Source organism: Arthrobacter sp. fls2-241-R2A-172, from assembly GCF_030208885.1.
Lineage (GTDB): Bacteria > Actinomycetota > Actinomycetes > Actinomycetales > Micrococcaceae > Arthrobacter.
In genome coordinates, this window is record NZ_JARVTB010000021.1 from 1 (window position 1) to 57,671 (window position 57,671).

A 57,671-nucleotide genomic window follows, 5' to 3' on the forward strand; every position below is an offset into this window, starting at 1 on the left:
TCACCAGCCCGGACGAGGGCATCGAAGAAACACCTAACGTGCACGTCCCGCCGGCTGCCGTGATCAGCACACCGCTCAAGGGCATGGTCGAACCCGACACCGCAGATCGTCTGGCAAGCCGCACCATGTCCGGTACCCCAGCCCTATGGGTTGTCGGCAGCCACGGCGGAGCGGGCGAGAGCCGCACCGCTGACCTGCTCACCGGGGCACGCCCCACCGGGCACTGCTGGCCTGTCCTGCAGGACGGCAGCAAACCCCGCGTGCTGCTGGTCTGCCGGGCGGACATGCGCGGCCTCACCACAGCTCAATGCGCCCTGACCCAATGGGCATCGGGTGCCGCACCTGCTGTTGAGCTGCTCGGCCTCGCCGTCCTCGCGGACGCACCTGGAAAAACACCTAAATCACTCCGCGATTTCGCGGCCATCGTCGGCGGGGGAGCGCCCCGCCTCTGGCTCCTTCCCTGGGTCGAGGCATGGCGGCACGGAGACTCGACCTCCACACCACCAGCCCGCGAATACCAGCGCTTCATCACCGACGTAACCGCACTGGTTACCTAAACCAGCCCAAGCACCAATCACTGAAAGGTCACTCATCATGAACTCGATCACCGCAATCACCACCAGCACCATCCCCAACCCCACGCCGGTCGTCCCTGCCGAAGCCGGCGGCCTGCTCACCGTCCTGAACTGGGCATCCGGTATCGGCCTGGTCCTGGGCGTTCTCGGTGTCATCATCGTCGGCATCACCATGGTCATCCAGCTCCAGCGCGGCGAAGGCGGCCAGTCCCTGGCCAAGCTTGGCTGGGTCCTGCTCGGCTGCATCATCATCACCGGTGCCGCAGGCATCGTCCGCGCCTTCGTCTAAGCCATCACCAACAACGGGAGGTTCACCTTGAGCCAGTCAGCTGAGAGCACCACCGAAAGTAATCCGTTCACCAAGCCCGGTTTCATCATAGCTGCCGCGCTGGTGGTCGCGCTGATCGCAGCAGCAGTCGTCATCTTCCTGATTCCCAAAGGACAAGGAAACGCCCAACCAGCACCGGCAGAATCCAGCAGTGCCGCCACGGCTAGCCCCAGTGCCTCCGCTGCCTCTGGCAAGAGCGTCTGCGGGCTTCCTGGTTCCACCGAAACAGCCTTGGGGAAAGCGCCTGCGACGAAATGGGAACTTGTAGGCCGGACCGCTGCCCCGACGGCCCCAGAGACCTTCGGTCCTGGCGTCAAGGGTGCCAATGGTTTCCGGTCGTGCTTCTCCCATTCCCCAACGGGGGCCCTTTACGCAGCGGTCAATATGGTGGCTCTCGGTGCAATGAGTGATGCCGAAGTCCAGAAGGAACTCCTCGAAAAGCTCGTAGTTCCCGGACCTGGACGTGACGCAGCATTGAAAGATATCCGTACTCCGTCCAGTGCAGATTCCTCTGCTCTCCAAATACGTGGGTTTGTCCTCAAGTCCTACTCAGCTACGGCGGCTCATGTGGATTTGGCCTTCGAAGCGTCCACGGGTGAGTACGGCCATGGTGTCCTTCCGCTCAAGTGGATCGATGGAGACTGGAAAGTAGAGTTTTCCGATTCCGGTGAACTGCTTAATGACATCGCCCAAATCCGGGATCTGAGTAGCTTCATCCCGTGGTCAAGGGCCTGACATGGCGGAAAAAGTATGTGCACCGCTGGATTGGAAGTGCGGGGCTGAAGACTTCATCAGCGGCCTCGGTGACGATGCCATGGCAAACATGGCGAAGGCCATCATGGAGGGCATGAGCCAGATGGTGACGACTCTGTCTACTTTCTGGGTCTCAACCCCCACGGTGAACCTAACTAGCCAAGACGGTTCTGCAGCCAGTCCGGTTGTTTCCCTGGTCAACAGCGAGTTGATGCCGTGGACGTTGGCCTTGGCCGTCCTGGCTGTCATCCTTGGCGGTATTCGGTTGATCTGGGAGCAGCGCGGCGCACCCCTAAAAGACCTGCTGCGTTCGCTTATCACTTTGACTTTGGTTTCAGGGCTGGGTCTGGGGGTGATTTCGATCTTGGTGATTGCGGCGGATGCCTTTTCTGCCGCGACCATTGACCGCTCCACGGACGGCAAGGGCTTTGCCGAGTCGATGCAGCTGTTGACCATGGCGAACCAGACCGGTGTTGGGGTCTTCATCCTCATCGTTCTTGGTCTCATCGGGCTGCTTGCATCCCTTGTTCAGATTGTGCTGATGGTCGTTCGCAGCGGCATGTTGGTGATTCTGGCGGGCATTCTGCCCACCACGGCCGCGTTCACGAACACCGAGATGGGTCGGCAGTGGTTCCAGAAAGCAGTGGGCTGGACCATCGCCTTTATTCTCTACAAACCGGCCGCCGCAATCGTCTACTCAGTGGCGTTCCTGCTGATGGGGAACAGTGGAGGGAAGGATGCATTGATCGGCTCCATCACTGGTTTCACATTGATGGTGGTGGCGCTGTTCGCGCTGCCTGCTCTGATGCGTTTTGTAACGCCAATGGTTGGTGCGGTGGCCTCCGGTGGGGGTGCTGGTGCAGGTGCTGCTGTTGGGGCCATTGCCACCGGTGCGGTTTCGCTTGGCCGTGGCGGTAGCGGTAGGGGCAATGCTTCACCGACCCCGTCATCGTCAGCGAGCACGTCGAACACTCAAAGCACGCAACCGGGCAGCTCTCCAAAGGGCAGTGATGGTACGTCCGGCCCTCGTGGCGGGGGAGGGCAGCCCATCCCGGGTGCTACGGGTCCGGGTGGAGCCGCTGGCACGGCTGCAGCAGCCAAAGCAGGGATGGCAGGCACCGGCCCTGCCGGAGCGACAGCTGGTGCCGGTGCAGGGACAGCAGCAGCCAGTGGGGGAGCAGCAGCTGGCCCCGTGGGTGTGGCTGTAGCTACAGGAGCACAGGTGGCGTCCAAGACGTCCCAGGCAATTGAAAAGACCGCGCAGGATTCAACCGGGGAGGGCTCCAGTGGCAGCAATTAGCACCGATTACAAAGAACCGTCCTACGGCAACTGGCGTGTACCGCGCTCGGCAGGGCTGGCCAACCTCGGCGCGATCGGCACTGCGATCGTCTTTGCCGGCCTGTTGCTGGGCATTGTGAGCTTCGCTATTTGGGGCCTGTTCGCCGGCCTGGGCGTTCTTGCCTTTGCCGGTGTCAGCGCCTTGCTGCTGACAGTCAAGGACAAGCATGGCCAGTCCGTCGTTGACCGCGCCGGAACTCGTTTGGCTTTCAAGGTCTCCAAGTCCTCCGGGACGAACCTTTACCGGTCCGGACCGCTCGGGGTGACCGAATGGGGCATGTACCAGCTCCCGGGCTTGGCCGCGAAGTCGACCCTGTACGAGTTCACCGATTCCTACAAGCGCCCCTTCGCCCTGCTGCACGTTCCCACCACCAGCCACTTCACCGTGATCTTCTCCACCGAACCTGATGGGGCGTCCTTGGTGGACCCGGAGCAGGTCGATGCGTGGGTCGCTAACTGGGGCGGCTGGCTCGCCGGGCTGGCCGATGAGGCCGGGCTGGACGCCGCAGCGGTGACGGTGGAGACCGCGCCGGATTCGGGGTACAGGCTGCGGAACGAAGTGTTGATGAACATCGACCCGGACGCACCTGCGTTCGCCCGGGAAATGCTCAACGAGGTGGTGGACACCTACCCGGAAGGTTCTGCCACGGTCCGCGCCTGGGTGTCGCTGACGTTCAACTCCGCGATCCGGGCCGGTGCCAAGAAGAGGACGCCGGAAGATGTTGCCCGCGACCTGGCATCCCGGATCCCCGGCCTGTCGGCACGGTTGCAGTCCACCGGTGCCGGGATCGCCCGGCCGATGTCTGCACAGGAGCTGTGCGAGGTTGTGAGGATCGCCTACGATCCTCCGGCTGCGCTGATCATTGATGAAGCCCACGCGGCCGGTTCCCCGGTGTCGTTGAGCTGGGGCGAGGTTGGCCCCACCGCGACGCAGGCAAGCTGGGATGACTACCGGCACGATTCCGCGTTCTCCGCGTCCTGGACCATGACCGGTGCCCCGCGTGGATCGGTAAACTCTTCGGTCCTGTCCCGGTTGCTGGCCCCGCATGGGGACATTGACCGCAAGCGTGTCTCGCTGCTGTACCGTCCGATGGATTCGGCCCGGGCCGCTGCCGTGGTGGAGCGGGACCAGAACAACGCCAACGTCCGCATCACCTCCGGAACCCGTCCTTCAGCGCGTGCCTTGGTGGATGCCCGTTCAGCGGCGCAGACCGCCCAGGAAGAAGCCCAAGGTGCCGGGCTGGTGAACTTCGGCATGGTCGTCACAGCCACCGTGACCGATAGGGAACGCCTCGCAGACGCCGTAGCGGCCGTGGAACAGACCTCCGGCACCGCCCGGGTATTGCTGCGCCGTGCTTACGGTTCGCAGGACACCGCGTTCGCCGCGTCCCTGCCTCTGGGTCTGGTACTGCCCAAGCACAGCATGGTCCCGTCCGAGATTAAGGATGCTCTGTAATGGCCTTCCCGAAACTCTTCGCCCGTTCCTCGAAGCACAGCACTTCCCCTGCGAAGGCTGCCCCGAAGAAGGCTGAGAAGCCGCCGCGTGAGGCCGGGCCTGGTGCCCGTGGCTGGCCCGGGCGCGGCGGGGGCATGGCCCAGCTCGTCCCGTCCGTGAAGGAGTACCGGGGAACAACGGTTCAGGTCTGCGGTCTGTGGCCGTTTTCTTCCGGTGCGTCCTCGCCCATGATCGGCGTCCCGTTGGGACGCCACGAGGAAACCCAGGCCACGGTCTGCTGCGACCCGATCAGCTGGTTCCAACGCGCACGCCTGATTTCGAACCCCTCGGCGTTCATCCTGGGCAAGCCCGGGCTGGGAAAGTCCACGGTCGTGCGGAGGATGTTCATCGGACTCTCCGCACAAGGGGTTCATCCCCTGATCCTTGGTGACCTCAAAGGCGAGCACGTCAAAGCCGTGAGGGCACTCGGCGGGCAGGTTATCCGGCTCGGCCGTGGCGTCGGGTACCTCAACATCCTTGACCCGGGCCAGGCTGTCGACGCCGCCCAGCTCCTTGAAGACAACGGCCACCACGAAGACGCAGCCCGCGTACGAGCCGACGCGCACGGCCGCCGACTGACCATGGTGGTCTCACTGATCACGATCAGCCGAAACAACCCGCCCACCGACCAGGAACAAACCATGCTGGACCGTGCCTTGCGGGTCCTCGATGACCGTTTCGACGGTGTCCCGGTGTTGAAGGACCTGCTGGACGTCATCGTCTCCGCACCTGACGAGCTGCGGCAGGTCGCCCTGGACCGGGGCGACATGAACATCTACTTGCAGGAAACCCGGGCGTTGGAGGCAACCCTGCTCGGTTTGACCGGTGGCGGGAAGCTGGGGGAAATCTTCTCCCGCCAGACCAGCCAGCCCATGGTCCGTGACCGGGCCGTGGTCTTCGACGTTTCCAGCATTGACGAGACCGAAACGGACCTGCAGGCCGCCATCCTGCTCGCGTGCTGGTCCTACGGCTTCGGCACGGTCAACGTCGCCAACGCCCTCGCCGATGCAGGTTTGGAACCGCGACGGAACTACTTCGTGGTCCTGGACGAGCTGTGGCGGGCGCTGCGTGCCGGTAAGGGCATGGTGGACCGTGTAGACGCGCTGACGCGGTTGAACCGCTCCGTGGGCGTCGGGCAGATCATGATTTCCCACACCATGTCCGACCTGCTGGCCCTGCCGGCAGAAGAGGACCGGATGAAAGCCCGCGGCTTTGTCGAACGTTCCGGCATGGTCATCTGCGGCGGCCTTCCGGCCTCGGAAATGCCGCTGCTGACCTCCGCCATTCCGTTGTCCCGGCAGGAGCAGCAGAAGCTCATTGGCTGGCAGGATCCGCCCGCGTGGGACTCACGCGGCGTCGACGTCGAACCTCCGGGCCGGGGAAAGTTCCTCATCAAGGTCGGTGGCCGTCCCGGGATCCCCGTCCAGGTCGGACTCACCTCCTTGGAGAAGGGCCCCGAAGGGGTCAACGACACCGACGGCAAATGGCATGCAGCACCGGAAACCCTGCTCGAATCCGCAGCCCCGGCCCTGCCCACTCAAGGAGGAATCGCGTGAGAGCCCCAACCCCCACAGAGTGGTGGTACGTCTTCGCGGTGGTGACGTTCTTCTGCGGTGCGGTACTTTTCAGCATTATCGCCAGCATCTGGGGCGATTGGGCGCTTTACAACGACCTGAAAGGCTGGCTACTTCTTTGGCTCGCTTTGCTTGTGGCTTTCGCTCTAATCGCCGTAGTTGTCCACCGCGTGTTCGACACTGCCAACCACAAAATCACCTGGACGAAAAATGGTCTAACCATACTCAGCATTTTTGTCACTGCTGTCTGCTTTAACTTTCCTGCTTGATGGAAGACCCCCTGGGCCGCCGTTCCCCTGTGGAGCACCGTTATCGGCTGGCTCTTCATAGTCCTGACGCTTTGCTCACTTGTACCAATTTGGAAGGGCGAGGCCAAAGACGCTGAGGAAAAGATCGAGGCCGCCAAAGCGAAGAAGAGGGCCGAGAACGAAGCCGCGAACAGAAAAGCTACGGTCGGGAATAGAGACGTCATCTCCAAGGGCCCCAGAGGAAGGAAAACGCGATGAGCGCACCGAATCGTAAAGGGATGGGCATGGGCGATGCTCTGCTGGTCTGGCTGGCCATCGGCTTCATCGTCGTCTTCGGCGGCGGAACTTACGCCGCCTTGCACCTCGGCTCGTGGATGGCGGGCATCGCCGCCCCACCAGCCCACCCCATCGATCTGATCGCCGGACTGGCCAAGGGACGGGTGCCGTGGCCAACCGAGGCCACGGTCGTCGCCTGCCTCATGGCCGCCGTGGTTCTGGCCCTGACCATCGTTGCCCTGGTGGCCTGGCGGAAGGGTGCCTCCAAGCGTGCCCGCGTCGATAAGGCCGCCCGCTACCTGGGGCGCGGTAAAGCGTTGGCCGCGTTCTCCGAGAAAGGCGCGAAAGCGACCGCCGAGCGTCTGGGGGTCACTGACACGCCCGGCATTGTCGTGGGCAAGGTCGTCTCCACGGCTCAGAAGTTTATTCAGTCCTGGGAAGACCTGAGCCTGGATATCTGGGGACCCCGTACCGGTAAATCAACGTCACGGGTCATGCCCGCCGTTCTGGACGCACCCGGCGCCGTGGTCTCGACCTCGAACAAGCGCGACGTCGTGGACGGCACCCGTGGCGTCCGGGAGAGCACGGCTCCGGTGTGGGTGTTCGATCCGCAGAAGATCGCCCAGGAAGAACCGGACTGGTGGTGGAACCCGCTCTCCTACGTTACCGACGAGGAGAAGGCGTACAAGCTCACCCAGCACTTCTCGGTCGGCTCCCGCGTGCCTGGGTCCAAGCCTGATGCCTATTTCGATCCCAAAGCAGAAGATATTCTGTCCTCGTACTTCCTCGCGGCCGCGCTCGGGGAGCTGCCCATTACGCAGGTGTACCTGTGGGTTACCGAACAGGTGAACCGTGAACCCATCAATATTCTTCGCGAACATGATTACGAGCTGCAGTACAAGGGCCTTGAATCCACACTCGAGCTGGCTGATAAGCAGCGTGACGGTATCTTCGGTACGGCCGAGAAGATGATCCAATGCCTCAAGAGCCGGAACACCCTGCGCTGGGTCACCCCCACCGGTGGAGCGACCGTATCCACAGATACCCGCCGGCAGTTCAACCCGCATGCTTTCGCGGCGTCGCAGGAGACGATTTACATCCTCTCCAAGGAAGGTGCCGGGTCGGCCGCACCCCTCACCACAGCCTTGACGGTGGCCATTGCCGAGGCCATGGAAGAACGCGCCGAGCGCAGCGGCGGCCGCCTGCCCAAGCCGGCGCTGTTCGCCCTGGATGAGCTGGCCAACGTGGTCCGCTGGGCAGCCCTGCCGGACCAGTTCAGCCACTACGGCTCCAAGGGCCTGATCGTCATGGGCATCCTGCAGTCCTGGTCCCAGGGCGTCGAGCTGTGGGGAGAGGCAAATATGCGGAAAATCTGGTCAGCGGCGAACGTCAAGGTCTACGGCGGCGGCGTGGCAGAAGAAGCCTTCCTCCGGGCACTCTCGGACCTGATCGGTGACTACAGCTACATCAACGTCTCCACCTCCTCCGGCAAGTCCGGCTCCAGCCGCTCACGCCAAGAGAGCAAGGAACGCATCTTCGACGTTTCCAACCTCGCCGAACTGGACCGTGGCCGCGCCGTCGTCCTCGCCTCCGGCGCACCAGCCACGCTCGTCCGCACGATGCCCTGGTACACCGGTCCCCATAAGGAAACGGTGGAGGCATCCATCAAGAAGTACAGCCCCCGCCCCGAAGAACCCACGGCCCCTGTCCCCGCTGCACCGGCAGCCAATCCATGGGACACGGAATAGGAAGGGCGCCGCACGTGGCAACTGACTTTGACCTCTACGACACGGACACACCGGCCCCGGCTCATGCCGACCTGGGCGCGGAGAAAGAACCGGAGCTCGTCTTCGGCTCGGCCGAAGAGTTCCTTCATGAGCAGCTGCTGCCCACGTATGTCCGCAGCGTCACGGGAAAGTCCGCCAAGTGGTGCATCGAGTGGTATTTCCACCCGGAGGCCGTCTCGCGTGTGGCGGCTTTGTGGCGCTCGTGGGAGCATCTACGTCTGGACCCGGCGACCGGTATGAGTGTGTGGTGGAGGGACCACGCAGACCACCACATGCGCGTCCTGCTCGACCCGCAGGGGCCGTTTTTCAACTGCGATATGAAAGAACACCGGGAGCCAGAGCTCTTGGAACCGAAAATGGCTCCGGCTGGCTGGTTCCCTGACGTCCGAGGCGCCAAGCCATGAAACCGGCCAACATCTTTGCCCCGCAAATTCAAAAAGCAAACGAGACGCGACTCCCAATAGTGCCACAGCCAGTGGCACTATTGCCGCTCGATAGGGTGGGGGCATGACTTCTTCAGAAATTGACCTCCCGGCAGGCTATGACCAGTTGCTGGAGTCCCTGAAGAACCGGGTACACGGCGCACGAACCCAAGCCCAGCGAACCGTCAACACTCTCCTGATCGAGCTCTACTGGTCCCTCGGCCGCGACATCCTCGCCCGCCAGGAACAACACGGGTGGGGGAGCGGCGTGCTGAACCGGCTGGCCACAGACCTGCGGATCGCATTCCCAGACATCAAAGGCCTCTCCTACCGCAACCTGCAATACATGACCGCGATGGTGCGGGCCTGGGACAACGACACAAATGTGCCACAGGCTGTGGCACATTTGCCGTGGGGCCACATCCGCACCATTCTGGACAAAGCCAACACCGCCGAAGAGCGCAACTGGTACGCCGCCGCAGCCGCTGAATACGGCTGGTCACGAAACGTGCTGCTGAACATGATGATGAACCGGTCGATGGAACGCACCGGTACCGCACCATCTAACTTCAACCGCCAACTCGCCTCCCCGGACTCGGAACTGGCACAGCAGATGGCCAAGGACCCCTACAACTTCGAATTCCTCGGGCTCTCCGGGGAAGTCGCAGAACGCGACCTCGAAAACGCCCTCACCAACCGGATCACCGAAACCCTGCAGGAACTCGGACCCGGATTTTCCTTCGTCGGCCGACAAGTCCACTTCGACGTCGACGGAGACGACTACTACGTAGACCTGCTGTTCTTCCACATCGAGCAACTCCGCTACGTCGTCATCGAACTCAAAACAGGAAAGTTCCAGCCAGAGTATGCCGGCAAGCTGAACTTCTATGTCGCACTGGTCGATGACACTCTCCGCCGTGAGCACCACAACGAAACCATCGGCATCCTTATCTGTGGCACCAAGAACGACCGCAGCGTCCGGTACAGCCTCGGCCGGTCCACGTCACCTATGGCAGTCGCCGCCTACACCTACGACAAACTGCCCGCAGACGAAAAAGTCGCCCTGCCCAACGAAGGGCACGTTGTCGCCGCACTCGAATGGGCAGAAGCAACTGCAGAATCCGAAGGCTGAACGACGCCGGCTGCGATGGTCATCGACTAGAACTCATCGGCAGGAGGCTTGACACCATTGGTTTATGCGGCATTAGTAAGCGTCGCCATCTTCGATCAGATCCATAGTCGTGGAGGTGGCACCCTCAGAGGCGCTCTTCACCGACTATGCTGACAAGTACCACGGCGGTAGTAGATGGCGCGCCGCGAGGCTGAATCTGAAGACTCCACCGTCGAGGGCAGTGACGCCACCCCGAACGTGGGCTGCGCCAAGGGTGCAGACGACGATTCGTCCCTGGTCTGCACCGGAGCGAAAAGTCCGGGGCGCCGGCCAGATGAGCACCGAGCTCGCCATCATCGAGGAACCCGGCTTGAGCGCACTTGGGGTGTAACAGTTCTTTGGCTCGAAGTAGCGAGTGGGCGGGCACGACAGGGCGATTGCTGGAAGCAGTCCTCGTGAGTCAAGACAGCGTCTTCACTGTGACTAGGAGACCTATTACGCCCTGGCTATCTAACACGCGGGCGGTTGCGGGCAGGCACTCGGGTAGCAGCCTCGCGCCGTGCTCCGACGGTGTTTTCGATGGTTCCAATGCCCTCCACGCTCATGCGAACCACGTCGCCGGGACTCAGCGGCGGGGGCGTTTGGGTGCCGTTGCGGCCCCAGAATTCGGCGAGACAGCCGCTCCCGCAGGTGCCGGAGCCCAAGACATCGCCGGGTTTAACGACGGAGTCCTGCGAGGCGTAGGCCACGAGTTCGGCGAACGGCCAACCCATATTGGACAGCAGGTCATGCCCGACCTGTTCCCCGTTGACCTCAACGGACATGGAGATAGGCAGGAATCCTTCGGCGTTGTGCCGGTCCTCGAACTCGTCGGCGGTGACAATCCAGGGTCCCAGTGTGTTGGCGAAGTCCTTGCCCTTGCACGGGCCCAGGTTTACCTTCATTTCACGGCGCTGCAGGTCCCGCGCAGACCAGTCGTTGAGAATGGTGTAGCCGAAGATGTGCCGGTGCGCGTCAGAGGCGGACAAGTTTCGGCCGTCGCTTCCAGCAATGTGGCCGACGACGGCGGCGACCTCCGTCTCGAAGTCCAGGTCCGTGCAGCCGGCGGGAATGCCGATGACCTCGCCGGTGCCGGTCACCGTGTGCGGATTGGTGAAGTAGAAGGTCGGCGCCTCGTACCATTCCGGGACCACCCCCGCCACGCCGTCGATGCTCTTCCTCACGCCCTCGACATGTTCTTCGAACGCCACGAAGTCCCGTATGGTGGCAGGTTTCAACGGAGACAGCAGCCGTACGTCGGCAAGCGGAATCGCAGCACCGGACCCGATGGTGCGCCGGGCAATGTCCAACGTCTCGTCGAGCCCGGCGTCCAGCAGCGACTGAACGTCCTGACCCTGGGGGAGGGCGTAGCAGCCGCCGTCGCTCACAAAGCCGGGCTGCGTCCCGCCGTCGTACTCCCAACGGGCAATTTTGACCATAAATCTATTCCTTAGGCTGACTCGCTGGCGGTGCGGACGGAAGCGGACGTGATGCCCAGGGCGGCAGCATTGCCTGCCAGCACCCGGACCCGGTCCTCTTCTGGAAGACGCGCTTCCAGGACCTCCGTCACGGGGCGGTCCGAGCCCATATCGAAGGGGTAGTCAGAGCCGAGCAGCACTTGCTCCGGCCCGGCCGCTGCAACGAGGGCCTGCAGCTCTGCGCGGCTGTGGACCAGCGAATCGAAGCAGAGCTTCTTGAGATAGGACGACGGCGGTTCGGCGCACCCGTGCGCCTCCGGCCGGACGCGCCAGGCGTGATCGGAACGTCCCAGGTTGGTGGGCAGGTAGCCGCCTCCGTGGGCAGCCAGGACCCTCAATCCCGGATGGCGGTCCAAGACACCGCTGAAGATCAGGTGGGACAGGGCCACCGCATTCTCGGCGGGCTGGGAAACGGTGTTGGCGAGGTAGAAACGATCCAGCCGCTCATCGAGGGAGCAGCCGAACGGATGCAGGAACACCAGGGCGCCGAGCTCCTCGGCGCGTGACCAGAAGGCCTCCAGCCGGGGGTCCGAGAGCTCAACCGAGCTGCGCTTCGGGTCGACGGGGGTGGCTGCAAACGATCCGATCTCAACGCCGAGCAGCTCGCGCCCCATGACCGCGTCCTCAAGGGCTTCCACCATGAGGTCGGGGTGCTGGAGCGGGACCAGCCCCAACCCGTTGAGCCGGTCCGGGGCCCGGTCCACGAAATCCCGGACGGCCTGGTTGGCCGCCTTGGCCAGCCGGAGCGCTAGGTCTTTGCCGGCGAAGTAGTAGAAGTGCGACGGCGACGGCGAGACCAGCTGCACATCCACACCCTGGGCGTTCATGTCAGCGAGCCGGCGGTCCAGGTCTGTCAGCTGAGGCCAACGTTCCTTAATCATCTTTCCCGAGGCCGCCATGGACTCCCGCCCGTTGCGGCGCACTTCCAGGTCCTGATGCTCGGCGAACCCGGCAGGGTCCTGCTCCGCGACCAGCTGCTGCAATGCCGGAAGCAGGATGTGAGCATGGACGTCGACGACGGGCTGGGATCCGGTAACTGGCATGGTTTTTTCCTTAGTGGGCGTGACAGACGTGAAGGCCCGCTTAGCGGACCGCTATGGGATTGACGGGCGATCCGACGGCGCCGGTGATCGGCAGCGGTGCCGCTGTGAGCAGGAAGTCGTACCGCTCATCTGCGGCGCAAGCCACGGCCAGGGCCTCCGGGTCCCACATCTCACCCAGGAACAATCCCAGATTGGGGATGGCGATCTGGTGCAAAGGCTGGAAGGCGGCGTCGAATTCGTTGGGCCGGACTTCGAAACCCCAGGTGTCGGTGGCAATCCCGGCGATCTCGCTCCGGTGCAACCAAGGTGCAGTGCTGAAGGACAGGCCCGGGGCGGGCCCGCCGGCGTAATCGCCCCAGCCGTCACGGCGGGCCCGCGTGTACTGACCGGTGCGGAGCACCACGATGTCCCCCCGGCGCACCTGTGAACTGGATCCCTGGATCTCAATTGTCCGTTCCAAGTGCTCGGGGGTGATGGCGAACCCGTCGGGAAGCTCGCCGTCGTCCCGGCCGAGGTCCGGGCCGAGCGCGCGACCAACGTCGAGCAGGACGCCCCGGGTGACCATCTTCGCCTTTGCTGTTTCGATTCCGGTGACCAGGTCCCCTTCGGAGGTGACCACGTCACCGGCGGCACGGCCGTTCCAGGCCTTGCCCTGGTCAAAGATGTGGCCCAGGCCGTCCCACTGGGTGGAGCATTGCAGCGGCATGGCGATCACGTCGTCCGCGCCACCGAAGCCGTGCGGGAACCCCTGGTTGCCGCGCTCCGCGTCCACGCCGGTGTCGGTCATGGTGTGGACAGGGTTGGTCCGGCGCCGCCAGCCCTTCTGCGGGCCGTTGGTGTCGAACGGCTGGGACAGCGAGAAGGACTCGCCGGTGATCACGAGGGCTGCTGCTTCGACGCGCTTGGCGGCATCGATGAAGTTTAGGGTGCCCAGAACGTCATCGTGGCCCCAGCGCCCCCAGTTGTTGTGGTCCTGCGCCATGGCGCGGATGCTGCCGAGTGGATCGTCACGCCGGATAACCGGGGAATCGAAGGATTCCCCGGGGCCGGTTGCTGTGTCCTGGGTGGTCACGGCCTGCTGCTTTCGGTGGGAGTTTCGTCCTTGCAGTGGATGAGCTGGGTGCCAAGCCCCGTGATGGTGCCTTCCATGACGTCGCCGTCCTGGAGGAGCCGACCCCAGTGCTGGCCGTTGCCGGCGGGGCTGCCGGTGAGGACCAGGTCGCCGGGGCGCAGGGGCATGATCTGCGACGCTTCGCTGACCAGCTTGGCGACGCCGAAGATCATGTCGGACGTGGACTCGTCCTGCATGGGCTTGCCGTTGAGCTTGAGCGTCACCTGGACGTCCTGCGGGTCGCCGAGGAACTTGGCGGGCACCAGCAGAGGTCCGGTGGGCAGGAAGCCCGGGGCGTTCTTAGCCCGGTACCAGTCCGAGCCAATGGCGGGCATGTCCTTGCGGAACACGTACTCGCGGGTGGTGATGTCGTTGACCATGGTGTAGCCGAAGACATACTCCAGCGCTTCCTCGGGGGTGACCCGGAAAGCTGTTTTCCCAATGACGGCTGCGAGTTCCAACTCCCAGTCGTGGGACTTCGAGTAGGACGGGAGGGTGAGGTCATCAGTGGCCGAGGCGATCGCCGTCGGGAGCCCGATGAAGAAGTACGGGGTGCCCTGGCCTGCGCGCTTGTCCATCATTGCGGCCGTTGCGGCGCGCACCTCTTCGGCGTCCTCGCCCGGTTCGCGGTGTGCGATGGCGAGGTCGACGACGTGCTTGCGGTAGTTCGCACCGGTTTGCAGGATCTGGACCGGTTCCACCGGAGCCAGGACCTGGACCTCGGCCAGAGCCAGGCCCGTGTCTTCTGCTGCGGAGGCGGCCAAGCAGTCCAGTTCCACTTCAGTGGTGTCCCAATGCCGGATGAGGGAGTTGACGTCATTGTCCAGCGGCAGGACCCGGCCGTTGACCAGCAAGCCGCTGCGGGCCTTGCTGTCGCCGGGCTCGGTGAACCTGATGAGGGCGTACGTAGATTCAGCCATGATGTGCTTAGCCTCGGCCCTGCTTGGCATACGGGTTCAGGAGTGCTTCCTTCATTGCGGGGGAGGCGCCTTCTTCGGTGGCGGTGAGGCCTTCGGCGGGCGGGAAGGACTCGGTCATGGAGTGCGGCATGGCGCCATTCTTGTAGAAGTTGTTCGAGCCCTCGGACGGCTTCCAGGTGTTGGCTTCCCAGTCCGGGACGTAGTTGCGGTAGCCACCAGAGTTCAGCTCCACGCGGAGGCCGGACGGGTCGCGGAAGTAGAGGAAATTCTGTTCGCCCACGCCATGGATGGAGGGGCCGTACTCCATCGGGGTGCCGTTCTCCATCATCACGTCCGCGGTTCGAAGCAGGTCCTCAGTGGAATCAACCCAGAATGCGATGTGGTTGACCCGGCCCTGGCGGTTGGAGGTATCGGCCACCACTCCCAAATCGTGGGACTTCTCGTTGGTGGTCAGGACTGAGAAGACCGTGATGGGGGCCTCGTCCAGGTCAACGAACGCCATAACCCGGAAGCCCAGGGCTTCGCTGTACCACTTGGCGAAAGCGCGAACGTCCTGGGTTGCTACCGTGACGTGATCCAGGAAGCGCGGTGCGGCGGCGTGGCTGCTGCGGCGTTCGGGCCGGTCCGGATAGCTGGACTCAAAGCCGGGTTCTGCCACAAACTTTTCCACCTCGAAGAAGAGGCGCATGTGATGGCCGAAGGGACCGGTGAACTCGTAGGCCTTGCCGTAGCCGTGTCCGCCCGCTGTCCACGTTCCCTGCACTCCGGCGGCTTCGACGCGCTGTGCGGCCGCTTCGAGGGCTGCCTGGGAGTTGGTGCGCCAAGCCATGCGGCCCAGTGAGGCTTCCGGGCCTTCAGTGAGGACCAGGCTGTATCGGTAGTAATCGCCCCAGCAGCGCAGGTAGACGTTGCCGTCCACACGGTCGATGATGCGCATGCCGAACTTCTCTTCGTAGAACTTGGCCGAGGCATCGACGTCCGGCGTGGTGATCTCGAGGTGGGCGAGGTGGGACAGGGGCGTTTCCATGGTGAAGTCCTTCTTGGTACTGGCTGCGGTCTGATTGGTGCAGGTCCTGTAACCACTTTCCAGCAGCCGAAATAGCTGCGGAAGAGCACTTTGGCTATGACGGCCATCGGCGCGACGAATACCCCGCCCGCAACGTACTTGTCCTGCCGCGGCTGGAGGAAGAGGGCATTCCCAGTGGAGATGGCAGCCATCCAAGATAGCTATTTCCATAGGGGCCCTGCCAGTGGTTAGCGTCGCTGGCATGGACTTACAGGACGAGCTGAGGCGCCCGCCGGGGATGCTGGAGATAAAGGTCAGCCCGGAAACAGGGCTGAACGAGGCATTGGGCCAGGCTGTGGAGGCTGTCTCGGAGTCCGCAGAGGAGCATCGCCTGGGCATCATGATTTCCCGGGTGGGCTTGGACCGCTATGTGGTGCGGGTTCACCCGGCAGTGCCCTACGGGCTGGTCCGCCAGGCCTTCGCCTGATCGCGTGGCCATACGCCGCTGTGCCCCGGCGCGGCATAGCAGGGGCGCAGCGCCGCCCCGTGTTCAGAACGTCTCGACGTGTCCGCGCACATGCGTTCCGTCAGGGCTAAGCCAGCCCTTGCCGGCGGCGTAGACCAGCATATTGGCAAAGCGGTAGTTCCAGCCCATCCCGATCCGTCCGGAGCATTCGCTCTTGATCCAGTCGACGGAAACCATCACATCCTGGTCCTCCAGCGTCCCGGCGGAGGTCGATTTAAGCAGATCCGGCAGGGCGTCCCTTGCCTCCTCTGCCAGCATGACTTTGAAGGTGCTGCAATCATCAGGATCATCCAGTGCTACCGAACCGGGGCTGACTCGCACGTGCACAGGTACTCCATTCCGTCGACAGTGGTAGTTGGTTTCCACTATGCCGAGAGGCCGGTGATCGCCGGAAGAGGAGCTTTTGGATAGGTGGTATGGGCGCCGGTTATGGCGGAAATCAGGACAGGGGCGGAGTGTCCACGCGTGCCAGGAGGTAAGAGGACACCATTCCCGCCAGTTTGTCGATAATTTCGTCCCACTCGCCGCGGCCGCTGCCCTCGATGGTGCTTCCCAGTCCCAGCCGACGGGCCACCACGCTGTAGACAACGTTGAAGCTCCAGTCGATGTCTTCCTGCCGCAATAGACCGCCGGGCCAGCCATGGAAAAGATCCGAGAAGTGCTGTGCCAACGCGGCGTGGGACGCTGCTCCGCGGCTGGAAATGGCTTCGTCCTGGCTGGCGCGAAGCATGAACGGGCGCAGGATACCGGCATAACGACGCAGGATGCGGACAGCTGCGTCGACAGCAGCCCGGGCGCGTTCCTCCAGCCCCTCATCTGCGGCAACGGGCAATTCCCCGAACAGGTGGGATGAGACCGCATCGATATCATCCATCTTGCGGCCGTGTGCCACCCGGATCAGGTCATCCTTGCCGTCAAACCGTGCATAGATCGAGCCAATGGAAACGCCGGAGCGGGCGCTGACTTCAGCCAGGGTGAAGTCGTCGCTGCCCCGCTCCTGCAGCAGGGACAGGGCAGCTTCAATCGTTTTCTCGAAGGACCGGCGGCTCCTGGCCTGCTTGGGTTCCCGTGATTTTGTGTCCGGAATCGTCACAACGAGATCCTACAGAGAATTCCCGGGTCGGCTGCGTGGCGTCCAACCCGTAACTCCCAGTCGCCCGGTGGAACTGACCAGCAGGACGCCGCCCCGTTCCAGCGCCGGAAGCCGGCCGGGTCGAGGGGGATCTCCACCGCCGCCGTTGATCCGGCTGCCACGTCCACCTGCGCATAGCCCATCAGCCTGAGCGAGTCCTCGCCCGGAGCCTTGCCGTAGACCTGAAGGACGTCCCTGCCGGCCGCTTCCCCGCAGTTGCGGATGCTGGTCCGGACAGAAATGCCGTGCACCCCGTCCGCTGGTTCCCGGGAAGCCTCACCCTGGCCGGCGGCGGTTGCTTCCACCAGCTCGAAGCGGGTGTATCCGAGCCCGTAGCCGAACGGGTACCGGGCCGGACGTCCAGAGGCTTCAAAATGCCGGTAGCCCGTGGGTTCGCTGCCAGAGTAGTCAAGGGTCAGCCCTGCATCGAAGCCGGTGCCGAAGCCCGGAATGTCCTCGTCTCGTGCCGGGAAGGACACGGGGAGGCGTCCGGAGGGAGCCTCCTGGCCGGTGAGCACGGATGCGAGGGCGGGACCGAACTCTTGGCCGGGGAACCACGCCATCAGGACGGCCTTGACCTTATCCGCCCACGGCAGCAGGACGGCGCGGGAAGCGTTGACCACCACCGCGGTATTGGGGTTCATCCCTGACACTGCATCCACCAGTTCGTCGCAGGCCGGATCGAGGGCAGCGGTGGTACGGTCGGCGCTCTCCCGGGAAGAGCCTTGGTCATCGCCCAGGACAAGGACCACCGCATCGGTGCGTCCTGCGAGTTCCACAGCACGGGCCAGCGGATTGCCTGTCGGTTCCGGGGCGGCGACTGCCGTTACGGACTGAACCCTTCCGGGTTCAAACACCATGTCCGCCACGATGTCCACGTTGCCGGCTGGCAGGTCGAGGGACACGCCGGTGGTTTCACCGCGTGCCACGACGCCCATCACGTCATCCGGTGCCGGAGGCGGTACGTCCAGGACAGGGTTGCCGTTGACCGTGAGGGCGGTGGTCCCGGTCCCGCCGGCTCCAAACGTCCAGCGTGCGGCATGGGCCAGGGTAAGGCGGGAACTGATGCGGACCTTGCCCGGAGCGCCGGCTCCCAGGCCGGGAACGGCACCGAACCAGACAAACGACGACGCTTTCCTGACTTCGGAGTACAGGACCCTGTCTTCACCGGTTCCGCCAGTCTCCAGCACCTCAAGCAGGATTCCCGGGGTGCCGTCCGGTGCGGTGCTGCCCAGCTCCGTGAGCTGCAGCGGCGAGGCCGGCACAATTCCCGGCTCGTGGGAAACTTCCACCCCTGGTCCCATTGCGCGGCGGATGGCGTCCAAGGGTGTCTCCAGCGCACCCTCTGGACGTACCGTGGCGAACGTTCCTCCCTGGAAGCAAGGTTTGGTGGCGTTGGGTCCAATGACGGCGAGTGTTGTGATGCGCCCGGGGTTCAGGGGGAGCATGCTCTCCCTGTTCTCGAGCAGCACGAAGGAGCGAGCCGCTGCTGTGCGCAGAACCTTCCTCTGTTCCGCCTCATCGCGGGAATCTCCTTGGATAGAGCCGGAGCGTCCGGCCCGCCGCCCCGTTCTGTCGGCAAGGCGAACCATGCGCTGCACAGCGTCCTGCAGCCGGGCCTCAGTAACCTCCCCTGCAGTCACTGCCTCCGCGAAGCGGTCACCGAGGAACCTGGCCGGTCCAGGCATTTCAAGATCGAGTCCTGCTTCGGCGGTTTCGTTGGTGTTGTCCACGCCGAACCAGTCGGAGACGACAACACCGTCGTAGTGCCAATCGCCCTTCAAGATGTTGATGAGCGGGCGGTGCTGGGAACAGTGCACGCCGTTGACCCTGTTGTAGGCCATCATCAGCATCCACGGGTTGGCTCGCCGGACGGCCGTTTCGAATGGCCGAAGGTAGATTTCCCGAAGCGCTGCCTCGTCAACCCGGGAATTCATCCGCCGGCGTTCTGTCTCCGTGTCATTGGCCACGACATGCTTCGCGCAGGAGCCAACGCCCTGGGACTGAACGCCTTGGACCCATGCGGCGCCCAGGTCGCCGGTCAGGAAGGGGTCCTCGGAAAACATCTCGAAGGCCCGTCCTGACAGTGGAGAGCGCGGCAGGTTGAGGTTCGGTCCCAGGACGACGTTGGCGCTGCGTTCGCGGGCCTGCTGGCCGAGGACCTTCCCCACCTGGGACACGAGTTCCGTGTCCCAGGTGGCCGCCAATGCCGTGCCGGACGGCATCAGCAGGGCAGTGTCCCGTTCGTCCATGGTCCTGCTGACAACCCCCAGGGGACCGTCCAGGAGCACCATCTCCTCAACCTCCAGTTCGGGGCATGCGTTGGTGCTCCAACCGTTAAGTCCGCCTGTTAGCGCGGCTCCGGTTAGGTCCATCGCGGCTGCCGGGCGGGAGGTGCTGCCCAGGGGACTGGAGGTCACAGGGCCGTCACCTTTTCGGCCTCGACGGCACCTTCGGAGGCGCGAAGCAGCGGCAGTACCCGCTCGGAGAAGAGCCGCATCGACTGTTCGGTGAAACGCTTGCGTTCCCCGGTCAGCGGTCCTCCCATCAGGCCCATGAGGACGTTGCCGATCCCCAAGTCTGCGTACTTCTGCAGCTCAGCGGCGACTGTCTCCGGGCTCCCATAAAGGCACCAAGTCCCCTTGTAGCCCTCGGTGCGGGCATCGGGGGCGGGGCGAAGGTCAACGCCGCTGATGGCTTCCGCCGCCTTGTTCGCCTGGTGCTCGCGTTCCACGGCTTCCTGGTACTGCTGGAGAATGACGTCCATTTCGGCTGCCGCCTGCTCGTCCGTCTCGGCGATGTGCACATGCTGGTAGGAGTGGGTGGTCCACTCGAGTGCGGCACGTACCTTCTCTTCCGAATGGCCTGCTGCTTCGAGAGCGTTCCGGTAGGTGGCGAAGTTCTTGCGGACTTCTTCGTAGGCATTGCCGCCGTCGATCACCGGGGGAGTGAAGGCGAGGATGAAGGCGGGCTGGGCGTTTTTTGCGGCGCGCTCGACGCTGGAGGGCCGGGCGGCGACGGACATGACGCGCGGTTCCGGCTTTGTGTAGGGGGCCGGAACGATGCGGGATACCACGGCGCCGCGGTAGTGCCCGTTATCGAAGGTGACGGGCCCGTCCTCAGGCTTTTTCGCCCACAGCTTTTCGGCGATCTCAAGGTTCTCGTTGGCCAGCCGCGAGCTGTCCTGAAAGTTGACGCCGAAACCGATCATTTCTTCCGGAGTAGTTCCGCTTCCCACCCCTACCAGCAGCTTGCCGTCCGTCAACTGGTCCAGCAGGGCCAGCCGTTCGGCGAAGCGCACCGGGTGGTGCAAAGCGAGGGTCTGCACGGAGAAGCCAAAATGCATCCTCTCGAGCTGCCCGGCCAGGTAGGCGGCAAAGACGAACGGATCGCTGGCGGGGGGAGCGTATCCGGTGAAGTGGTGGTCCGGCAGGAAGACGGCGTCAAAGCCGCGCTGTTCGGCATCCTTGGCGTGCTCCACCATGGCCTTCATGACCGGACGGTCCTCTTCGGGGCCGCGGGAACGGGAGGTAAGGAAAAGGGAAAAGTGCATGGGAACTCCTGGTAACGGGTTAGGGGGCTTGGGAAACTGCTGTGTCAGGCAGGTTGGATCTGGAGGCGACCACAGGCGTGGTGGACTCCTGATCCGAGGGGACCGGGTCAAGTTGGGCGGCAGCCCTGGAGACCAGGCGCCGGAACCACTGATGGCCCGGGTCTGCCGATTTGGACGGGTGCCACCACGCGCATTCGACGAGGGTGGGCAAGCTGATGGGCAACTGCATGATCCGCACCCCGGCCACCGCTGACAGCATGCGGGCGAGGCGTTCCTGAACCAGCGCAAGGCGGTCCGTGCCGGCTACCGCGAAGGGCAGCATCATGAACGTGTCCACGATGACATCGGTCCGTTCACCGAGCTGGAGGTCGTAGACCCGCCGGTCGGCGAGGGTAGAGGCCACTTCCGTCCCGAAGAGGCGTGCCCAGCGGGCGTCGCGCATCTCTTCGATTGTCAGCGTGCGCTCGGGCGAATCCTGGCCGGTGACGCATACCCAGTTGTCGGTGAAGAGCTCGGTGTGCGGAAAGCCGGAAAAGTGTCCCTTGGGGATGAGCATCAGGTCTGCGTTCTGGAGGGTTTCCTTGATCCGGTCCACTGCCAGCGGGGTGACCGCGTCGAAATGGATCTGTACGCCGGGTGCTTCCTCCTGGAGCAGGGTCATCAGCTTTCCGGAAAGGGCTGTCAGGCAGTAGTCCGAGGATATGACTCGGAAACTGCGGGTGGAGGTGGACGGATCGAACACCGCCTGGGCATCGAAGGTCCTTTCAACCAGCCGGAGAATCTCGGAGACATCCTCCTTGAGGACCTGTGCCAGGGGAGTGAGTTCATAAGCGGAGCCAACCCTGGTGAGCAGCTCGTCGTCGAACTGGCGGCGCAACCGCTGCAGGGAGGAGCTCATGGCAGGTTGGCTAATGCCGATCCTCGCTCCTGCCCGCGTGACGTTCCGCTCAACGAGCAGAGCATCAAGGGCAACAAGCAGGTTCAGGTCGGCAGTCAGCAGATTTACCATTGTCTTCTCCACGCTAGGGGGACGGCTCCAACTCCAGAACCGTTTCAGAAACTCGAATTAGAATACTGATACTAATTATGAGTTAGGTCACAGGAGCGGTCAATTGCCGTGCCGCTGTACGGGCGTCAGCGTGCAGGAGGGGTCCCGCCGATTGCCTCAGTAACCGCCGCAGCCGCCGCGAGCAGCCGGTCCCGGCATCGGGCCAGGTGCGCGGCCGACTCCGTAGCCGCAAAGCCGTTGAGTGTCAGGGTCACGGCAACCTGTCCGGACGAGTCGAACACGGGCGCGTGGAGAGAAGTGACTCCAGCGGGATCATCAATGGACGCCGGGCCTGTGGTGGCCGTCCGCTCCAGGAGCCGGGGAAGCACTCCGCTGAGGTCGGGAGCTGCAGTTTCGCTGGGCACCACCACCATGCGTTCAAACTCTGCTGCGGTGGTCGCACCGGCTGATACTGCATAGCCCACGTCGCGCACCTGCTGCAGCTCAGCACGGGCAACCTCGGGTTCAACGTGTCCCACGACCTCCCTGGCGTTGGCGATCCAGCGGGATTCCGCTGCTTCGCCGGCCCAGGCCACATGGAGGGGGGCAAGGGGCGCGGCCAGGCTGAACGAGACACCAACCCTGGACGGGGCACCGCTGGGCGAGCTCCGCACACCGGCGGCAGTAAGGACGACAACCGAATCGTCCACGACGCCGCTGACCAGGACCTCCAGCTCAAGCTCGTCTGCCAGGGCTTCTATTTCAGGCCGCGCCGTGTCGGCAGCCTTGACGTGCCGAGTCAACGCAGTGGCGGGAGAAACGATGGACGGAATGCTGAAGGAACCATAGCCGCCCCGCAGGAAAAGCAGGGGCAGGTCCTTCGACTCCCCGACGTCCAAGGCGTTGACCCGTCCGATGACGATGTCATGGTCACCCGCGCGGATGACGTTCTCAATGTCACAGTCGATCCAGGCCGCTGCACCTTGCAGCCGCGGGCTGCCCGAAGGGGTGTCACCCCAGCTGCTTGCGCTGAACCGGTCCTCTGCCTTTCGGGAAAAGGCGCGGCACACATCCTGCTGGCCGGCAGTGAGGATATTGGCGCAGAAGGAGCCGGCCTCCTGGATCTTGGGCCAGCTGGTTGAGCGGACATCAGGCATGAAGGCCACCAGGGGCGGGTCAAGGGAAACGGAACTGAAAGTGCCCACCACCATGCCCGCGGTGTCGCCGTCGTGGGCTGAAGTGATCAGCGTGACACCGGTGGGATACTGGCCCAGGACGTAGCGGAACCAAGCCGGATTCTCCGGGCTGGTTTCCTGGGCGTCTGTGGTGGAAGCGGGGATGGTCTGCGCCATCGTGCCCTCCTCTTCGTCGAGTTTTATCCCAGTAAACGTGCTGAACGGGGCGGGCGGAAATAGTTCCCCGGTATGTGCGGCATCGGCAATTCAGATGTAGGCAAGCCCCTCCTAACGTCTGGTCGGGATGGTACTTTCGACGGAACGCCGGGGCCTCCAGAGGCCCGTCGGCCGGGGTGGACGATCCCCCGGACGCGCAGCTGGCCGGCGTTGGCCGCGATTGCCGGCCCACTCAGAACGAGGTGACGGTGCGCCGTTCAAACTTCCCCGCACAATCGAGTCCGCGGACAGAACCCTCTCATGAAGTTCCTAAGATTAACGGTGACGGGCAGGCCAAGACACTACCTCCGGGCGCAGGCGTCCGGATCGGCCGGGTCTATGGGGCCCTCCTGATCGTTGTGCTGCTCGGTGCCTTGGACCACACCATCGTGGCCACCGCCCTGCCCACCGTCGTTGGCGAGCTGGATGGTGCGCGCCACATGGCCTGGGTAGTAACGGCCTATGCCTTGGCTATGGCGGTGGCTATGCCGATCTTTGGCAGGTTGGGCGACAGGTTTGGCAGGCCGGTCCTGCTTACCATCTCGCTTGCGGTCTTCCTGGCGGCCTCGGTGCTCTGCGGCTTTGCCCAGGACATCTTCCAGCTCTCCCTTTACCGGGGAATCCAGGGCCTAGGTGGTGCAGGCATGGCGGTGCTGCCCTCGGCGATCATCGCGGACCTGGTGCCGCCTCGGCAGCGGCCCAAGTACCTCGGCCCCCTGGGCTCGGTCTTTGGCATCGCTACGGTGGTCAGCCCGCTCCTGGGCGGCACCATCACGGACACAGTGGGGTGGCGCTGGATCTTCTGGATCAACATTCCGGTGGGCCTGCTGGCGTTGGCCTTGGCGTTCTCCCTGCGCAAGCTCCGCGTTGCCAGCGGAACCGGCGGAGTGGACGCGCCCGGCATTGCCCTCATGATCCCCTTCACATGCACACTGGTGTTCGCCGTGGCGCTCTCTACGGACCCGGACAGCCAGCCGGAAGTCGTGGCGGCCGCCGCAGCCGCCGCCATAGTGCTGGGCATCATCTTCGTCGTGGTCGAGATCCGCTCCAAGGCGCCGCTGATACCCATGCGGATGTTCCGGAGCTGGCCGGTGGTCAATGCAGCCGGGCTGGGATTGGTGGTGGGTGCTGGGCTGTTCAGTGTGGTGGCCTATCTGCCCAGCTACATCCAGATGGCCTACTCCACGTCCGCCTCGGCCGCCGGCATGATTCTGCTGCCGTTGGTCCTGGGCATGATGGTTGCCAGCAACCTCAGCGGCTGGATCGTGACCCGGACCGGCCGTTACAAGGTCTTTCCGCTGGCTGGCTCCGCCCTGGCTGTTGCCGCGGCAGTAGCCCTCAGCTTCACCGGACCAGCAACCCCCATGCCCCTGGTGGGGGTCCTGGTGGGCTTGCTCGGCCTGGCCGTCGGGAGCTTCATGCAGCTTACGGTGGTGGCCGCGCAGAACGCCATGCCGCAGGCGATTGTTGGTGGGGTCACCGCCTCGCTGGGGTACCTGCGGGAACTGGGAGTGACGGTAGGGACTGCCGTCCTGGGCGGCCTCTTCGCCGCGTCCCTGGCCCAGGCATCCGCAGCCAACAACATGGACCTGCCAGCGTCAGCGGTCACGGATCCGCACGCTGTCCAGCAGCTGCCCGTCGAGGTGCAGGCGGGTGTGGCCGACATTTACGCCGCAGTGTTCCTGCCTATCTTTTGGGTGTTGGCTGGCATCTTCGCGGTCGGGGTGTTGCTTTCCATTGTCATGCCGGAGCAGAAGCTGTCCGAGTCTGAGCCCGCCACGTAGGAGGCTGCCTTGATGTGGACTGTGGATGTTGCCGGTTCACACCAGGGCGGCCAGTCACGTGGCCGGATAGATCAGCAGTTTCACCGGTTTGTGGAGCCCGGCGGGCAGTGGCGCGGCGTCGGCCTCGAAGACGACAGATCCGGGCAGGGTCCCGGGGCCTGCGGCCGCATCCCCCATCAGCCGATTGGCCCACGGGTTGGTCACTGCCACTTCCAGGGTGTTGCCACCCGGCCGGATGGCGTCGGTAACATCCACCCGAATGGCCGTGTCCAGGCGACGCCGGCACGTTGCCGTCCATCCAGTGCCACCACGCCCGGGGCCGGGCGGACGTCGGCGATCGGTGAACTCGTTCAGGAGCCGGCCGCAAGAGCGTTCGTCCGCGGGAGGGCGGCAGGTTCTTGGGGCATGGGTGGCAGTTCTAGGGGCGGGGAATCAGACAGGGGCGTGGATTATTCACCTTACGGCGCGGATTCGTGAAGGGCAGGTGCAGGATCATGCGGACACAGGATGGCTGGCATAGCGGAAATCTATTTCCCCCGGAGCGGCCGCCGTCGTACGGTGCCAAGGAACCTTTGCCGTGCCGTGTATCGCCCTGGGGCGGCTCCCCATCCCACGGAGGAATAAGCATGTCCGCCCGAACAGACGTTGAAAACCTACAGAGCCGGGAAGCCCGGGACTTCATTGACAACCTCATCTCAGTTATGAGCTGGGAAGAGAAACTGGGCCAGTTGCAGATCGCCTTCCGCCCTCAATTGGAGGCCGCCAAGGAACTGGTCCGGGGAGGAACCGGCGCTGTTTTCTGGCCGCGGAGCACGGAAGCGACCAACGAACTCCAGCGCGTCGCCCGCGAGGAGACGCCCCACGGGATTCCACTGCTGGTGGGGTTGGACGTCATCCACGGGCAGCGGACCACCTTTCCGGTTCCCTTGGCACAAGCCGCAAGTTTTGATCCCGCCGTGGCGGCCGCGGACGCCCGCATCTCAGCCCTGGAAGCAGCATCAGGCGGGGTGAACTGGACGTTTTCGCCCATGATGGATGTTTCCCGGGACCCGCGGTGGGGACGCGTCGTCGAGGGGTTTGGTGAGGATGCCTACGTCAACAGCGTCTTTGGTGCGACGAAGGTCCGCGCATACCAGGGCCATAGCCTAGACGGGGAGGGGTCCATCCTGGCGTGCGCAAAACACTTTGTGGCCTACAGCCAGGCTGAGGGCGGACGTGACTACAACACTGTGGACGTGTCCACCCAACGGCTTCGCAATACCTACATGGAACCGTTCCGTGCGGCTGTGGAGGCAGGGGCCGCCACCGTGATGGCCGCTTTCAACACCGTGTCCGGCCGGCCTGCCCACGCCAACAGCCACCTCCTGACAGATGTCCTGAAGGGGGAATGGGGCTTCGAAGGTGTTGTGGTGGGCGATGCCGACGGTGTGGTGAACCTCCTGGACCACGGAGTGGCGGCCACGCTCCCCGAGGCTTTGGCGCAGTCCTACATTGCCGGCCTCGATGTCGAAATGGGCGGAAACGCGGCCAGCCCCGACGGCGTCGCGGCCGTGACGCCGGAGGACGTTCCGATGGAACGGGTTAATGACGCCGTCCGCCGGGTGCTCACCCTCAAATACGCCCTGGGGCTCTTCAAGAATCCGTACCGGAACGCTGCACAGGAGATCACGGCACCGACGCCGGAATCGCGGAACGCCGCCAAGGAGGCGGCCGAGAAGAGCCTGGTTTTGTTGAAGAACGACGGCGGGATCCTCCCCGTGCAGCCCGGCCCAGTACGGGTTCTCCTGACAGGTCCCTACGCTGAAAGCACTGACCACCTCGGAGCCTGGGTGCAGTCCTTCGCTGCACCGTCGGAGAGCTTGGCGGAGGCCATCTGCCGGGAATGCCCAGACTGGTCCGTCACGGTCATGGAAGGCACGGGCTTCTTCAAGGGCAATCCGGAAGACCATGCGGCCGTGGCAGCTGCCGCCGCGGAACATGATCTCGTGGTTATCGCGGCAGGTGAGCCATCGGCATTGACCGGGGAAGCGAGCTCACGGAGCGACCTTAGGCTGCCCGGCGTCCAGGAGGACCTGATCCAGGCCATTGCCGGGACGGGCACACCTTTTGCGGTGGTGATGTTCAACGGCCGTCCGCTGGTTACGGAGTCGTGGATCGATTCCGCACCCGCCGTCCTGGAAGCCTGGCACCTCGGCATTGAGGGGCCGGCGGCTGTGGCGCGTGCGCTCAGCGGCGCGGTGAACCCCGGCGGCAGGCTTCCTATGACCTTTCCCCGGTCCTCAAGCCAGGTGCCCATCTATTACGACCACGAAAACACTGGGCGCCCGGCGATGCAATCCGCCCGCATCGACGAGGATCCGGACGACGTTGCCCTTATGGGGCCGGCCAACACAGACGACAGATACACATCCAAATACCGCGACCTGCCGCTGGGCCCCCGATTTCCCTTTGGCCACGGACTGAGCTACACAACGTTCAGCTACGAGGGGCTCCGCCTCCTCCAACAGGAACTGCCGCTCGAAGCACTTCGGGCAGGCGAGAGCTTCCGCCTGGTTGTCACTGTGGCCAACACCGGAAACCTGACGGGAGACGAAGTAACACTTGTGTGCATCCGGGACCGGGTGGCTTCCCTGGCCCAGCCTGTGCGGAGGCTGCGCAAGTTCACTCGAACCACCTTGGACGCCGGAGGGACGGCCACGCTCACTTTCGAGCTCGGATGGCAGGACCTTGGCTTCTGGGATAACGACGGAAATTACCTGGTGGAACCAGGAGAGATCGAGATCCACGTTGGCGGCAGCGTCGCGGGTGACCGACATGAGATCATCCGGATACTTTGAGCCGGCGACAGGACCAAGGAGATACACGGCCCACCTACAACCCACAAAAGAAGGAAGACCATTGCCACTACACCCGACAATTGCCTCCAGGATCCCGTTGTTGCAAGGAATCCCCTCCATATCGGAGGCGCTTTCCAACCCACAGATGATGTCCAGGCTGCAGGAGTTCGACTCTTATCCTGATGCGAAGCCACCAATCCAAGTGCCTACTGAGGAAATGACGGTTTCAGGACCGCACGGACCGGTCCCGATCCGGGTTTACCGTCCCGCGCCCGGGTGCCCTGTCAGCGGAACCGGGCTTGTGTGGATGCACGGCGGTGCGTTCCAATTTGGCGACCTCGATATGAAGGAGGCAGATTGGACCGCACGCGAGATGGTTAACCGTGCTGGTGCCGTTGTTGTCAGCGTTGACTACAGGCTGGTGAAAGATGGGGTGCGGTATCCGGTTCCTTTGGACGACGTAGTCGCCGTCGTGGGATGGGTACGCAACAATCTGGAGGGCCTGCGTATTGATCGCGTTGCCCTCGGGGGTGCCAGCGCCGGTGCACATCTTGCAGCCTCCGCCGCGTTGCAGTTGAGGGACGAAGACTGCTGGGCACCGGAATGCCTCATTCTGGTGTATCCCTCGGCACACTTCTACATGCCCGAGCCATCTCAGTCTTTGAAGGAGGTCCAGGCCGAGCTGCCGCCGGTCATGACGATATCCCACGACTTTCACCGCAAAACAATTACGAACTACCTTGGCGGTGACAGCTTCCCCACCTCGCCTTACGCGATGCCTGGAGAAGCTGACCCGACGGGTTTGGGCCCAACGCTGGTGATCAATGCAGAGTATGACGACCTTCGCGCGTCGGGGGAGGCCTTCAGCGCTGGCTTGGCAGCGGCCGGCGTCGACATTCAGCAGGTACTTGCCCGCGGTTTGCTGCACGGTTTCCTGAACTTGTCGGCGGATGTTGAGCCGGTTAGTGCAGTCCTTGAGCTTATGGCGCAGCGCCTACGGCGGCAGGGCTCCTACCGCAGGCCGCCCGCAGGCCGCGAAAAGCTGTAAAGCGCCATCACTTCCGTGAATGGAGGCCATAAGCAAAGTCGCGTGGACGGTGGGCTGTAACCACGGTCTACTGGATTTACAAGAAAGCGGTTGATGAATTCCCCTCCGCTGCACTCACGAGGGCCTGGCGTTTCCTATAGGTCGCCCCTCGACAAGGATGTTGAAAGGTAACCCGTGTCAATGAATCCCATTAACCGCCGGCGGTGGTTGTCCGCCGCAGCCACAGCCATTGCTGCTTCTGTAGTTCTCACCGGCTGTGGCGGCTCGGATGCCACTGCCCCGTCCGGCAGCGAACCCCAGACCATCAAGTTCTCCTACTCCACGTCCAACCCAACGGATACCTTCATCCAGGACACGGTTGCCGCCTTCGAAAAGGAAAATGCCGGGGTTAAGGTCGAACTGGTCAAGCTGCCCGCAGAAACGCAGCCGCAGACTACCACCACACAGCTTCAAGGGGGCAGCGCCGCAGACGTCATGGGCATCTTCTCCGGGCAGGGGCAGGTAGGATCCATGAACGGATTTGCCAAGGCAGGCCTGCTGCTTGAGCTCAAGGAGCCGGAGTTCAGCCAGACGCTGCCCAAGAGCATCGAGAAGCTCTACAAGTACGAAGACAAGGTCTACGCGGTCCCGCTGTCCTCGATGCCGGCCGGCTTGATCTTCAACCAGGCCAAAGCCGAGGAAGTCGGCGTCAAGCTGGACAACTCCTCCACGTTCGAAGACCTCTTGAAGCAATGTGGGGTGGCAAGGGACAAGGGCGTTTCACTGGCAGCTCTGGCTGGCACGGTGCCCGCCAATCCCGGAATCCTGGCGTTGACCCTCGCAACTTCGACCGTCTACGGTCCCAACCCGGAGTGGAATGCCGACCGGGCTGCAGGCAAAACTACTTTCGCCGGTGAAGAGGGGTGGAAAGAGGCCCTCGACGGTGTCAAAAAGATGTACGACGCCGGTTGCTTCCAGGACGGTGCCGCAGGTGCCGGTTTTGACGCCATCATCGGTGCCGTCGGGCAGGGGAAATCCTTGGGCTTCTTCGCCCCCGGCGGAGCAGCCAAGAGCATCGCGGACGGTTCCAAAGGCGCGGTGACCCCTGTGGTCCTCCCTGTACCTGCCCCCGGCGCTTCTGAAAAGTATTTGGGCACGAGCGCCGAAATGGCTCTTGCAGGCAATGCCAAAACCAAGAGCCCCACCTTGGTGAAGAAGCTTCTCAAGTTCTTCACGGAAAAGGAAGGGGCCGAAATGGTGGCAAAGGGCCAGGGAACCCTCCCGGTGAACCTCGGCGACTATCAGCTGCCTGCAAGCTATGCACCTATCGCTGACCTGTACAGGAACGACAAAGTCCGGCCGCTCGCGCAGACTGACTGGCCCTCCGCGAAGGTCTACGACAGTCTCGGCAAGGGAATCACGGCCATGATCACGGGGCAGAAAACGTCGGACGATGTCCTAAAGGACATGGATACGGCCTGGGGCAACTAGACCAGCTGGTGCCGTCCGGCTGGGGCGGCCGGCACCAGACTCTCCTTCCGAAACAAAACAAGGAACTGTGACAGTGACTATTACCAACGGACGAATCATTCCCTCGGGAACTGACACGAAAGAACCAGACCCGGCACCGGTTCGGCGTCCCTCCGGAATCGGCTTCGGCCGTTGGTGGTGGGCGCTTCCAGCCGTGACCCTCACCATTGTGGTGACATACATGGCGACGGCGTTTGGCGCATTTTTCGCCTTCACAGACTGGACAGGGCTGGGCTCGTTTAAGTTCGTGGGATTCGACAACTTCGTCCAGGTTGCCAAGGACCCTGCACTTGTTGGTTCGGTTCGGAATACACTCTTTCTTGCGGCCGGGTACGTTGTCTTCACCAACCTGTTTGGGCTGCTTTTCGCCCTGGCGTTAAACCGGACCCTCAAGACGCGCTTTGTTCTCCGGGCATTGATCTTCATGCCCGTGGTGCTCAGCTCTGTTGCAGTCTCTTTCATTTGGAAGTTCGTCTTCGCGTTCGACGGACCGCTCAACCAGTTCCTCTCGGCTGTTGGCCTCGACTCCCTGAAGCAGGACTGGCTCGCGAACCCATCCTTGGCACTGTGGTGCATCCTGGCCGTCATGGTCTGGCAGAACATCGGCTTTGTCATGGTCATTTACCTGGCCGGTCTCGCCACTGTTCCCGTGGAACTGGAAGAGGCAGCCGGCCTGGACGGGGCCGGCGTCTGGCAGACGTTCACCGGCGTTGTCCTGCCCACCATCAGGCCGTCCGTTGCCATCGCCACTGTACTGACCCTGATCCAGGGCCTCTCGGTGTTCGACCAGGTACTAACACTGACGGGAGGCGGCCCCGGTGACGCGACCCAGACGCTGGCCTCGCAAATCTACCAGCAGACATTCGTCTACGGGGCCTTTGGCCTGGGGGCAGCCGCTGCCCTCGTCCTCACCGTTTTCATCCTCATCCTGGCCGTCGTCCAGCAAGTCGTCGTGCGCGACCGCAGCAACGGAGAATAGCAATGCATCGTTACACCAAGTGGTCACTGGCCCGGGAAATCCTGGTTGTCATCGCCAGCATCATCATGCTCCTTCCGTTTTGGATCGTGATCAGCACGTCGTTGAAGACCAGCGACGAAGTGCTAACCACGTCGGCCTTCGCTCCGCCGAAAGCGGCAACCCTGGACAACTTCATCCAGCTGCTGTCGCCGGAGGGGAGCCAGTCCGGCAACGTGTACCAGGGCCTGTTCAGTAGCCTCATCATCACCATCGGCACAGTGCTGGTCCTGATCGCCTTGTCGTCCGCGGCTGCGTACGTCTTCGCCCGCAGTACACGCAAATTGTCGAATACGGTCTTCAGGATTTTCCTGATCGCGATCGTCCTCCCCACCCAGCTTGGGGTCCTTCCTCTTTACATCGGGGCCCGGAACCTGGGCCTGGTCGGGAGCCCGTGGGGGATGATTGTGATTTACACGGCTATGACCATGCCGTTTGCCGTATTCCTCTACTCGGGTTTCTTCCGACGCCTGCCGCGGGACTATGAAGAAGCAGCCACCCTTGACGGTGCCAGCAGGTTCCAGATATTCACCCGGGTGATCTTCCCCCAGATGGCCCCGGCAACCGGCACAGTGGCCATCCTGTCGGGCCTCCTGGTCTGGAACGACTTCTTCACGGCTGTCATCTTCCTGAACGGCTCGCCCTACATGACTTTGCCAGTAGTGGTTTACAACTTCGTGGGCAGCCTCGTCTCACAATGGAACCTCAGCTTCGCGGTGGTGCTCATTGCCATGGCCCCCGTGCTGCTGTTCTACGTGTTTGCCCAGAAGAAGCTGATGCAGGGCTACGCTGGCGGCATCAAAAGCTAACGAACCTACCCCAAGTAGAGACGCGCCGACATGCCAGTGTTACACCAAACGATTTGGGGCATCATTTGGCGGTACTTTTCGACGTTTGGCCACGGCCTCACCGATAGACAACGAACGGAAGCAACATCTTGCGCACATCTGAAAGTCCTAAATGGCTGAACGTGCCCGGCGCCGTTGAAGGCCAGCGGCAAGCCGACCTTGGGGATGGGAAATACGTCAATCCCATCTTCGCCGGCGACCACCCGGACCCTTCCATCCTCCGGGACGGAGAGGACTACTACATCACGTTCTCTTCGTTTGAATCGACTCCCGGGCTCATCATCTGGCACTCGCGGGACCTGCTCAACTGGACTCCCCTCGGCCCTGCATTGCCTGATCCCTTGGGGAATGTGTTTGCCATGGATATGTGCAAGGTAGGCGACAGGTATTACATCTACATCCCCGTGATACCGACAGATGTGTCACCGGATCCATCCGCTCCCGCGCAGATCTACGTCATCCATGCCCAGGATATGAAGGGGCCGTGGAGTAAACCCACAAACTTGGGAATATCCGGCCACATCGACCCGGGGCATGTCGTGGGGGAGGACGGGCACCGTTACCTGTTCCTCAACGGCGTTAGCCGTGTCCGCCTCACACCGGACGGCCTGGCAACGGACGGACCCATTGAGCACGTTTACGACGGCTGGAAATACCCCGAGGACTGGGTCACGGAGGCCTACGCGCTGGAAGGCCCCAAGCTAACCGAGCGTAACGGCTGGTTCTACCTGACGACGGCGGTAGGCGGCACATCGGGGCCGCCCACCGGACATATGGTCACGGTCGCCAGGTCGCGCTCGGTCCACGGACCCTGGGAGGATTGCCCGTCGAACCCCATCATCCGCACCTGGGACGCAGAAGAACCCTGGTGGAGCAAAGGGCACGCCACCCTTTTCGAGGGCCCTCACGGCCAGTGGTGGAGCATCTACCACGGCTACGAGAACGGGTTCTCCACCTTGGGACGCCAGACGCTGCTGGAACGCATCGAGTGGACCCCGGACGGCTGGCCCATGGTCGCCGGCAAGGACCTGTCGCAACCGCAGCCTTCGCCGCTTCCCAGCGGTTCCCGGGAACCGGGCGGGCACGGGCTGGCTCTCTCCGACGATTTTTCGGTGCCCCGCTTCGGAGTGCAGTGGTCGTTCCACGCACCCTCGAAGGACGAGTACCGGCGTGCGTCCTTGGGTGACGGCCTGGTCCTGACGGCCAGCGGAAGCAGCCCGGCCGACACCTCTCCCCTGACCTGCTTCGTCGGAGACCACCGGTACGAAGTGACCGTTGAGGTTGAAGTCGAAGAGGGAGCAACCGGTGGCCTGCTGCTCTACTACAGCCGACGCCTCTTCTGCGGAATGGGCCTGGATGGGGAGAAGATGACTACCTATCGGGCGGGAGAGCCGATTCCGTACTGGCGCGAACCTGCCGCGTCCTCTCGGGTCATGCACCTCCGAATCGTCAACGATGCCCACATCGTCACCATGTACTACAGCGTCGACGGGGAGGAATGGACACGGCACGGCCTGCGGTTCGAAGTCTCCGGATTCAACACCAACACCGTCGGAGAACTGCTCAGCCTCCGCCCTGCGCTCTTCTCATTCGGGGAGGGAAGCGTAAGGTTCCGGAAATTCCAGTACCGCGCCCTGGATCACTAAAGCCAACCAGTGGACCACCTTCGACGTCACGGACACCAAGTGGCGTTCGCTAAGGCACTCAAGTAGGTCAGGCCACGGCGAGCCTCTCCTGCAGAGAGTAACCGTCAATCCCGTATCCACAGCGCGGACGGACTGCACGCAAGCTCGTCGTGCGGTCGCCCGAGACGCGGTGCTCCGGATGATCACACTCCAACATGGCGGGATGAGGTAGTCGAATGGATGGTCAGCGGCGCACATGATGGCGAGCTTCTAAGGGATTCTGCCGCTGGAAGTAGCGGGTGCGTGCCATGTGGCTAGTGTTTCACTCACTGACCGAGTTCGTAGAGGACTATGGCAACTCATCGCAGTTTTGCTCTCAAGTGAAGCTGCAGCGCTAGTGCCCGGTTTGCCTGAGCGGGCCGGCACAGCGGAAACACCAAGCACGACTCTTCAATGCTCTCGACCGCAGTGTTGGTCCAAAGTGCAGCGGGCCAAGGATCCGGTGTTATCGAAGAGGTTGATGGTTGCCATCGCCGTAAAGCATTTCTTACAAGCTTCATTGTCAATAGCGCGGATACTGTCCCGACACCACCGGCCGCCCAGGAACAAACCAAAGGATCGAAGATGCCCGTAAAGCTTTTCCTAACTATTTCTGCTGCAGTCACGCAACGTGACATAGGAAAGTTGAGACGGTCTCCTTGTGACGCGTGGGAAGTTCTCGGGCTGTGAGCGACAAAACAATAGTCGGCCACGCGCAGCCGGCACTGAGTCCCTTGACTGTCTCTGCAGACGGCCGAAGGCTGGTGACCATCCAGGGTGAGCCCTTCTTCTATCTTGCAGACACCGCGTGGACATTACCGCAGCGACTCAAGTGGGATGATGCGCTCTATTACATGAACAAGAGGCGCATGCAGGGTTTCACGGTTATCCAGATTGTCGCCCTTGATCCGGAACGGGATGTGGACATGCGGGACCCTGCGGGAAATTCAGCCCTTCAGGGGGGTGACCTCTCCAAGCCGAATGAGGCCTACTTCCAGTACCTCGACCGACTTGTTCAAGCGGCTCAGGACATGGGCTTATACGTCATGCTTCTGCCTGTCTGGGGCCAGCTTGTTGTAGGAGAGAGCTGGGGAGGATCGACGTTCCCCGAGACGGTCACGGAAAACAATGCATACGATTTTGGCCGATGGATTGGAGCCCGCTACCGAGATAGGCCACATATTATTTGGTGTTTGGGCGGGGATCGGCAGCCCATCCATAAGGGAATTGATTATCGGCCCGTATGGCGACGAATGGCGGAGGGACTCGCAAACGGCGTAACGGGACAAAATCCCCGCTGGGACGAGTCCAGTCCGGCCTGGCGTAACCTCATCATCACCTACCACACCTGCTTTGAGATGGAGACGAATGAATTTTCGACCATGTCATACTGGTCCGACGATGAAGCTTGGATCAGTTTAATCTTGCTCCAATCTGGCCATGGACTAATGACAGCGAGTTATTGGCAAGTGCGTGCTGAGTATGAGCGGTCTAATCCTATGCCCGTCCTAGATGCGGAGCCTGCATACGAGCAGATGCCCATGAATTGGCCTCAACTGTTCCCCCTCCATGGTGATTGGATTGTCCGCAAACGTGCATACTGGTCGGTACTTGCAGGAGCGTTCGGCCACACCTATGGTCATGCATCCGTTTGGTGCATGATCTCAGAAAAAGAACGCAATGAAGTTCTGAGCGCCTCCTGGTACGAGGCGCTCACTCACCCGGGAGCGGAACAGATGACGATCCTTAGGGATTTTGTCGAGTCCCTCAGTTTTGAGCGATGGGTGCCTGCTCAGTCAATGGTTGCCCATAATGCGAAGTGCGGCCATACATGCCTCGACCAGCACAGGCAGGCAGCCTTGGACCGAAACGGTGAGTTCGCCATTGTCTATCTCACTGACGGAGGATCAGAGCGGGTGAACCTTGCTTACCTCAGCACCCCTGACGTCCTCGGCGTGTGGTTCAATCCACGCACAGCCGAAACCACGGAACCTTTCGACGTCCGGCGGGAGCCACACGGAAACCTCTTCGAAGCCCCCACGCAGGGGCCCGAGCAGGACTGGCTGCTAGTCCTCGCCACAAATCGGGACCGTCTTCTACGCCTGTCCGTCCGGCGCACGTGGGCAAATCCACTGCCGAGTGACGATATGTCAATGATCTGGGCCGAGTAGCCTCCAGCAGGCCGTCCGGTCCAGCCATGCTGCCGACCCTCACGGGGTAGATCCCTGGCGGCGGTTCCCCGGGACGTTGTAATCGAACGCGTTCTCCCGGGTTGAGGTACGGCCGCTCTTCCTGGGTTAGGTGTTTGGGCTCTGCGGGCGGACTGGAAAGTGTCGACAGCAGCATGCTTGCCTCACTTATGGGCCGGAGAGGTAGTTCTCAGCGATGGTTTTCAGAGAAGCCGGGCCCAACTGTGGTCCGTGTCCTGCGAAAACGGCGGAAACATCAAGTTTTAGGAGGAGGCCCATGGTGTGTCGGTAGTCCGCTTGGTTAGCTCCGTGGATCGTGTCGAGGAGTTGGCCTTCGTACATTGTGTCTCCGGTGAAGAGCCATTGGCGTTGACGATCGTACAGGCAGATGCTCCCAGGGGAATGTCCCGGGGTCGCGATGACCTCCAAGGGAGTTCCGAGGGTGTTGATGTTGTCTCCGTCCTTGAGCCGTCGTGTTGGGGTGGCCGGCGCCACCTGGTATTGGGTCGGGTCGTAGCCGGGGTGCGGGACGCGGCGGAGCATTGAGGGCTCTTCGTTCTCTGGAATGTCTATTCCCAGGATGCCGTACAGGGTGTGGGTGTTCAGGGAGACAGGTCCCGGTGTTATTAGGGTGTGGGCTTCTTCACCGTGTACTGCGATGTGGTTGAACTCATGTGCTCCTCCGACGTGGTCCAGGTGGGTGTGGGTGATGATGAGGAGCGGGTCCCGTTCGAACACTTGGGGTATCTCGTGGCGCAAGGGGACGATGCCGAGGCCCGCGTCGATGACTACATCCCGGTCCTGGCCGTGAAGCCACCAGATGTTGGATTGGAGCATGGGATGGACGTGGGGTTCGGTGATCCTTGTCAGTCCTGGGAGTACTTCTTCAAGGGCGTACCAAGTCAGGGAAGTGCGGGGGACGGTTTGTTGTGGGGTGGGTGTGTTCAATGTATGTGCCTTAGGAATTCGCGGGTGCGTTCGTGCTGAGGGTTGGTGAAGAACTCCTCAGGGGGTGCCTGCTCAACGAGTACGCCCTGGTCGAAGAGGGCGACGTCGGTCCCGACTCGCCGGGCAAATCCCATTTCGTGGGTTACTACGACCATCGTCATGCCGTCTGCGGCAAGATTTTCCATGACGGCCAGGACGTCGTTGACCAGTTCCGGGTCCAACGCCGAGGTCGGTTCATCGAAGAGCATGACGGAAGGGTTCAGGACCAGTGCCCGGGCGATTGCGACCCGTTGTTGCTGGCCGCCGGAAAGCTCGCCGGGAAAGTGGCGGAGGTGGGAACCCAGCCCGACGCGGTCGAGCATGTCCGCTGCCCGAGCTTTGGCTTCGGCGGCACCGGTTTTCCTGCTCAGGCGTTGAGCCAGGGTGACGTTTTGCAGGACGGTGAGGTGGGCGAAGAGGTTGAAGCGTTGGAAGACCATGCCGATCTCCGAACGCTGGTGGGCCAGGGTCCGTTCGCGTGCGGGCCGGTTGTTGGCGTCGATGCCGATTTTTTGACCCTTGAAGATGACCTCTCCGGCATCGAGGGGTTCCAGGAGGGCCATTAGGCGCAGCATGGTTGATTTCCCTGATCCGGACCTTCCGAGGACTACTTTGACTTCGCCCGAACCGACGGTGAAATCGACTCCTTTTAGGACTTCTTGGTGCCCGTATGTTTTGTGGAGGTTCCTTACTTCGAGCACGCTTTTTACGGTTTGAGGTGGCGTTGTGGTGGTCTCGGACATCAGAGTCCTTTCAAGGTAGCGGTAGCGCGCTCGACGCGGGGCAGGGTTTTATCGGGGAGGGAAACCCATCGGTATCGCTTTTCCACCTGGTGTTGGAGCGCCATCACGGCGCTGACAATGACGAGGTAGAAGACGAGCGCGGCCGAGTAAAATTCTGCGTATCGGAACGTGGTTGCGACTTGGACCTGGGCTGTGGTCATCAACTCCTGCAGTGAGATCACCGATGCCAGCGAGGTGTATTTGATCATTCCGATGAGTTCGTTGCCCGTGGGAGGCAGCGCCACCTTGATGGCTTGTGGCAGTTCGACACGGAGGAACGTTTGCGCAGGGGTTAGACCCAGTGCCCTTGCGGCAAGCTTCTGCCCGCCGTCAACACTCAGCAGTGCTGAACGGAGGATTTCTGCCATGAAAGCGCCTTCGACGACCGAGAGACCCACAAACCCTGCAAGGAATGGCGAGTACCAACTGTCGCGGAGCGCGGGAATGACCTGCGGTGCAGCGTTCCAGACGATGAGAAGCAGCAACAGTGTCGGCACGGAGCGGAAGAACCACACATAAACCCAGGCCAAGCTTCTAAGGGTCTTGTTCTTGGAGATGCCAGCGAGGGCAATGCAGAGCCCGATCAGGGTAGCGGCCACTTGGGAGACGGCAGCCAATTCAAGGGACAACGCTGCGCCGGAGAGGAATTCCTTGGAAGTCAGCGCCTGGAGGAAGATGCTCTGGTCAAAGTCCATTACTTTGTCGATTCGGTCAGGCGGCTGGCGTCCAGCGAGTAGTTTTTTGCGATCTCGGCCAGTTTCCCCTCGTCGCCAAGTGTCTTCAGTCCGTTGCGGATCTCTTCGGTCAGGACCGAGCCCTTCTTGACGTAAATGCCGAATACGGCGTCGGCCTCAAAGATTCCGGGAACTGGCTGTAGGTTTCCGCCTGTCTTCTCTACGATCTCACCGACGGAAACGTCAGTATCGATGAGCGCATCAGCCTTGCCGTTCGTAACTGCAGCTGAGGTCTGCGTGTTCTGCGGGTATGACTGCTGGATTAGATCAGGGAGGCCTTTGTTTTTCAACGCCGCCGAGAGTTCCTTGAGATTCGCCTCGTAGGCGCCCCCGGCAAGTACGGCTACTGTCTTTCCTGCCAAGTCCTCAGCACTCTTGATGTTCGAGTCCTTTGGGGCGATGATCACCGATCCGGTTTTCAGGTAAGGCACCGCGTCGGCGACCTGCTGGCGGGCTTCGTTGACGTACAGGCCTGACCACACCGCATCGCAGCGCCCAGCCTGAAGCGCCGGCATCAGCCCGTCGAAAGCCACGTCAGAGAACCGGGCCTTCACGCCCCATGACTCCGCCAGCGCAACCGCCGCGTCGGAATCAAAACCGATTGGCTGGGTCCCCGTGTTGCCGTCTTTATAGAACTCCATGGGCTTGTACTGCGGCGTCATACACACACTGAACTCACCGGACTTCAGCAAACCCTTCGGACCGCTGGCACTTTCCGGGGAAGTAGCGTCGACTCCCCCTGAACATGCGGTCAGCGCCACCACTGCGGCGGCAGCTACAGAACCTAAGCCGAACTTCGTCATGACAATCCCTTTCGTCGAACAGCCCCACGGGTGTGGCACTCCTCACATGCTAGGGCGGCAAAATTTCAGAACATCAGTCTTGAGTCGGGAGAACGCAGATGTGTAAATGCTCACGGCATACGATGATGGTTATCATCGTGAAAGGTGACTTCAATTTACAGATTCGTAAGCAGAATCGCGCAGAAAAATTTCCCGTAACGAAGCCGCGGAAAGGATGGCGTTATGGATGAGCTTGACGAGCAGATACTGCAGGAACTGGTCGCTAACGGCCGCATCACCGTGACCGAGCTTGCCCACAAAGTGGGTCTCAACCGCATCTCGGTCTCTCGTCGACTGACGACGCTCTTGACTGACTCTGGTGTCAGAGTGATCGGATTGGCTCACCCTGCCGTCGTTGGGCTGCCTGTCATGGCGCATGTCTCTATCGACGCTGCGACCCCGGTTCAGAGTCTGGCCGAGAAGATCGCGCAGGACCACCGGGTTCTGTTCGTGTCCATAACTGCCGGGGTCATGTCCCTGGTAGCAGAAATTCGGGCCAGGAACCACGAGGAACTCCAGGCATGTATCGAGGACATCCGCAACATCCCTGGAGTGACCTACATGCGCACCAGCATCTATACCGATCTCCTCATAGACATCCTGCATCCGGCTCAAATCAAGGACCCGGCCATCGACAAACTTGATTTGGCTCTCATCGAGATTCTGCGGCAGGACGGCCGTGCCAGCTACACAACAATGGCCACTGCCCTTGGAATATCAACCGGAACCGCAAGGGCCCGCGTTCTGCGTCTCCTGGACAGCGGAATCGTAAAAATCGGTGTCACTTGGCGCCCCGCCTCCCAGGAACGAGTGACCCGCATGGGGCTTGGACTCCGCATCCAAGGGACAGCTTTGGAACTAGTCAAATCACTCGAGGCCATACCGGGCTTTAGCTTCTTGGCATCCAGCATCGGCCAGCATGACGTTATAGCCACCGTCCACGGAACGGACGCAAACTCAGCACTCCGCACCGTTGACCAGATCCGGGCAATACCTGAAGTCATCCACGTCGAGTCATGGATACACCTCAATGTCGTGAAAGAAGAGCATTAGGAACACGATGTGAAGGCCCCGCTCCACGCGGCACGGCTACCGCGTGCCCTGACATTGGCGAAACCCATCACCGCGCCATGACGCCAGGCTGAGAAGAAGGCGTCAGGAATCAGCTGAGGTATGGAACGTCAGAGGTTCAAGCAAGGTCTTTCGGCGGATTGCGGTTCCCAACTCCTGGATGCGGCATCTCGACGAGAGGGCTCGTGACCTCAGCCGGAAAGATTCCGCATTTCTCTGCTTATGGCTCCGAGCCCAGTTTCAAGGGCTCGAAGCTCATCGAGGCTGAGGCGTGCCAAGATGTTTTCGCCGAGTTCAGGCCTTGTGGCCATTAGTTCGCGTACGACAGCTCTTCCAAGGGTGGTGGCTTTCATGACGCGCACTCTTTGGTCGCTGGGATCCGACACTCGTGTGGCTAAGCCAGCTGCCACAAGGCGGTCCAAAAGTTTGGACATGGATGCCATCGACACCTCAAATTGACTAACCAGTCGCCCGATGGCAACTCCGTGCTCTGACGTGACTATCACCGATAGGACTTTCAGCTGCTGAATGGTCAGATCTGTCGTCAGGAAAGTTTGCAGCACCAGCGGAAGTGATCGGATCGCTACAGCAACAGCGAGATTATTCACGCTTTCTTGGAGTGCTTGGTGGTCGTGGTCAGGGTGCGGCATGCAGCCAACGTACCTCTTGCAACCGTTTTTGACCATTACTTAGCTTAACGCTAAGTTTTTATTTAGCTTCGAGCTAAGTTTCTTTTCCGATTCCGGGACACCACCTGACGCCTGCGGACTGGCGGCGCACATCCTGCCGTCCGGGGCGACCAATCACTACTGGAGGAACGAAGAATGTTTTCCAAGGTCCAAATCCAAGCTTCCGCTGAGCCATCGACCATCGACGAGCTACGTGCCAAGTATCGCGAGGAGCGTGACAGGCGCATCCGCCCAGAGGGGCTTGGTCAATATCGCAGTACTGGCGGAAGCTTTGGTTTTTACGCCGTTGACCCCTATTCCGAGAAAACCATGCGTGAGCGTGTCAGTGACCGCGTGGAGGTTCTGGTGATCGGCGCCGGCTTCGGTGGCCTGCTTACGGCGTCACGTCTCCGGGAGGCTGGCGTCGAATCAATTCGGTTGATGGATGAGGCCGGGGACGTAGGGGGCACCTGGTATTGGAACCGCTACCCGGGCATACATTGCGACATTGAGTCCTATGTGTACATGCCCCTGCTGGAGGAGGTGGGATATGTTCCCTCTTGGCGTTACGCGCCTGGGGAGGAGATCCGGCAGCACGCCATTGCCGTGGCCAAACGATTCGATCTCTATCGCGATACGCTCTTCCATACCCGCGCCACAGGTCTTCGGTGGAATGAGGAAGCGGAGGAATGGACGGTTGAGACCGACCGGGGTGATCGTTTCCGGGCGCGGTATGTCGTCACTTCTTCCGGAACGCTGACGCAGCCTAAGCTGCCGAACATTCCCGGAATTGAGACCTTCAGGGGCCATACATTCCACACCAGCCGCTGGGACTATGGATATACCGGAGGAACAGCTGAGGGTGACTTGGTCGGGCTGGCCGACAAACGGGTCGCAGTCGTCGGGACCGGTGCCACCGGAGTCCAGGTCATCCCTCATCTGGGCAGGGATGCGCAGCAATTGCTGGTATTCCAACGGACCCCCTCAACCATCGACGTCCGCGACAACAGGCCAACAGACCTGCGATGGGCTGCGTCCCTGGGCCGGGGGTGGCAGCGCGAACGGATGGAGAACTTCCTTGCGGTACTCTCTGGAGAACCGGTAACCGAAAGCCTGGTAAATGACGGTTGGACCCGCACGGTGCGATTGCAACGGAAATTCCTGTCGGGCTCCGTAGACAAGAGTCTGAGCGATGAGCAACGTGAAGCACGGGATGAGCTCGCCGACTGGGAGGTGATGGCGGGAATCCGTGCCCGAGTGGACGAGATCGTAGAAAACCCTGAAACGGCGGAGTTGTTGAAGCCGTGGTACCGATATATGTGCAAACGTCCGTGCTTTAGTGATACGTACCTGCAAACCTTCAACAGGCCCAACGTGACACTCGTTGACACGGCCGACACTGGTGGAATCACCCAGATGACTGAGACTTCCATCGTGGTGGGTGATGTCGAGTACGAGGTGGATTGCGTCGTTTTTGCCACGGGATTCGATGTGGGAGTGTCGGGTGTTCTCTCCGGCACTCTTCCGGTGACGGGTCGTCATGGCAGGTCCCTTCTGGCCGCCTGGGGCAATGGTCCCCGCACGCTTCATGGCTTCTACACTCGCGGGTTTCCCAATCTGTTCAATCTTGGGGTTATGCAAAACGCAAACTCCGTGAATTACGCGCACATCCTGCAGGAACAGGCAGAGCACATAGCCGCAGTCATTCACGCGGCCAGAGACACTTTGACAGGTGTCGTGGAACCCAGCCCCGAATCAGAGGAGGCATGGTGCGCCCACATCGCCGAAACGGCGACGGGAGACGGCGGGTTCCTGGCCGAGTGCACCCCCGGTTACTACAACGGCGAAGGAACCCGCGTCTCGTCCCCGACAACCTACAGCCCCGGACCCGTCGCGTTCCACCGTCTCCTGCGGCACTGGCGTCAGGAATCCATGCGGGATGTCCTAACGTCGTCGTCAACCCGCGGCAAGACGCGCCGCGTAAACGCTGGGCCAAAGGCGGGAGGATAATGCCAAGAAAATGGCAGCGACTATTGGCCACCGCAGCAGCGCTCACCGCTCTCACCACTTCACTTTCCGCCTGCACCGCCACGGTGCAGGCCCCGCCGGAACAGACATCCTCGCAAGCCGGGCCTCACTCAGCCATGCAGCAAACGGCGAAACGTCTGTTTCAGGTATCGGCTGTTCACGAGGCAACAGGAATGACCCTGCTCGAAGGGCCGACCTTTGGCCCAGACGGGGGGCTTTACCTGGTAGACGTAATGGCTCCAGCAGGTGGCCCAAAGGTTATAAAACTAGACGTTGCATCCGGAGCGGTGGAAACCGTTTACACGGATGATGTCAGCGCTTTCACCTCGGCACAGTTCAGCCCGCACGACGGACGCTTGTACCTTACGGACTTTGTCGGCGGTACAGTTCAAAGCATCACCGATTCGGGGAAGGACCACCGCACGTTCTTCCAGGGCACATTGGACGGCGTTGCCATGAATCCCGACGACATCGCCTTCGACCAGGAAGGAAACCTGTACGTCACCGATGCCGCCGGGTCGCAGGATCCTTACTGGAAACCTACCGGCCGCCTGGTCAGGATCGACAAGGACACCGCTGAAGGAAACGTCCTTGCTGGGAACATGCCAGCGCCGAACGGTATTGCCTTCAACCCCGCTTATGACGGACTGTGGGTAAGCCACAACACGGGAAATCGAATCGATTACCTCAGGCTCAGCGCGGACGGGTACAGGGTTCAGACCGCTCATCCTGCCGTGCACGTTAGTGCAGGCGTCGGCCAAGTGGATTCCTTGGCCGTCGACGCGGCAGGGAACACGTACGTCGGGATGCACAACCGGGCAGTTGTCCTCGTTTACCGGCCCGACGGCGAACTGGCGGCCACTATCGCCGTACCGAGGGAGGACGACGTTTCATCGGCAACCAACGTCGCCCTTAAGCCGGGCACTACGGAAGGCTACATGACCGTGAGCGGCAAGGGTGGAGGATTCGTTTACGGGTTCACGGCCCTCGCCGATGGTGTGCGTCAATCTAATGGTGGATAGAAGGCCCGACGGAGCGTAAGGGGAACAGGCTGTCACCTCTTGTGGGCAGCGGCTGCGCCAGGCAGGAGCAGTTGTGCCATATCGTCGCACTCCGTATCGGTTGGAGGTGCAGGATGCGTTTGCGTCCACATGGCGGCCCCAAAGAAGGCGAGCTGGGCGATGAGGTCGCGCTGCTCCGGTCTGATCTCGCCCCGTTGCGCCGCTCGAGCCAGCACGGCGTGAAAGGGGGCGAGGGCTCTGTGCAGCGCGGCGGACATCAAATCCTGCAGCTCGGTGGACGTGGATCTTGTCGCCTCGGTAAAGGCCTGGCCCTCGGGCAGCTCTGCATTGTCGCGCACTGTTCGTAACAGCACGGACAGGTCATGACAGCTTGAGCCGGTGTCTGGAACAACGTCATAGCGGGCCAGGAGTGGCTCCAGGACGGCAGCCAGCAAGGCCGCCCGCGTAGGCCAACGCCGGTATACCGTCGTGCGGTTAACTCCTGCAGCCCTGGCGATCCCCTCAATCGTGAGGCGGGCATAGCCTCCCCGTGACAGCTCCGCAGTGGTGGCCCTCAGAACGGCCTCAACTACCCGCGAGCTGCGTGCACCCTGCTGGGCTCCCTGTGTCCTGCGCATTAACTCGGCCATGAAACAGCATTCTATTGACCTTTAGAAAAGGCAACAGTATGTTGCCTTTAAGGCAAAGGAGCCCTCTTGTCCGGGAGGCCGGCGCCCTTCATAACCAACGAGGAGCATGATGAGCACACAAAACGTTGATTTCGCCGAGACGATGGGCTTTGACCGGCTGCCGACGCACATAGTCGAAAAGCGTGTCACCGATCTGATGGACCTCACGGGGAAAAAGGCAGTAGTCACAGGGGCGGGGGGAGGTGGCTTGGGGCAGGCCATCGCCAACCGGCTTGCTGGCCTGGGGGCCGACGTCGCTGTCATCGACTTGAATAAGGACGGAGCCGTCGCTAACGCCGAGACCATCGAACGCCGATGGGGCACGCGAGCCATCCCGTTCCAGGCAGACCTGTCCGACTGGGATCAGGTGCATTCTGTGGTCTCAGAAAGCACGCAGGCGCTCGGGGGTCTGGACATTATGATCAATAATCCCGTTCAGGTGGTCTCCGACAGGTTCGAAAACCACACCAAGGCGGACATTGACTACACGGTCCATGGCAGCCTCACAATGCTCATGTATGGCGCACATGCCGCGGTTGAACACTTTCTGCCCCAGGGCCACGGACGTATCATCAACATCGCCTCTGTCGGAGGCCGGATTCAGCACCGGGGGCTAACTGTCTATAACGCCGCGAAGTCCGGCGTTATAGGCTTCACGCGGAACCTCGCCCATGAGTTTGCGTCGAGAGGCGTCAATGTCCTTGGGGTGGCACCCGGCGTGATGATCAACCCGCTGCTGCGCGACATACTGGCAAACGCCTCTGACGAGCAGGCCCTCGCAGCGAAAGGCTCAATGCTGGAGGCTGTGGATCGATACATTCAACTTGGGAGGGTGTCCATCCCGGAAGAGGTGGCCAATATGGTCGCTTACCTCAGCACAGAAGCTGCTGACTACATGTGCGGACAAACCATCGACGTCGCCGGCGGGCAGTGGATGGGGTGAGGCAGCTGCCACGTCGATGACAGGTCAGCAGGAACAGCAGTGACGCGTTCCTGCTGACCTCCCGATAACTATTAACTACGCCCGACCGATGTGAAGGACACTCCGGACGGCTCGAAATACAGGCGCAGACCCTTACGCAAGGTGGAGCTCGACCCCCAGGACTTTTTCAACGATGCGCCTAGGGTGTGCTCCATCCTGCATCAGCCACAGAATGCCACCGCCATCAGTGACGGCATCGACTTGGCCGCAATCAATCTGGACACCGTTTCGGTAGACCCGGACCTGGCGCCCTACGACAGATACCCAATCATCGACAGGCATCCACGGACCACCACTGAGTGGTTGTCGGGCGGCCGTCACGTGAGCTCCCCCTCGTTCTCACCAAGGCACCTGCCGTTAAGAGTTGCAGCAGTCGGATGGCAGGTAGGGCGGGTAGGCACGGGAGTATGGGGATTGCGAATCTTGCTGCTAATGCTGTACATCGCTGCCTGTAAGGATTCGCTGGATTCGTAGATCCTTTTCAATTACAACCCCATGCTCGATCTCCATGCAGAACTCGAGGGTAAAGGTGCCGTGATCGTGACGCGTGACAAGTATTCCCTGTCCACAGTCTTTCCCGCCCTCACTCAAAAGTTTAGTGACCGCTGAGTCCAAAGCGCACTCAAGCTGGTCGCGATTGTCGATGGTAAGTCGCAGTCGGTTGCCCTGCGGTTTCTGTTGGTCCATGTGTACTTTCTTTCGCCTGAATAAGCAGCCGGCCCCCGAGAACTGAGAATGACATGTCCCGCGGACCCTAAGAATTGAGGTCGGCACAGGAGCGGACGCCGAGGCTAACAATCTGCAACTAGAAGGCTGCGGCGTAGCGGGACCGATCTTCCAGGCGCACTGTGTGTGCCCTCTGATCCTGGCGAGGTCCTTCGCACTCCGGTAGGCTCACTGGTACCTCTGTTTTCCAGATTTTTCCCCTGGGTGGTAAAAAAGATAGGTGCCCAATACCCGCGAGGTCAAGTCATCGCTGTACTCGTCTTCTCAGGGCGGACGGGATGAAGGTGCAATGTTGAAGACCGTTAGGAGTGGCATGACCAGCGTAGAGGGCGTCAGGCCGCGGCGGGGAAGGCCCCGGCGCGTCGATCGTGAGCGGATCATCGAGGCGGCCAAGGTACTCGACCCATCGACCTTGACCATGCAGGCTCTCGCGGAAGAAATTGGCGTAGACCGCAAAACCTTGCATTACCACGTCGATAACCGCGAGTCTCTGCTTCGCATGGTGGCTGCAGACGCCTTCCGGGAGGCGGTCACCGCCCATGAATTCACCCCTGAGAAGGACTGGCGGAAGGCTATCCGGGCCTTTGCCCATATTACGCGAGACGCCGTCACGGCTGCCGGAGCATGGGCAAGTTATGTCGGCTATGAAACAGAGGCCGACCTCGAAGCCATCAGACCAGCGGAGGCTGCCGCGGAGGCACTGGTTGCCGCTGGACTCCCCGAAGCCGAAGCTGGGCGGGTCATTGCCTTGCTGGCTGGCCTTGCGTTCACGTCAGCGACGGACCGCTCAATTCCGAAAACCGCAGGGCGCCATCCTCAGGAACCTGTCCTTGAGCACTTGCTGCAGAAGGCCCCCCAAGAGGAATTCACACTTCTTCGCAAGCTGGTCGGGGGACGGTCAACGGAACTCGGCACCGAAGAGCAGTTTGCCTTCAACCTCGAAATTGTGTCGCTTGGCGTGGAGCGCCTGCTTGAACGGCCCAAAGCACAGCTATAGCACGTACGCAGCATCATTGCCAGCGGCACCCCAGTGGAACACATCCCGCAGATGCCACTGGTGTGGCCGCCAGGCTTAATGCCGTATACCGCCTTGTGTCGTGGGCGACTTTTGCCGGCTTCGGCCGGAATTTGACGCGTGCCAGCGTTCCGCTGCGCGTCGGAGGAAATCGGTCAGCGTTCCGTCCAGCCCCCTGCGCTGGACCATGATGTATCGCCGGATACCCTGACCTCCGCCTTGAGCCGCTCGCTGGCTTTCACCGATCGGGCTGATAAGGCGCCCTCCTGCCGTCCGCTGACCTGCCTCCGGCTTTAGCATGCGACTTGACTCACAGTGCTCACCCCTCTAGAATTTTTCCCACCCCGGGAAAAAGGGGTGCCGCACTGAATCCCCAGCGGCTTGCTTCAACGGTGAAGGACAACGGTGGCATGGACAGCCCGCAGACCCACTTTGTTCGGCGTCGTCAGGCATGCCAGTAAAGCGTTCAAGGGGCCAAACCCCCATGCCACGTCCGCGTCGTAGCGGGTGGCGGAATAGGAGACCCGAGTGGAAAACCAAGTACTGTCGACCTCTGACGTGGCGACTACCGTCGCAGATCAGGTCGAAGACCTCATATCACGCATGACCTTGGAGCAGAAGGTCGCACAGCTTCAGTGCACCATTCCCATCACGGGCCATCTCGACACTGGCCTCGTCAAATTTCCTCACGGTCTGGGTGCATCCGGAAGCATCAGCACCGGCGTATCCATTGAGGCCGACGCCGACCACTACGACCAGGTCCAGGACGCAGTGATGACCAAAACCGACCTGTCAGTGCCGCCGTTGCTCCACGGCGAGGCGGTCTCAGGCTGGACGGGACTTGGAGGGACAGTATTTCCTTCGGCAATCGGGCTGGGGGCTACGTGGAACCCTGACACAGTCGAAGGCATGACCGACATCGTCCGTGAGCAGATGCTCGCCGTTGGGGTGCGCCAGGCGCTGTCCCCCATCATGGACGTCGCCCGGGATCCCCGCTGGGGCCGCGTGGGCGAGACCTACGGTGAGGACCCCACGTTGTGCGCTGCGATGAGCGTTGCATTCGTGAAGGGCCTGCAGGGACAGAACCTTGCCGACGGCGTGGCCGCTACCGGCAAGCATTTCCTCGGCTTCGGCCTTGGGGAAGGCGGCCTGAACATGACCTCCAACCCCATTTCGCCTCGGGAGCTCCGCGAGGTCTACGCGAAGCCGTTTCAGGCTGCCATCACCGAGGCTAACCTCGCCGGCATCATGAACTCGTATGGCACCATTGATGGCGAGCTCATTATCGCCTCAAAGCACATCCTTGATGATCTGCTGCGCGAGGAGATGGGCTTCGAAGGCCTCGTTGTTTCCGACTACATGTCCATCAACCTCGCCGTCGACCTGAACGTCGGCGCGGACCCCACCGACGGCGGCATTAAGGCACTCAAAGCCGGACTCGATGTTGAACTGCCCACGCCCTACGGCTTCACTGACGGCTTGGTCCAGGCGGTCAGGCGCGGCGAACTCGAAGAGCGCTTCATCGACCGCGCGGTACGCCGCATGCTGACCCTTAAAGCCAAGCTCGGCCTCCTTGAAGACAACTCAGCACGCAAAGAGATGATCGCAGCCGCCTACGAGCCGGAATCCACCAAGGCGCACAGCCTGAAGGCCGCCCGCGAATCGATCGTCCTGCTGAAGAACGAAGGCCTTCTTCCGCTGAACAAGGCAACGAAAAAGATCGCCGTCATCGGCCCTCACGCCAACTCTTTGCGCCTTTTCTTCGGTTGCTACACCTACCCGGCTTCAATCGATCTGGCAATGAGCGGGACCATGTCGGAAATGGCGGGGATGCTCGACCTTCCTGAGCTGACCGCCTCTTACGAACAGCCCCCGCTGGCGCCGCTCTTTGAAGGCAGCGATGTCCGCTCCGAGCCCGCAGCGGTGGAGCAGGCCCTCCAAGGTGCGCTGGGGCACAAGACCCCGACCATCGTCGCCTCCATCCAGGACAAGTGCCCCGAAGCCGAAGTGGTGTACGAAAAGGGCTGCGACATCGCCGGCACCAACCGCACCGGTTTCGATGCCGCGGTTGCCGCTGCCAAGGAAGCGGACGTTGTGATTCTTACGCTCGGCGGTAAGTACGGCTGGGGCAGTTCTTGCACCTCCGGTGAAGGGATCGACACCGCCAACGTGGGCCTTCCTGGGATTCAGGAAGAACTTGCCCAGCGCATCTTCGAGACCGGCACACCGGCCGTCATGGTGCACATGGACGCCAAGCCGCTATCCAGCGTCTACATTGCCGAAAACTTCCCGGCCATCATCGAAAACTGGTTCCCGGGTGAAACCGGAGGCCAGGCACTGGCCGACGTACTTTTCGGCGACTACAACCCTGCCGGACGTCTGCCAATGACGGCGGTCCGGGACGCCGGCCAGATCCCCCTTTACGCAGCCCACCGCCGCAGCAACAGCTTCAGCAGCGCCGGGACAATGATCATGAATCGGTACGTGGACGGATCCAAGGTTCCCCTGTTCCACTTCGGGGAGGGAAAGAGCTACACGGCCTTTGAGTACTCCAACCTCGCCCTGACTCCGACGGTTACAGCCGACGGTGCGGTGCGGTTGTCCTGCGATATCACCAACACCGGCCAGCAGGACGGCGAAGAGGTCGTCCAGGTGTACGTCCGTGATGAGCTCGCCAGCATGGTCCGCCCCGTTCAGGAACTGGCAGGCTTTAACAGGGTGTTCGTCAAAGCCGGAGAAACCAAAACCGTTCACTTTACAATGCGGGCCGACCAGTTCGCCTTCCTTGACGTCGACATGCGCTGGGTTGTTGAAGCCGGCCAGATGACGGTCAACGTCGGGGCTTCCTCAGCTGATATCCGCCTGACGGGATCGTTCGATATCGAGAAATCCGCCGTCATCGATGGAAAAAACCGCGGCTTCTACGCCACAACCAGCGTTTCCTGACATCACACTGGGCGGGACACGCGGGCTTGACGCCCGCGTGTCCCGCCCCTGTCCGCCCGCCACTACAGGACTGGGGGCAGAAAAGAATCCCAAGGACGAAACATGCCAACAACAGCAACCCAAACGGAAACATTTAATGAGGCTGTCGCCCGCATCCGCAACGGCGGCCACCTGTCGGAAGAGGCTGACCAGCTTCTGGGACAACTGACGCAGGACGAGAAACTATGGCTCCTCGACGGCGACGCCGAGTTCTGGTCCGGCATGGCAGAGATGAGCGCGGGATATAACCGCAGACCTATCGTCATGGGCGAAATCGCCCGGCTCGGAATCCCCGGGCTGCGGTTCAGCGATGGCCCCCGCGGCGTCGTGATGGGCGAGTCCACCGCTTTTCCCGTGTCCATGGCCCGCGGAGCGACCTGGGACCCTGAGCTGGAAGAGCAAATCGGCGCGGCCATCGGTCGGGAAATGCGCGCACAGGGCGCAAACTTCTTCGGCGGCGTTTGCATCAACCTTCCTCGCCACCCAGCCTGGGGCCGGGCCCAGGAAAGCTATGGTGAAGACCCTTACCTGCTGGGTGAATTCGGCGCCGCCCTCGTCCGGGGCATCCACCCGGACGCGATGGCCATTGCCAAGCACTATGCCTTGAACTCGATGGAGAACGCCCGCTTCAAAGTCGACGTCAAGGCCGACGACGCCACACTGCACGAGGTATTTCTTCCGCACTTCCGCCGGGTCGTCGAAGCAGGCGTCGACGGCATCATGACCTCCTATAACTCCGTAAACGGCGAATGGGCCGGCCAAAACGAAACCCTCATGGAGGACATCCTCCGGCGCCAGTGGGGCTTCGACGGCGTGACTCTGTCCGACTTTGTCTTCGGGCTCCGCGACGCCGCACTGTCGCTGCGGGCCGGCCTGGACGTCGAAGCGCCCATGCGTCAACAACGAGCCCACCGGCTGCCCGCAGAGCTGGAATCCGGCCGCGTCACCTGGGACCATGTAGACCGGGCAGCGCGACGCATCCTCCGCACCCAGCTCGCCCATTACGCCGCCAGGAACATCGAGGAACCCGGCCCCGACGTCATCCTCAGCAAGGAACACCGCGCCCTGGCCCGAAAAGTCGCCGCCACATCGATGGTGCTACTAAAGAATGAGCCCGTCGACGGAACACCCTTGCTGCCCCTGAAGGCAGACGAGATTGCGTCCGTGGCCCTGATCGGGCGGCTCACCAACCTGCCCAACACCGGGGACCAAGGATCCTCAAACGTCCGCTCGCCCGAGGTTGCCACCGCCCTGGACGGCATCAGAACTGCGATCCCGGCAGCCAGCATCCTCTCGGTCCTGGACGATGATGCCGACGCAGCCGCAGCAGCTGCAGCCCGAGCTGACATCGCCGTCGTAGTCGTCGGCTACACGGCGCAGGACGAAGGCGAATTCATCGGTTCAGAAGGCATGTCTGACCCCGCCATCCTCGCCGTGTTTCCCCCCTTGCCCGAGGGTTTGGATCCGTCGGACCTGTCAGGAGCAGCCGGGGCCATGGGCACCGCTGAGGGCGGCGACCGCGAAAGCCTTCGGCTTCGCCCCATCGATGAGGCCATCATCAAGGCGGCGGTACAGGCCAATCCCCGCACCATCGTCGTAATAGTCACTGCCGGTGCTGTCATCACCGAGGCCTGGCGCTCAAAGGTGCCCGCCCTGCTGATCGGCTGGTACAGCGGCGTCGAGGGAGGACACGCCCTGGCCGACGTCCTGACCGGCGCAGTGGATGCCAGCGGCCGACTGCCCTATTCGATCCCCACCACAGAGGAACACCTGCCCTACTTCGACCGTGGTGCCAGCAGCATTACGTATGACCGATGGTTCGGCCAGCGGTTGCTGGACCGCGACGGGCGCTCCGCCGCATTCCCCCTCGGCTACGGACTCTCCTATACAAGCTTCAAGACCACAGAACTGTCCGTTACTAGTGTATCGGGGGAGTCTTTGGCAGCCTCCGTCCGCGTTACCAACACCGGCAACCGCGCCGGCCGTCATGTCGTCCAGCTCTACGCCACGACCAAGGCGGAAGACTTCCCCTCAAGGGTTCTGATCGGTTTCACGCCCGTCCACCTGGAATCAGGCCAAACAGCCACCGTCACGGTGGAAGGTTCCCTGCGGCCCCTGCAGCGCTGGGTAGACGGCGGTTTCTCCTGGGCCGCCGCCGAAGCAACCCTGGAAGCAGGCGCCTTCTCCGGCGACCCAAACGCTGCCACTGCTTCACTTCACCTGCCCTGAGCAACCCGTCAACGACCGACGGAACAATGACACGCAAGGAAAACAACGATGCAGAAAATATCCTTCAATCACGGCTGGGGTGTCCGCCGCCAAACCAGCCCCTTCCTCGAGATCATGGGCCAGGCCCAGGCGCCGGTTCCGGTCACGCTGCCCCACGACTGGCTAATTTCCCAGCCCCGCTCCGCCAACAACCAGCCGGGGGGCCTCACCGGATACTACGGCGAAGACGTCATCGAATACGTCAAGACCTTCCACGCGCCGGAGGGCTACCGGGAAGGGCGGGTCGAGATCCAGTTCGACGGCGTCTACCGTGGCGCGATGATTTACGTCAACGACACCTTCGTCGGCCAGCGTCCGTACGGATACATCCCCTTCTCGGTCCGGATTGACCCCTACCTGCGCGACGGCGACAACGAAATCCGAGTGGAGTGCCGCAACCACTTCGACGCCCGTTGGTACTCCGGCTTGGGAATTTACCGGGACACTCACCTTCTTGTCGGCCCGCCCCTGCACGTTGCACGGAACGGCGTCAAAATCCGCACCATCAGCGCCGATGCAGAAACAGCGGTCATCGGGGTCATCACCGAGCTCCAAAACGACTCCAAGGAACTGCACACCGTCAAGGTCGTCACCGAACTCGTGGACAAGTCCGGCGCGGTCGTCTCGGCCGAGTCGGCTTCCCTTGCGGTACGCCCGCTGGAGTCCGCGCGGCTGCGCCAGCAGTTCACTGTAGACGCTCCTGAGCGCTGGAGCGTCGACTCCCCGTCGCTATACACCTGCCGGACCCGCCTGGAACCCAGCAACAGCGCTGGCGAAACCGTTGAAACCAGCTTCGGCATCAGAACGCTGGAGTGGGACGTGCGGCACGGCATGCGCATCAACGGTGAAACAGTGAAACTACGCGGCGGCTGCATCCACCACGACAATGGCCTGATCGGCGCCGCCACCATCGCCCGCGCCGAGGAACGCCGCGTTGAACTCCTCAAAGAGGCCGGCTACAACGCCATCCGCTCCGCCCACAACCCCGTCAGCGCCGCAATGCTCGACGCCTGCGACAGGCTCGGCATGCTGGTCCTCGACGAGTTCACCGACGGCTGGACCTCCTCCGGACTCGGCTTCGGCTACGGCGTAGACATGAATGAATGGTGGCGCCGCGACCTCACCGAGATGCTGGAGCGGGACTACAACCACCCAAGCGTCATCATGTACTCCATCGGCAACGAGGTCTCCGATACCGGCAACACCTGGGGCGCCATCCACGGCCGGGACATGGTCGACTTCATCAAAACCCTTGATGACACCCGCCCCGTCACTAACGCCATCAACCCCATGATGACCGTTCTCCACGACCTCAAAGCCCAGGTCGGTCAGCAGGCCGACGACGCCGGCGGAGTCAACTCCTTTATGCGCGACTTCGGAGAATTGACAAAGGACCTGGTCGCATCCGACCTCGCCACAGAGCGGCTCGAAGAAGCGATGTCCCAGGTAGACATCCCAGGCTACAACTACGCCTACGGCCGCTACGAGCTGGACATGAAACAGCACCCCCAGCGGCTGCTGGTCGGCACAGAGGGCCTGCCCAACAAGCTCGATGAAGTATGGGACTACGTCAAACGCCACCCTCAGGTCATCGGGGAGTTCAGCTGGACGGCCTGGGAATACATCGGCGAAGCTGGCCTCGGGGCGGACAAGCCCGCCGAAGAAGGTTTCTTCGGGAACTACCCTTGGCGCCTGTCCATGACTGCCGACCACGGCGTCACCGGCCAGCGCCGTACGCTCTCCTACTGGCGTGAAGTGGTCTGGGGGTTGCGGACCACACCGTACATCGCAGTCCACCGACCCGACATCGCCGACAAGGAAAGCCTCAAAGCCTCCCTATACACCTGGAGTGACAGCGTCAGCAGCTGGGCGTGGGGCGGCTACGAAGGCACCCCGATGACCATCGAGGTGTACTCCGATGCCGAGGAAATTGAACTGCTCCTCAACGGTCAGAGCGTCGGCCGCGCCCCGGCCGGTAAAATCAACCGGTTCATGGCAGTTTTCCAGGTGGACTATCAGCCCGGCGAGCTCGTCGCTGTCGCCTATCGCAACGGCCAGGAGACAGCTCGCGAAATTCTGCGGTCCGCCACGGGCACTATCGGGCTGAAAGCAACACCGGACCGGACCGAAATCCGCGCCGACGAAAACGACCTCGCCTTCGTCACCATCAGTATCGCCGACGACGCCGGCATCATTGACGTTCTGGACAATGCGGCTGTGACGGTGACAGTCAGCGGCAACGGCGTCCTCCAGGGTCTTGGCAGTGCCGATCCAAAATCGGAAGAGGACTATGCGTCATCGGTCTGCACAACCTTCCTCGGCCAGGCGCTTGCCATCATCCGCCCGACCGGTCCGGGAGAGATCAGGGTCAGCATCGAGTCCGAGAAGTTCGTGGCGGTGGAAACAATCATTAAGGCCATCTAAGCGCTGCATCTGGCGGCACTGCCTTGACCAGGGATACGGGAAGAGGCAGCGCCGCTAGCGGTGACTTACAGGAAGATGCGGGACCCATCTGCCATGGACCCGCCACCCACCTGTTATGCCCAGGCGTTCCGCCCAAAGCCTTAAACCGAGGGGCCTGGGATCCGGTACTGTCGGATTCCAGGCCCCTAGCAATATTTAAGCTCTCTTTATTCGCTGCAGGGTTCTTTTCAGGCGCCCGCGGCGACAAGCTGGTCGTGCGTCTGGGGGTGGTGGCTTAAAAGCCCGCCATCGACAGAAATGATCTGCCCGGTGATGTAGGCAGCGGCGGGGGAGGCAAGGAACGTGACAACCTCCGCCAAGTGCTCCGGCGTGCCCAGATACGGGGTTAGGGTATGCCGGCCCAGAATCTCGAGTGCGTCGTCGGTAATTCCACCCTTGGCTGATGCGCTCAGCGTAAAGCCAGGGCACACGGCATTGCATCGGATTCCCTGCCGGCCGTACTGGGTTGCGGTGTAAATGGTGAGCGCATTGATTGCCGCTTTGCAGGCACCGTAGGCCACCCGCGTGATGTCACCGCCCAGGGCGGAGACGGAGGATGTGTTTACAATCGCCCCTCCTCCGTTCTGCAGCATGAGCTTCACGGCGTGCTGGGAGGCAAGGGCATAACCCCGGACATTGATGTTGAACATTGCATCCCACACGTCGATCTCCAGATCGATAAGGGTGGTGTCTTTCGCCAGGACGGCGGCGGCATTGTTGTGCAGGATATCGACGGTACCGTAGGCAGAAACCGCACGCTCAAACAAGGTCTTGATACTGTCCGGATCACTGAGGTCCAGACGATGTGCGATCGCTTCGCCTCCTGCTGCGCTAATCTCTTCCGCCAACGCCTGCGCAGCATCTTCTTCGAGGTCCGCGACAACCACCTTTGCCCCCCTCCCGGCCATCATGCGCGCGGTGGCTCCACCAATGCCTACCCCAAGCTGCCGCAACGTTGCACCTGTAACGACTGCGACTTTGCCTGCAAGGTCCAGACCGGTGGTTGCTGCTGTATTCATCCGAATCTCCTTTTGAAGTGGTTATGGACGCGGCGGATGTTCTGAGGAACCGCCGACGCCCGTTCGAGCCGTTCAGCCGATCAGTGCCTTAACCCGGTCCGCGACCATGTCAATGGTCCGGGTTGGGGAAAGACGTCCGAGGCGGTCAACGCCGCGGGCGTCGGCACCTATGAGGACACGGAACGATTCGGACGCGACCGCGTCGACGATCTGCCGTCCGGCATCCAGGGGTGACGTTGTTTTCGGTGGTTTCCCATTCGGCAGCGTCAGTTTTGAGGTGTCGAGGGTCACTCCTGAGTTCCCCAGAATGTCCGTTCCGACACCGCCGGGAAAGACGACGGTGACCTTGAGGTTGGTATCCCGCAGTTCCGCGTAGAGCGTCTCGGTGAATAGCTTCACGGCCGCCTTACTTGCCCCGTAGGCGCCTTGGCCCGGGGAGGGAACGAGTCCTCCCATGCTGGAGACGTCAACAAGACTGGCAGTCGGGCGTTCGAGCAACGTGGGGAGGAACGCCTTGACCATGTACACGGTGCCCCAGAAGTTGACGGACATGACCCGTTCAATTTCCTCGATCGATAGTTCCATGAGGGGAACAAACCGGTGGATGATCCCAGCTACGTTGATCAGGCCATCTATCTGGTTGTGCTCCTTGAGAAGTTCTTCAGGGAGTGTCTGCACGGCTGCGCGGTCCGTGATGTTCACGGTGTGCAACGACAGCGCACCGGCGGGTGCGCCGGCAAGGGAGGCAGTTTCCCTTAAGGCGGACTGATTGAGGTCCACAGCCGCGACGCGCGCTCCCCGTCGCAGCAGTTCGAGAACGACTTCGCGCCCGATGCCGTTGCCGCCACCGGTAACCGCGAAAACCTTGTTCTTTAATTCCATTGATAAAATCCCCTTTGAAGATTCCTGGGTATGTCTCTCCGGCCGGGTGGTTGCTTCTGAGTCGTGTAGCGCCCGGTCCCGAGAACGCTGCCAGGACGATTGTGCTGAAGCCTTCCGGAGCCTGGTCGCTGCTGGTTTGGTTGGGAGTTGCCGAGTTTGCGCTTACCTTTTCCGAAGCAGTGCGTGCAGCGCCAGGACAGGATGCATATATTTCCCGGGCTGGGGAAAATTTAGCCGCGCTGGCCTTGCAAGTCAACCCGGGTACAGCAAGCCGGCGGGATTCCGCGTAGCCCAGGGCGGCCGCCGGGGCCGCTGGGCATTGACGAAATCAGGCGGGTGCGTCTACAGTTTTTCCCGCATGGGAAAAACTTGCCGGCGATTCCCAGAGAGTAATTTCAAACTGCGGCGACGCAGAGCGACTGGGATGTGCCTGTAGCCAATGTGCCCGGTGATGGCTCCGCCTAGATGGACTGGCCCGCTGTGGGGAACTGGTTCGCAAGGCGGTGTGAAATGGCCGCCGGGTTCCCGCGGACTGTCGGG

Annotated in this window: 48 protein-coding genes; 28 read left to right on the top strand and 20 right to left on the bottom strand. The window is 62.0% G+C overall.

Annotation, left to right across the window (positions count from 1 at the left end):
- The 11 genes from QRM57_RS20425 to QRM57_RS20475 form a co-directional block, all read left to right on the top strand.
- Positions 1 to 557: DUF6668 family protein (locus QRM57_RS20425; protein WP_284988020.1), on the top strand; the 557-nt coding region annotated here is incomplete at its 5' end.
- A 37-nt stretch (positions 558 to 594) separates the two neighbouring features.
- Positions 595 to 864, top strand: a complete 270-nt coding sequence (locus QRM57_RS20430) for a hypothetical protein (protein WP_011777317.1) — start codon at positions 595 to 597, stop codon at positions 862 to 864.
- 27 nt (positions 865 to 891) lie between these two features.
- Positions 892 to 1,638, top strand: coding sequence for a DUF8175 domain-containg protein (locus tag QRM57_RS20435; RefSeq protein WP_284988021.1), 747 nt, complete (start codon positions 892 to 894; stop codon positions 1,636 to 1,638).
- A 1-nt stretch (position 1,639) separates the two neighbouring features.
- The gene (locus tag QRM57_RS20440) at positions 1,640 to 2,956 is read left to right on the top strand and encodes a TrbL/VirB6 family protein (RefSeq protein WP_284988022.1); all 1,317 of its coding nucleotides are present in this window, start codon (positions 1,640 to 1,642) and stop codon (positions 2,954 to 2,956) included.
- A complete protein-coding gene (locus tag QRM57_RS20445) occupies positions 2,943 to 4,451 on the top strand; it encodes an SCO6880 family protein (RefSeq protein WP_284988024.1) in 1,509 nt (502 codons plus the stop codon). Before QRM57_RS20440 ends, QRM57_RS20445 begins: the two co-directional genes overlap by 14 nt.
- Positions 4,451 to 6,046, top strand: coding sequence for a putative type IV secretion/conjugal transfer ATPase (locus QRM57_RS20450; RefSeq protein ID WP_284988026.1), 1,596 nt, complete (start codon positions 4,451 to 4,453; stop codon positions 6,044 to 6,046). The genes QRM57_RS20445 and QRM57_RS20450 overlap by 1 nt, the downstream gene beginning before the upstream one ends.
- Entirely contained in the window at positions 6,043 to 6,333 is a 291-nt protein-coding gene (locus tag QRM57_RS20455) for a hypothetical protein (RefSeq protein WP_284988027.1), read from the top strand. The genes QRM57_RS20450 and QRM57_RS20455 overlap by 4 nt, the downstream gene beginning before the upstream one ends.
- Before the next feature lie 233 nt (positions 6,334 to 6,566).
- Positions 6,567 to 8,336, top strand: a complete 1,770-nt coding sequence (locus tag QRM57_RS20460; RefSeq protein WP_284988028.1) for a type IV secretory system conjugative DNA transfer family protein — start codon at positions 6,567 to 6,569, stop codon at positions 8,334 to 8,336.
- A gap of 14 nt (positions 8,337 to 8,350) precedes the next feature.
- Positions 8,351 to 8,779, top strand: a complete 429-nt coding sequence (locus QRM57_RS20465; protein WP_284988029.1) for a DUF4913 domain-containing protein — start codon at positions 8,351 to 8,353, stop codon at positions 8,777 to 8,779.
- Positions 8,780 to 8,882: 103 nt separating this feature from the next.
- The gene (locus QRM57_RS20470; RefSeq protein ID WP_284988031.1) at positions 8,883 to 9,929 is read left to right on the top strand and encodes a PDDEXK nuclease domain-containing protein; all 1,047 of its coding nucleotides are present in this window, start codon (positions 8,883 to 8,885) and stop codon (positions 9,927 to 9,929) included.
- A 115-nt stretch (positions 9,930 to 10,044) separates the two neighbouring features.
- Positions 10,045 to 10,299 (top strand): hypothetical protein, encoded by a 255-nt coding sequence (locus QRM57_RS20475; protein WP_284988033.1) that lies wholly within the window; start codon positions 10,045 to 10,047, stop codon positions 10,297 to 10,299.
- Between the two features lie 115 nt (positions 10,300 to 10,414).
- Here the strand turns inward: QRM57_RS20475 and QRM57_RS20480 are convergent, their stop codons facing one another.
- The 5 genes from QRM57_RS20480 to QRM57_RS20500 are packed head-to-tail and all read right to left on the bottom strand — an operon-like array spanning position 10,415 to position 15,526.
- Positions 10,415 to 11,386: a fumarylacetoacetate hydrolase family protein gene (locus QRM57_RS20480; RefSeq protein WP_284988035.1), complete on the bottom strand. Its 972-nt coding sequence runs from the start codon at positions 11,384 to 11,386 to the stop codon at positions 10,415 to 10,417.
- A gap of 11 nt (positions 11,387 to 11,397) precedes the next feature.
- Complete coding sequence (locus QRM57_RS20485; RefSeq protein ID WP_284988037.1) at positions 11,398 to 12,468, bottom strand: amidohydrolase family protein; 1,071 nt, start codon at positions 12,466 to 12,468, stop codon at positions 11,398 to 11,400.
- 40 nt (positions 12,469 to 12,508) lie between these two features.
- Positions 12,509 to 13,540 (bottom strand): cyclase family protein, encoded by a 1,032-nt coding sequence (locus QRM57_RS20490; protein WP_284988038.1) that lies wholly within the window; start codon positions 13,538 to 13,540, stop codon positions 12,509 to 12,511.
- The gene (locus QRM57_RS20495) at positions 13,537 to 14,499 is read right to left on the bottom strand and encodes a fumarylacetoacetate hydrolase family protein (RefSeq protein ID WP_284988039.1); all 963 of its coding nucleotides are present in this window, start codon (positions 14,497 to 14,499) and stop codon (positions 13,537 to 13,539) included. Before QRM57_RS20495 ends, QRM57_RS20490 begins: the two co-directional genes overlap by 4 nt.
- 7 nt (positions 14,500 to 14,506) lie before the next feature.
- Entirely contained in the window at positions 14,507 to 15,526 is a 1,020-nt protein-coding gene (locus QRM57_RS20500; protein WP_284988041.1) for a VOC family protein, read from the bottom strand.
- Between the two features lie 241 nt (positions 15,527 to 15,767).
- On the opposite strand from QRM57_RS20500, the gene QRM57_RS20505 reads away from it, so the two are divergent.
- On the top strand, positions 15,768 to 15,992 hold the full coding sequence (locus QRM57_RS20505; RefSeq protein WP_284988043.1) for a hypothetical protein: 225 nt from the start codon (positions 15,768 to 15,770) through the stop codon (positions 15,990 to 15,992).
- Positions 15,993 to 16,055: 63 nt separating this feature from the next.
- Here QRM57_RS20505 and QRM57_RS20510 read toward each other — a convergent pair whose 3' ends face one another.
- From QRM57_RS20510 to QRM57_RS20535, 6 genes are all read right to left on the bottom strand, one after another.
- Positions 16,056 to 16,352, bottom strand: coding sequence for a hypothetical protein (locus QRM57_RS20510; protein ID WP_284988045.1), 297 nt, complete (start codon positions 16,350 to 16,352; stop codon positions 16,056 to 16,058).
- Between the two features lie 118 nt (positions 16,353 to 16,470).
- Entirely contained in the window at positions 16,471 to 17,124 is a 654-nt protein-coding gene (locus tag QRM57_RS20515; protein ID WP_284988046.1) for a TetR/AcrR family transcriptional regulator, read from the bottom strand.
- Positions 17,121 to 19,583, bottom strand: a complete 2,463-nt coding sequence (locus tag QRM57_RS20520) for a beta-glucosidase (protein ID WP_284988047.1) — start codon at positions 19,581 to 19,583, stop codon at positions 17,121 to 17,123. Before QRM57_RS20520 ends, QRM57_RS20515 begins: the two co-directional genes overlap by 4 nt.
- Entirely contained in the window at positions 19,580 to 20,716 is a 1,137-nt protein-coding gene (locus tag QRM57_RS20525; RefSeq protein WP_284988049.1) for an LLM class flavin-dependent oxidoreductase, read from the bottom strand. Before QRM57_RS20525 ends, QRM57_RS20520 begins: the two co-directional genes overlap by 4 nt.
- 19 nt (positions 20,717 to 20,735) lie before the next feature.
- Positions 20,736 to 21,725: a LysR family transcriptional regulator gene (locus tag QRM57_RS20530; RefSeq protein ID WP_284988051.1), complete on the bottom strand. Its 990-nt coding sequence runs from the start codon at positions 21,723 to 21,725 to the stop codon at positions 20,736 to 20,738.
- A gap of 125 nt (positions 21,726 to 21,850) precedes the next feature.
- Complete coding sequence (locus QRM57_RS20535) at positions 21,851 to 23,056, bottom strand: flavin reductase family protein (protein WP_284988054.1); 1,206 nt, start codon at positions 23,054 to 23,056, stop codon at positions 21,851 to 21,853.
- 176 nt (positions 23,057 to 23,232) lie between these two features.
- On the opposite strand from QRM57_RS20535, the gene QRM57_RS20540 reads away from it, so the two are divergent.
- Positions 23,233 to 24,879 carry an MFS transporter gene (locus QRM57_RS20540; protein WP_284988055.1) on the top strand — a complete coding sequence of 549 codons (1,647 nt, stop codon included), beginning with the start codon at positions 23,233 to 23,235 and terminating at the stop codon, positions 24,877 to 24,879.
- A gap of 54 nt (positions 24,880 to 24,933) precedes the next feature.
- On the opposite strand, the gene QRM57_RS20545 is transcribed toward QRM57_RS20540, so the two are convergent.
- Positions 24,934 to 25,134 (bottom strand): hypothetical protein, encoded by a 201-nt coding sequence (locus QRM57_RS20545; RefSeq protein ID WP_284988057.1) that lies wholly within the window; start codon positions 25,132 to 25,134, stop codon positions 24,934 to 24,936.
- A 371-nt stretch (positions 25,135 to 25,505) separates the two neighbouring features.
- Here QRM57_RS20545 and QRM57_RS20550 point away from each other — a divergent pair, with 371 nt between their 5' ends.
- From QRM57_RS20550 to QRM57_RS20580, 7 genes are all read left to right on the top strand, one after another.
- The gene (locus QRM57_RS20550) at positions 25,506 to 27,716 is read left to right on the top strand and encodes a glycoside hydrolase family 3 N-terminal domain-containing protein (RefSeq protein ID WP_284988059.1); all 2,211 of its coding nucleotides are present in this window, start codon (positions 25,506 to 25,508) and stop codon (positions 27,714 to 27,716) included.
- A gap of 307 nt (positions 27,717 to 28,023) precedes the next feature.
- Positions 28,024 to 28,764, top strand: coding sequence for an alpha/beta hydrolase (locus QRM57_RS20555; protein ID WP_284988106.1), 741 nt, complete (start codon positions 28,024 to 28,026; stop codon positions 28,762 to 28,764).
- Positions 28,765 to 28,944: 180 nt separating this feature from the next.
- A complete protein-coding gene (locus tag QRM57_RS20560; RefSeq protein ID WP_284988061.1) occupies positions 28,945 to 30,234 on the top strand; it encodes an ABC transporter substrate-binding protein in 1,290 nt (429 codons plus the stop codon).
- Positions 30,235 to 30,307: 73 nt separating this feature from the next.
- Positions 30,308 to 31,252 carry a carbohydrate ABC transporter permease gene (locus QRM57_RS20565; RefSeq protein WP_284988063.1) on the top strand — a complete coding sequence of 315 codons (945 nt, stop codon included), beginning with the start codon at positions 30,308 to 30,310 and terminating at the stop codon, positions 31,250 to 31,252.
- Between the two features lie 2 nt (positions 31,253 to 31,254).
- Complete coding sequence (locus tag QRM57_RS20570) at positions 31,255 to 32,097, top strand: carbohydrate ABC transporter permease (protein WP_284988064.1); 843 nt, start codon at positions 31,255 to 31,257, stop codon at positions 32,095 to 32,097.
- A gap of 128 nt (positions 32,098 to 32,225) precedes the next feature.
- Complete coding sequence (locus QRM57_RS20575; RefSeq protein ID WP_284988066.1) at positions 32,226 to 33,782, top strand: family 43 glycosylhydrolase; 1,557 nt, start codon at positions 32,226 to 32,228, stop codon at positions 33,780 to 33,782.
- Positions 33,783 to 34,486: 704 nt separating this feature from the next.
- A complete protein-coding gene (locus QRM57_RS20580) occupies positions 34,487 to 35,971 on the top strand; it encodes a glycoside hydrolase family 140 protein (RefSeq protein ID WP_284988067.1) in 1,485 nt (494 codons plus the stop codon).
- A gap of 186 nt (positions 35,972 to 36,157) precedes the next feature.
- Here QRM57_RS20580 and QRM57_RS20585 read toward each other — a convergent pair whose 3' ends face one another.
- The 4 genes from QRM57_RS20585 to QRM57_RS20600 are packed head-to-tail and all read right to left on the bottom strand — an operon-like array spanning position 36,158 to position 39,295.
- Positions 36,158 to 36,937 (bottom strand): MBL fold metallo-hydrolase, encoded by a 780-nt coding sequence (locus tag QRM57_RS20585; RefSeq protein ID WP_284988068.1) that lies wholly within the window; start codon positions 36,935 to 36,937, stop codon positions 36,158 to 36,160.
- Positions 36,934 to 37,719 carry an amino acid ABC transporter ATP-binding protein gene (locus tag QRM57_RS20590; protein ID WP_284988069.1) on the bottom strand — a complete coding sequence of 262 codons (786 nt, stop codon included), beginning with the start codon at positions 37,717 to 37,719 and terminating at the stop codon, positions 36,934 to 36,936. The genes QRM57_RS20585 and QRM57_RS20590 overlap by 4 nt, the downstream gene beginning before the upstream one ends.
- Entirely contained in the window at positions 37,719 to 38,453 is a 735-nt protein-coding gene (locus QRM57_RS20595) for an amino acid ABC transporter permease (protein WP_284988070.1), read from the bottom strand. Before QRM57_RS20595 ends, QRM57_RS20590 begins: the two co-directional genes overlap by 1 nt.
- The gene (locus QRM57_RS20600; RefSeq protein WP_284988071.1) at positions 38,453 to 39,295 is read right to left on the bottom strand and encodes a transporter substrate-binding domain-containing protein; all 843 of its coding nucleotides are present in this window, start codon (positions 39,293 to 39,295) and stop codon (positions 38,453 to 38,455) included. The genes QRM57_RS20595 and QRM57_RS20600 overlap by 1 nt, the downstream gene beginning before the upstream one ends.
- A gap of 222 nt (positions 39,296 to 39,517) precedes the next feature.
- Between QRM57_RS20600 and QRM57_RS20605 the strand changes: the two genes are divergently transcribed.
- On the top strand, positions 39,518 to 40,387 hold the full coding sequence (locus QRM57_RS20605; protein ID WP_284988072.1) for an Lrp/AsnC family transcriptional regulator: 870 nt from the start codon (positions 39,518 to 39,520) through the stop codon (positions 40,385 to 40,387).
- 209 nt (positions 40,388 to 40,596) lie between these two features.
- Here QRM57_RS20605 and QRM57_RS20610 read toward each other — a convergent pair whose 3' ends face one another.
- Complete coding sequence (locus tag QRM57_RS20610; protein WP_284988073.1) at positions 40,597 to 41,055, bottom strand: MarR family winged helix-turn-helix transcriptional regulator; 459 nt, start codon at positions 41,053 to 41,055, stop codon at positions 40,597 to 40,599.
- 174 nt (positions 41,056 to 41,229) lie between these two features.
- Here QRM57_RS20610 and QRM57_RS20615 point away from each other — a divergent pair, with 174 nt between their 5' ends.
- Positions 41,230 to 43,083 (top strand): flavin-containing monooxygenase, encoded by a 1,854-nt coding sequence (locus tag QRM57_RS20615; protein WP_284988074.1) that lies wholly within the window; start codon positions 41,230 to 41,232, stop codon positions 43,081 to 43,083.
- Between the two features lie 191 nt (positions 43,084 to 43,274).
- Positions 43,275 to 44,123, top strand: coding sequence for an SMP-30/gluconolactonase/LRE family protein (locus tag QRM57_RS20620; protein WP_284988075.1), 849 nt, complete (start codon positions 43,275 to 43,277; stop codon positions 44,121 to 44,123).
- A 32-nt stretch (positions 44,124 to 44,155) separates the two neighbouring features.
- On the opposite strand, the gene QRM57_RS20625 is transcribed toward QRM57_RS20620, so the two are convergent.
- The gene (locus tag QRM57_RS20625; protein ID WP_284988076.1) at positions 44,156 to 44,752 is read right to left on the bottom strand and encodes a TetR/AcrR family transcriptional regulator; all 597 of its coding nucleotides are present in this window, start codon (positions 44,750 to 44,752) and stop codon (positions 44,156 to 44,158) included.
- A 109-nt stretch (positions 44,753 to 44,861) separates the two neighbouring features.
- On the opposite strand from QRM57_RS20625, the gene QRM57_RS20630 reads away from it, so the two are divergent.
- From QRM57_RS20630 to QRM57_RS20650, 5 genes are all read left to right on the top strand, one after another.
- A complete protein-coding gene (locus tag QRM57_RS20630) occupies positions 44,862 to 45,734 on the top strand; it encodes an SDR family NAD(P)-dependent oxidoreductase (protein WP_284988077.1) in 873 nt (290 codons plus the stop codon).
- A gap of 1,078 nt (positions 45,735 to 46,812) precedes the next feature.
- Positions 46,813 to 47,496, top strand: coding sequence for a TetR/AcrR family transcriptional regulator (locus QRM57_RS20635; RefSeq protein WP_284988078.1), 684 nt, complete (start codon positions 46,813 to 46,815; stop codon positions 47,494 to 47,496).
- Between the two features lie 546 nt (positions 47,497 to 48,042).
- Positions 48,043 to 50,460, top strand: coding sequence for a glycoside hydrolase family 3 N-terminal domain-containing protein (locus tag QRM57_RS20640; protein ID WP_284988079.1), 2,418 nt, complete (start codon positions 48,043 to 48,045; stop codon positions 50,458 to 50,460).
- A gap of 102 nt (positions 50,461 to 50,562) precedes the next feature.
- Positions 50,563 to 52,728: a beta-glucosidase family protein gene (locus QRM57_RS20645; RefSeq protein WP_284988080.1), complete on the top strand. Its 2,166-nt coding sequence runs from the start codon at positions 50,563 to 50,565 to the stop codon at positions 52,726 to 52,728.
- A 48-nt stretch (positions 52,729 to 52,776) separates the two neighbouring features.
- Positions 52,777 to 55,191, top strand: a complete 2,415-nt coding sequence (locus QRM57_RS20650) for a glycoside hydrolase family 2 TIM barrel-domain containing protein (protein WP_284988081.1) — start codon at positions 52,777 to 52,779, stop codon at positions 55,189 to 55,191.
- Between the two features lie 227 nt (positions 55,192 to 55,418).
- Here QRM57_RS20650 and QRM57_RS20655 read toward each other — a convergent pair whose 3' ends face one another.
- Together QRM57_RS20655 and QRM57_RS20660 are read right to left on the bottom strand one after the other, a co-directional pair.
- Complete coding sequence (locus QRM57_RS20655; RefSeq protein WP_284988082.1) at positions 55,419 to 56,249, bottom strand: SDR family NAD(P)-dependent oxidoreductase; 831 nt, start codon at positions 56,247 to 56,249, stop codon at positions 55,419 to 55,421.
- 72 nt (positions 56,250 to 56,321) lie between these two features.
- Positions 56,322 to 57,131, bottom strand: coding sequence for an SDR family NAD(P)-dependent oxidoreductase (locus QRM57_RS20660; RefSeq protein WP_284988083.1), 810 nt, complete (start codon positions 57,129 to 57,131; stop codon positions 56,322 to 56,324).
- Positions 57,132 to 57,671: the final 540 nt, after the last annotated feature.

What these genes read in the sequence shown, in the direction of transcription:
- QRM57_RS20430 (WP_011777317.1), top strand. Translation starts at nt 595, where the DNA reads ATGAACTCGATCACCGCAATCACCACCAGCACCATCCCCAACCCCACG.
- QRM57_RS20440 (WP_284988022.1), top strand. Translation starts at nt 1,640, where the DNA reads ATGGCGGAAAAAGTATGTGCACCGCTGGATTGGAAGTGCGGGGCTGAA.
- QRM57_RS20450 (WP_284988026.1), top strand. Translation starts at nt 4,451, where the DNA reads ATGGCCTTCCCGAAACTCTTCGCCCGTTCCTCGAAGCACAGCACTTCC.
- QRM57_RS20460 (WP_284988028.1), top strand. Translation starts at nt 6,567, where the DNA reads ATGAGCGCACCGAATCGTAAAGGGATGGGCATGGGCGATGCTCTGCTG.
- QRM57_RS20470 (WP_284988031.1), top strand. Translation starts at nt 8,883, where the DNA reads ATGACTTCTTCAGAAATTGACCTCCCGGCAGGCTATGACCAGTTGCTG.
- QRM57_RS20480 (WP_284988035.1), bottom strand. Translation starts at nt 11,386, where the DNA reads ATGGTCAAAATTGCCCGTTGGGAGTACGACGGCGGGACGCAGCCCGGC.
- QRM57_RS20485 (WP_284988037.1), bottom strand. Translation starts at nt 12,468, where the DNA reads ATGCCAGTTACCGGATCCCAGCCCGTCGTCGACGTCCATGCTCACATC.
- QRM57_RS20495 (WP_284988039.1), bottom strand. Translation starts at nt 14,499, where the DNA reads ATGGCTGAATCTACGTACGCCCTCATCAGGTTCACCGAGCCCGGCGAC.
- QRM57_RS20500 (WP_284988041.1), bottom strand. Translation starts at nt 15,526, where the DNA reads ATGGAAACGCCCCTGTCCCACCTCGCCCACCTCGAGATCACCACGCCG.
- QRM57_RS20505 (WP_284988043.1), top strand. Translation starts at nt 15,768, where the DNA reads ATGGACTTACAGGACGAGCTGAGGCGCCCGCCGGGGATGCTGGAGATA.
- QRM57_RS20525 (WP_284988049.1), bottom strand. Translation starts at nt 20,716, where the DNA reads ATGCACTTTTCCCTTTTCCTTACCTCCCGTTCCCGCGGCCCCGAAGAG.
- QRM57_RS20530 (WP_284988051.1), bottom strand. Translation starts at nt 21,725, where the DNA reads ATGGTAAATCTGCTGACTGCCGACCTGAACCTGCTTGTTGCCCTTGAT.
- QRM57_RS20535 (WP_284988054.1), bottom strand. Translation starts at nt 23,056, where the DNA reads ATGGCGCAGACCATCCCCGCTTCCACCACAGACGCCCAGGAAACCAGC.
- QRM57_RS20550 (WP_284988059.1), top strand. Translation starts at nt 25,506, where the DNA reads ATGTCCGCCCGAACAGACGTTGAAAACCTACAGAGCCGGGAAGCCCGG.
- QRM57_RS20555 (WP_284988106.1), top strand. Translation starts at nt 28,024, where the DNA reads ATGCACGGCGGTGCGTTCCAATTTGGCGACCTCGATATGAAGGAGGCA.
- QRM57_RS20560 (WP_284988061.1), top strand. Translation starts at nt 28,945, where the DNA reads ATGAATCCCATTAACCGCCGGCGGTGGTTGTCCGCCGCAGCCACAGCC.
- QRM57_RS20570 (WP_284988064.1), top strand. Translation starts at nt 31,255, where the DNA reads ATGCATCGTTACACCAAGTGGTCACTGGCCCGGGAAATCCTGGTTGTC.
- QRM57_RS20590 (WP_284988069.1), bottom strand. Translation starts at nt 37,719, where the DNA reads ATGTCCGAGACCACCACAACGCCACCTCAAACCGTAAAAAGCGTGCTC.
- QRM57_RS20595 (WP_284988070.1), bottom strand. Translation starts at nt 38,453, where the DNA reads ATGGACTTTGACCAGAGCATCTTCCTCCAGGCGCTGACTTCCAAGGAA.
- QRM57_RS20600 (WP_284988071.1), bottom strand. Translation starts at nt 39,295, where the DNA reads ATGACGAAGTTCGGCTTAGGTTCTGTAGCTGCCGCCGCAGTGGTGGCG.
- QRM57_RS20605 (WP_284988072.1), top strand. Translation starts at nt 39,518, where the DNA reads ATGGATGAGCTTGACGAGCAGATACTGCAGGAACTGGTCGCTAACGGC.
- QRM57_RS20610 (WP_284988073.1), bottom strand. Translation starts at nt 41,055, where the DNA reads ATGCCGCACCCTGACCACGACCACCAAGCACTCCAAGAAAGCGTGAAT.
- QRM57_RS20615 (WP_284988074.1), top strand. Translation starts at nt 41,230, where the DNA reads ATGTTTTCCAAGGTCCAAATCCAAGCTTCCGCTGAGCCATCGACCATC.
- QRM57_RS20620 (WP_284988075.1), top strand. Translation starts at nt 43,275, where the DNA reads ATGACCCTGCTCGAAGGGCCGACCTTTGGCCCAGACGGGGGGCTTTAC.
- QRM57_RS20625 (WP_284988076.1), bottom strand. Translation starts at nt 44,752, where the DNA reads ATGGCCGAGTTAATGCGCAGGACACAGGGAGCCCAGCAGGGTGCACGC.
- QRM57_RS20630 (WP_284988077.1), top strand. Translation starts at nt 44,862, where the DNA reads ATGAGCACACAAAACGTTGATTTCGCCGAGACGATGGGCTTTGACCGG.
- QRM57_RS20635 (WP_284988078.1), top strand. Translation starts at nt 46,813, where the DNA reads ATGACCAGCGTAGAGGGCGTCAGGCCGCGGCGGGGAAGGCCCCGGCGC.
- QRM57_RS20645 (WP_284988080.1), top strand. Translation starts at nt 50,563, where the DNA reads ATGCCAACAACAGCAACCCAAACGGAAACATTTAATGAGGCTGTCGCC.
- QRM57_RS20650 (WP_284988081.1), top strand. Translation starts at nt 52,777, where the DNA reads ATGCAGAAAATATCCTTCAATCACGGCTGGGGTGTCCGCCGCCAAACC.
- QRM57_RS20655 (WP_284988082.1), bottom strand. Translation starts at nt 56,249, where the DNA reads ATGAATACAGCAGCAACCACCGGTCTGGACCTTGCAGGCAAAGTCGCA.
- QRM57_RS20660 (WP_284988083.1), bottom strand. Translation starts at nt 57,131, where the DNA reads ATGGAATTAAAGAACAAGGTTTTCGCGGTTACCGGTGGCGGCAACGGC.